This is a genomic window from Empedobacter sp. ULE_I140 (genome assembly GCF_053482575.1).
The window spans coordinates 1-57,671 of record NZ_JBQMTX010000001.1 but is presented as its reverse complement, the minus strand read 5'-3'; the positions used below and the strand labels follow the sequence as shown (position 1 = coordinate 57,671).

The window sequence follows — 57,671 nt, the reverse complement described above, 5'->3', positions numbered from 1 at the left end:
AAAGAACCAATTCATACGAAAGGACCAAGAATTACTTCTGAAATTTCAATTGCTGGTCGATATTTAGTTTTAGTTCCATTTTCGGAACGTGTTTCGATTTCGCAAAAAATCAAACAAAAACCAGAACGCGATCGTTTAATCAAAATTTTAGAAGGTTTAACACCAGAAGGCTTCGGAGTTATTATCAGAACAGTTGCCGAAGAGAAGAATGCAGAAGAATTACAAGCAGATTTGGCTTATTTGTTAAACAAATGGTCTCAAATCTTCAAAAATCTTCAAAAAAAGAAAGCGCCAGCTAAAATTCTTAGCGAAATGGACAGAGCTTCTTCTATTTTGAGAGATAATTTTAATGATGATTTTATTAAAATTTCTGTTGATGATGATGAATTAGCTGACGAAATGCGCGAATATTTGGAAGTTATTGCACCAGATAAAATTAATTTGGTAAAAGAATACGACGATCCATTTGTTCCAATTTTTGAGAAGTTTAATGTCGAAAGACAAATTAAACAAGCTTTTGGTAAAACGGTAACTATTCCACAATCTAAAGGTGCATATCTTGTGATTGAACATACAGAAGCGTTACACGTAATTGATGTGAATTCGGGAAATATTTCTCGTAATTCTAAAAATCAGGAAGATTCAGCTTTTGCCGTAAACAAAATTGCTGCTTCTGAAATTGCACGTCAGTTGCGATTACGTGATATGGGAGGAATTGTTGTGGTCGATTTTATTGACATGACGGATGTAGAACATAAAAAAGAATTGTTCGAGCATCTGAGAGCTGAAATGGCGAAAGATAAAGCAAAACATAAGATTTTGCCACCAAGTAAATTTGGATTGATTCAGATTACAAGACAACGTGTTCGCCCAGAGGTGAATTTTGTTACAACTGAAGAAAATCCTAACCAAGAATCGAATGAAGTTGAAGCACCTATCGTTACAATTGATAAAATTGAACAAGTGCTCTTGAATATCCTTGATAGAAAAGATAAGGATTTACGAAAAATGTCGTTGCACGTGCATCCTTTCGTAGCTGCTTATTTAAAACATGGATTGCCAAGCATTCAGATGAAATGGTTTTTTAAGCATAAAAAGTGGATTAAGATTGTACCAAGAGATGCGTACAAATACTTACAATTTAATTTCTTGGACAAAGATCATAATACACTTTACAACGAATCAAATTAAGAAAAACCTCGCAATTGCGAGGTTTTTTGTTTTATATTCGTTACACAACAAAATACTATGAAAAAAATATTCCGAATTCTTCTCAAAACTTTAGAAGCTTTAGTTTTACTAATTGTGGTGTATTTACTTGCAGTAGTTTTGCTGCCATTAATTCCAGTAAACAAACAAAAAGAGAAGTCTAATGATCAAATCACAGCGTATATTTTGACAAATGGCGTACATACGGATATTGTGGTTCCAGTAAAATCTGAAGCGATTGATTGGTCGACTTTTGTACCTTTCTTGGATACAAAATCGAAAAAAGAATACAAATATATTGCCTTTGGTTGGGGTGATAAAGGTTTCTATTTGGATACACCGGAATGGAAAGATCTTAAATTCTCTACAGCTTTCAACGCTGCGTTTTGGTTAGGAGATTCGGCGATTCATACTACTTTTTATGATAATATGACGATAGATGACAATTGTAAAAAAGTTGATTTGAGTGTAGAAGAGTATCAAAAATTAATTGTTTACATCAAGCAATCATTTGATTTGGATCTAAATAACAAAGTCGAATTAATAAAAACAGATGCTGTTTATGGAGATAGTGATTCGTTTTACGAAGCAAAAGGAAGTTATAGTTTATTTTTTACGTGTAATACGTGGGCTGCAAGCGCGTTAAAAGCAGCAAATAAAGAAGCCCCCTTGTGGACGGCAACACAACAAGGAATTTTTCGTCATTATGAATAATTTTTTTAAATTATTTCTGATTCATTTTCAAAGAGTTGTCTATTAATGCGACTTGTAGAACGAAAAAAAATACTTTTAAGATTTGGAAGTAATAAAATTTGCTCTATATTTGCAACACAATATCGATAACGATACTCCTCCTTAGCTCAGTTGGTTAGAGCATCTGACTGTTAATCAGAGGGTCCTTGGTTCGAGCCCAAGAGGAGGAGCAAAAAAGACAATCAATTTGATTGTCTTTTTTTATTTCACAAATATTTAACATTTCCTCACACAACCATTCACCTAACTTTTGCATCTTACTAATAGAAAAACAAATAAAATCAGATTAGTATGAAATTTAGAAAAGTATTTAGCGTTTTAGCATTATTAATGGTTATGGTAACATTCGCACAAAAAAATATGAAAATAGATTATTCAATGTATCCAAAAGCAAAAGATGGATATGAACAGAAAATTATCACTTTAAAACCACAAGCCAATGAAGAAAACTATTTAGTTGAAATATTTGCTGGGAAAAAAACAAAGGTTGATTCTTGTAATCAATTTTTCTTAAGTGGAAATTTTGATCAAAAAACTGTTGATGGTTGGGGTTATGATTATTTTAATTTCGAAACTGATGGAAATATAGCAGGAACTTTAATGGGATGTTTTGACAATAAATCTGTCGAAAAAATTGTACATGCTCAATCTTTGCAGACGCGTTACAATAGCAAATTACCAATCGTAGTTTACGTACCAAAAAGTTATACATTAGAAAATAGAATTTGGAAAGCAGATGAAAAACTTAATTTAGTTAAGTAATATTTATAGTTGTTAATTGAAAAAGCTCGAGAGATTCTCGAGCTTTTAAATTTTAATGAAATACCAATTGCGTAATCGTGTAAATAACTAAACCAACAAGTCCTCCAACCAACGTTCCGTTAATCCGAATAAATTGCAAGTCTTTCCCAACTTCCAATTCTAGCTTTTCGCTCAACTCTTTTCCTTCCCATTTATCAACGGTATTACTAATCAAACTTTCTACTTCTTTGACATTTCGTAAAATCATACGGTAAATAAAATGACGCACCCAACCATTAATCTTATCAATCATTTCTTGGTTATCGTTCAAATTCTCGGTCAATTTTATTATATTTTTTTTAATGTAAACTTGCATTGCAGAATTATCATCATCAAAACTTTCAGTCAAATTTTGTTTAATCGCCAACCACAAATCCAAAGCATAATCATTCAATCGTTCTTTTGTGATAAAATCATCTCGAAGCGATTCTAACCTAAATTTCCAATCGGGAGATTCTTTTATATTCTGAATATTTTCTCGGATAATTCGTTCGATATTATGACGAATTGGATGTTCTTTATCTTCTTCAACCTCATCCAAAAAACTCACCACGCCTTCTACTACTCCTTTCGATATTTTTTTACCAGCAAAAAATGAAATCACAGGATGTTTTTCGTTTAATTTATCTTTAATAATCAAATCACTTTCTAAGATATATTCTTTCGCTTTTGGAATAATTGCTTCTAAAATTTCGTTGTGTTTTTCCTTTTCTAAAATATACTCTAAACTTGATGATACTAATTCAGGTAAATCAAACTGTTTTAAAATTTCATCACCTTTCAAGGTTATAAAATCAACGACATCTTTATCATTTAAATCTTTGACAATTTTCTTGGAGAAATTAATCAATTCTTCTTGCAACATTTCTTGATTAGCAGGTTTATTCAACCAATCTGCTGCATATTTTACAACTTCTAATTTCTCGATATATGGACGAATTGTAGATGGCGTCAAAAAATTCTCAGTTACAAACTGTCCTAAATTATCTCCGATTGCATTTTTACTATTTTCGATCAGATTTGTATGCGGAATTTTAAGTCCAAGCGGATATTTGAACAAAGCTGTAACCGCAAACCAATCGGCAAGCGCACCAACCATCGCTGCTTCGGCAAATGCTTCCACATATCCGATCCATTTCACAGGTGAATGTTGACTTAGATAAACCATCAAAAAGTAAATAAAAGCCATCAAAATGAATAATCCTGTCGCAATAGCTTTATGTTTTTTGAGGTTTTGTATTTTCTGAAGTTCCGTCATAAAAGTGTTTTGAAAATTTGTTGCAAAAATTTAGCCAATCAAAAAAGCGGAGAATTCTCCGCTCAAATTTTTGTGTTTTTGATTTATTTACTTTCCTGAAAAACCAATAATGCAACATTTGCACTCGATAATAATCGTTGGCTATGATTGATTGTAAATAATCTTTCGAAAGACGATAATTCACGGTGAACAACACCTAAAACATCGATGTTGTTTTTTGTACAATAATTGATTAAACCATCTTCTACATCTTTACTCGGTTCAATTGTAATCATCGCTTCAGGATATTCTTCTTCCCATTCTTTTTTCACGCTTAACATTTGTGGAGTAATCGATTTATCATCAACATGTACAATGTTCAACAATTTATCGTAACGTTTTGTCACTTCTTCCATTTGCGATAAAGCTTTTGCTTCTTTTTGATTGAACAATGTAGCGTAAGCAAAATTTCTTTCTTCTTTAAATTTTACATTATTTGGAACAACCAACACAGGTGCAGGCGAATTGTTAATGACATTTACCGTGTTAGAACCAAAAAACTTTTTGCCTAAACTATTTTGTCCATTCGTTCCCATCACCACGTATTGTATATCTTCTTTGTTGATAATATCCAAAATCATCAACAACAAATCGCCAACAACCAAAGAACTCTCTATTTTAACGTGTTCAAGATTATTTTCTTTTGCAATATTCTTAAGTTTATTGATATAATTTTCGAAATTTTCTTCTGTAACTTCAAGATAATTTTTAAGATTTGATTGTACCGAGACTAACTTAATATTAGTTTTGAGAACTTTTGCAAGGTTTAACGCATACAAAAAAGCATTGTTCGCTGTTTCCGAAAAATCGGTTGGAAATAATATTTTAGCCATAATAATTAAATTCTAGAATAGATTGTTCTATAAATTTACAACTAAAATTTAGGTAAAGCCACAAAAAAAGTCTTGATTTCTCAAGACTTATCTATTTTTTAACCGTTTTTAATAACCAAAACGACGCAAATCATTCTCTTTGCTTCTCCAGTCTTTTCGCACTTTCACGAAAAGTTTCAAGAATACTTTTTTATCAAAGAATTTCTCTAACTCTTCTCTTGCTTCTTTTCCTACTTTCGATAAAGACTCTCCTTTATGTCCAATAATAATTCCTTTCTGAGAGTCACGCTCAACAAAAATTTCAGCTTCGATAGAAATTAAATTCAAATCTTCTTTGAAACGTTCTGTAACTACCTCAACAGAATATGGAATCTCTTTTTGATAGTTTAATAAAATCTTTTCGCGAATTACTTCATTTACAATAAAACGCTCCGAACGGTCTGTTAATTGATCTTCTGGATAATATTGCGGACCTTCTGGAATAATTGCTTTGATCTTATTAATCAACAAATCTACATTCACGTTTTCTTTTGCCGAAATAGGTAAAATCTCTGCTTTTGGTAATAATTCGTGCCAATATTCTACTGCTTCATTTAATCGATCTGGCGTAGCTGTATCAATTTTATTCAATAATAAAATAATTGGTGTAGATGTTTTTTGCAGACGTTCGAAAACTTGTTCATTTTTCAATCGTTTTTCTCCAATTTCTACAACATAAAGAATCACATCAGCATCCACCAACGATTCATTTACTGCATCCATCATTTTTGTTTGCAGTTCATAAGCAGGATCCAAAACACCAGGCGTATCCGAAAATACAATCTGATAATCTTCTCCCGTTAAAATACCTTTGATACGATGACGTGTAGTTTGCGCTTTGTGTGTTGCGATAACCAAACGCTCTTTCATCAACATATTCATCAAAGTAGATTTTCCAACATTTGGATTTCCTATGATATTTACAAAACCGGATTTAAATTTCTTTTCGTCTGACATTCTACAAATTTAGTGATTTTTATAATATTATTTCAGATTAATATGTTGAAGAAAAGATTAATATTCTAATGAAATTTTAATTTCATAAAATTGATTTTGGTCTGTATTTTGAATAATTCTAATTAAGTTCAAAAAAATATGACGAAAGTTATGGTTTATTGAAAAATATGATTAATTTCATACATGTGTTATGGAAGATTAAATTAACCAAAATTTAAAAAAATGATGAAAGCAGAACTTATCGAAAAAGAAGAAGTAAGAAACTATAAATTTTTAGACGCGCCAAAAGACGAAGTAACGGTAGAGGCAAACAAATTGAATGGCGCAGTAAGATTAGGAAACGAATTCAAATCGAAAGCATATATTACATTTCAAACAGATCAAGGTCCTAAAAAAATTGAGACAACTGTTTGGTCTGTTACGGATAAATTTCTACAAATTAAGAATGGAGTTTTGATTCCGTTAAAATCTTTAATTGATATTCAATACTAAAAATTGTTTATTGCTTAAATTAAAAAAGGGATACGACGATGTCGTATCCCTTTTTTAATTAATTATTTTTATTGGATTCTTTCAGCAATCTAATTAACTCTGCACGTATAGCAGCTTTATCATTACTTTTCGGAAAATCTCCGATAAAAAATGTTTGTTGCGGAACTTCATAAGGTTCTAATTCACTTTTTGGAATATCAACATGTTCTGCAAATCGACTTTCTATTACCAAAGAAATTACATCTTCTGTAGATCCTTTTTTCGGAAAAGCAATCACAATAAAGTTATAATCGATATATGGTTTTAATTTTTCTTCAATCAATTCTAAATTCACCACATCTTTCCTATTCAACTTACATTCATTTCCAGAAATCCATCTAAACTTTTTCTGATCATCCGAAACAACAGCCTGTCTATATAAATTTAGTGATTCTTTTTCGTAAGGCGAATTCAAGACTAAATTACCTTTTTCATCTTCCGAAAGTTCTATTTTATCTAAAACTGTATAATCTGTTTCATCTATTTTTTTTACTGCAATTGGAAATCCATTCGCGGTAAAAACTTGATAAAAACTGGTTTTCGTTTGATCATTCAATTTACTTTTCAAATCATTTGACAAATCATCACTTTCGATTGCAATTTTTTCGATTCTAGCCAAATCTTCAAAAGAATTTTCAATCTGTTTCTTTGTCAAATAAGCATAATTTAATGCGTATCCTATTTCGTCTTGACTTTCGTCTGTTAATGGAATCTTCACTTTATCCGAATCTTCATGACAATACAAATCAAAACCTCCTTCTATGGCTTGAACCAATGAAATTTCTCCTTCATTTTCTAAAACCGATGAACTTAAAAGTGTAGAATCTCCTTTTTTCAATCCTAAAAAATTATTTAACGAATGAAACGTTTCATTTACAAATCGAGGATCAAAATTCGATACATAAACATTATCTTCTCTCGAATAATGAAAATTAACTTTTTCTTCTTTTGAATCGATCTTTTTCATCAAATCAAAAATATCATTTTGCCATTGAAAGGTATTTTTATCCTGAAATTCACTTAAAATCTCTGGAATGTTTTTATTGTTAAAATCTAACTTCATAATAATTACTTTTGTGTGTTTTTAATTTACTGATAATCAAATTAAATCAATAATTTTACCAAAAAACTCGATTAAAATGTTTTTTCAACTTTTGTTGACAAAAAGTTGAAAAAAGCAGTTTCAAAAATTGGTAATTTTATAAAATTTAATGGATAATTATTTATCTTAGCAAGATGAATCACAAAACAGATTTTTCGAATTTAAGATTTAAACGAAATCTAAATTCTAATCCATCACATATAGAGTCATTTGAATTAGATAGTTTACAAGTCAAAAGTGATTACAATTACGATGATGTAAAAAATCTGAAACAGATTAACTTTTTACCCGGAGTTGCCCCATATTTACGCGGTCCTTATACGACAATGTATGTTCGTCAACCTTGGACAATTCGCCAATATGCAGGTTTTTCTACTGCAGAAGAATCGAATGCTTTTTATAAAAGAAATTTAGCTGCTGGTCAGAAAGGGCTTTCTGTTGCCTTTGATTTGGCTACTCACCGCGGTTACGACTCAGATCATGAACGTGTTGTAGGAGATGTAGGTAAAGCTGGCGTTGCGATAGATTCTGTAGAAGATATGAAGATTTTGTTCAATGAAATTCCATTGGATAAAATTTCGGTTTCGATGACAATGAACGGAGCTGTTCTTCCTATTTTAGCTTTTTACATTGTAGCTGCAGAAGAGCAAGGTGTTTCGCAAGATCAACTTTCTGGTACAATTCAGAATGATATTTTGAAAGAGTTCATGGTGCGTAATACATACATTTATCCGCCAACTCCTTCAATGAAAATTATTGCAGATATTTTCGAATATACTTCTCAAAAAATTCCTCGCTTCAATTCGATTTCTATTTCGGGTTATCACATGCAAGAAGCTGGAGCTACGCCTGTTTTGGAAATGGCTTATACCCTTGCAGATGGTTACGAATATGTAAAAACTGGTTTGGAAGCAGGATTGAAAGTTGATGATTTTGCTCCTCGTTTATCATTTTTCTGGGCGATTGGAATGAATTTCCCTCAAGAAATTGCAAAAATGAGAGCTGCTCGTATGTTATGGGCAAAATTGATGCAAGAATTTGAGCCTCAAAATAAAAAATCATTAATGTTGAGAACGCACTGTCAGACTTCTGGTTGGAGTTTAACAGAGCAAGAACCTTATAACAATATTGGTCGTACAGCGATAGAAGCGTTAGCTGCTGCTTTAGGAGGAACGCAGTCTTTGCATACCAATGCGTTGGACGAAGCAATTGCTTTGCCAACAGATTTCTCGGCTCGTATTGCACGTAATACACAAATCATTTTACAAGAGGAAACTCAAATTTGTAGAACGGCTGATCCTTTTGGAGGAAGCTTTATGATTGAATCTTTGACAAATGAAATGGCAAATCAAGCGTGGGAATATATTCAAGAAGTTCGTGAATTAGGTGGAATGACGCAAGCCATAGAAGCTGGAATTCCAAAAATGCGTATTGAAGAAGCTGCTGCAAAAAAACAAGCCAAAATTGACTCTGGTGAAGTCGCAATTGTTGGTGTAAATGCTTACCGCTCGAAATTAGAACAACAAGAGTTCGAAATTTTAGAAGTTGACAACACTGCTGTTCGTCAAAAACAAATTGATCGATTAAATCAAATTAAAGCGGAGCGTAACAGCGAAGCTGTAAAAGATATTTTAGCACAATTAACAAAAGCTGCTGAAACAGGCGAAGGAAATTTATTAGAATTATCTATCGAAGCGGCTCGTCGTCGTGTTACTTTAGGTGAAATTTCTGATGCATTAGAAGCTGTTTTTGGTCGTCATAAAGCAATTACAAGAGGAATTCAAGGAGTTTATGCTATGGAAGCAGGTAAAATGAATAAATTTGAGGAAGCTCGTAATTTAGCTGACGAGTTTGCCGAAGAAGATGGACGCCGTCCTCGTATTATGGTAGCTAAAATGGGACAAGATGGTCACGATCGTGGTGCGAAAGTCGTTGCAACCTCTTTTGCGGATATGGGATTTGATGTGGATATTTCTCCATTGTTCCAGACGCCAGCAGAAGTTGCGAAACAAGCTGTAGAGAATGATGTTCATATTTTAGGAATTTCTTCTTTGGCTGCAGGACACAAAACGTTGGTTCCGGAAGTTGTAAAACAATTGAAAGAATTAGGTAGAGACGATGTTTATATCGTAGTCGGAGGTGTTATTCCGCGTCAAGATTATGATTATCTTTATCAAAATGGTGCAGATGCAATCTTTGGTCCAGGGACAAACTTGGCGGAATGTGCCTGCGAAATTTTAGAGAATTTATTGAAATCTTATAAATAAATCTATTTTAGTATGAGTATTCCTGTCTATTGACAGGAATATTTTTATATTTATACCACACAAACCTTAAAGCGAAATGAATAAAACTCTTCGAAATATTATCTTAATCATCTGTACAATTTTTATTATATGGTTTATTGGATACTTTCTGATTGGAGATTTTATCAGTTTAGAATTCGCGAATCATGATTTTGCGAAACTATTTCCAAAGCTTTTAACATTTGCTGCGGCAGTTAGTATTTATGTACTTTTTCTACTTTCTATCAAAAAGAAAGACGGATGGAGTTTTATGAATGTGATGAAATTTATCTTTGGAATTATCTTCGGATTTCTTCCACTTCTAACCTTCGAATATTATAGTATTGGAAGTTGTACAAATTGGAAAATTGATAAAAAAATTCAAAAAACGCTTTATAAATCCAATTCTTCTGATTCAGAAAAAATTGTTTTAATCGAAACATTTTGTCCTGAATCTAACCTAAAAACAACTCAGGTAAAGCGAATTGTAGAAATTACACCTCTTTTTATCACAACTTCTGAAATTGATCTAAATAAAATTTCGGATAAAAGTTGGAAAAAACTTTAATCAAAATTAAACTTTGCTCAAAATTTGATGTCTAACAGATGAAGAAACCAATTCATCTCATGACAAAATATATTCTATCATTTCTTTTTAGTTTGATTACAATTTTTTCTTTTGCACAAGAAAAAGTCACAATTACAGGAAAAGTAACGGATGTGCTTAATTTTCCTTTAACTGATTCTGAAGTTATTTTAGGCAACAAAGCCGATTCTGCACAAATTTCTACTACATCTACAAATGATGATGGTACGTTTAAAATTGAAGTTAATCTACAAGATAAACCTGTTTATTTAATCATTGATGATCCTTTAGAAGGCGTTTTCAAACAAAGTTTCGAATCCATCAAAAACAATATTGATCTTGGAACAATTATCATTAATCCGATGATTTATGATTTAGATGAGGTTGTGGTAACAAATGTGGAACCTATTGTTGTAAAACAAGATACAATCGAGTATAATGCTGATTCTTACAAAGTAAAACCGAATGCAAATTTGGAAGCTTTGTTGAGAGAATTACCAGGTTTTGAGATGGATGACAGCGGAAATATTACGGTAAATGGAAAAGATGTTAATGAGATTTTGATTGATGGTGAACCATTTTTTGGAACGGATGGAAAAGTTGCGTTAGAAAATTTACCTGCAGATATTATCAAAAAAATTCAGGTTTCGGATTATAAAACGAAAAATGAAAAATTCTCTGGGGAACGTTCTAAATCGGATAAATCTTCGCTAAATATTACCTTGAAAGAAGATAAAAAGAAAGGTTATATGCTGAAAGCAACAGCGGGTTATGGAACGGATAATCATTACGAAGGCAATTTGATGGCGAACTATTTTAAAGGTAAAAAGAAAATTAGTTTGATTGGGTCTTCGACGGATATTGCAGCTTCTGGAATGACAAGCGGTGAAGGTTCGCGTGGTCGTGGTGGAATGGGAAGAAGAGGTTCTGATGGTGTAACGACAAATACTTCGATTGGATTGAATTATAGCGATCAATTAAATGATAATTTGAAAATTGGAGCTGATTATCGTTTAAATCATTCGTTTTCAAAAAATGATCAATATAAACACATCGAAAATTTTGCTCCAAAAAATATTTATACTTCTGATGCGAATTCTAAAACTAAAAGTGAAACGTATGGTCATAACAAAAATTTATTTTTATCCATCGTTTAGTAATTCTTCATCTACAAATTCATCGGTTTCGAATAGTAAAACATATTCAGATTTAGGAGATTTGAGAAATCAAATGAATCAAACTTCAAATGGAAAATCGAACTCGAATACATTTAATACATTATTATCACTTAATCAAAAATTCAAAAATAAATCTTATTTAGACTTTAATTCAAGTATTTCGATTGGTAAAACAGATCGAAATTCGTTCATCAATTCGACAACTTTATATACAAATGATACTATTGCGGATATTTATAGAAACATCAATGAGAAAAATATTTCGAAAAATAATCAATACAATTTTGATGTAAAATATACGTATCCAATTACAGATTCTTTGAAAATCGCCGTTGGTTCTGCTTATAATTTAACCGATTCTGAAACCAATAATAGAACGTGGAATTATAATGATGTAACGGGAGAATATGACAATTTGAACAATGATTTGACGCGTTTTTATTCAACCAAATTGAATGAATTTAATCCGTATGCTCAATTATTATTGAACAAAAATAAAATTTCGGCAACAGTTCGTTTTGGTGCAAACATCTACAATCAACAAAATTTTGGAACGTTTAAAGCAGATGATTACAGCTCAACTCAAAACAAAACTTTACCAGATATTTCGGGAAATATTCGTTATCAAAACGGAAACAACTCACTTTCCTTAATGTATAATTATCAGACAAGTTTGGCTTCGACATCACAAGTTTTACCAATTTTAGACGAAACTGATCCGTTAGATGTTTTCAAAGGTAATCCAGATCTTGATCCCAATAAAGCACATCGAATCAATTTGATGTTTAGCAATTTTGATCGTAAAACTCGTCAAGGATTTAATGCTAACTTAGGTTATACGTACAACGAATCAAATATTGTTAATTACACCGAAATGGATTATTCGATTTATAAACGAACAACAACATACGAAAATGTAAAAGGAAATTATCGTCTAAATGGTAACTTTTTCTTTAATAAACAATATCAAAAAGGTATCAATAAATTTAGGGTAAATGTAGGAATGTCGGCGAGTTATGCTTTAACGCAAGGCTTTAGAGATGCGGTAAAATACGAGCAATATAATACAACTTTATCACCTACATTGAGATTAAATTGGGATTATGGTGATTATTTGACAATTTCACCTTCTTATCGTTTGAACTTTACAAATTCTAAATATGTCAATTACTCAATTGATAATCAAAATAATATTACGCACAATTTCGGAATTAAAACTATTTCTACTTTTCCTAAAAATTTGACTTGGACAAATGATTTCAGTTACAATTATAACTCGAGAATGGCAGCAGGTTTCAAGCGTGATTTCTTTTTGTGGAATACAAGTTTGATGTATCGTTTCTTCGATGATAAATTGGAGGCTGGTGTTAAAGTTTACGATTTATTGAATCAAAATAACAGTTATACGCGTACAATTACAGCGGAATCAACAATCGATCAACGCAATAATATTCTGACTCGTTTTGTGATGTTCTCGTTAACATTCAACTTAAATCAGTTTGGTGGAAAATCTACAAAAGGTGGAGACGGAGACCGACCAAGAGAAGGCGGAATGCGAAGAATGTAAATGCAGTAGTAAAATAACAAAAAAACGGCTCAATTTTGAACCGTTTTTTTTGTTAATTATCTTTATCAACTCCTGTTTTTTTCTTGTATTTTTTGATAATATTCTTCTTCTACTTTATCAAATTCTGATATCGAAATTACTTTTCCTTTCGTGGGTTTTGTTTTGTCATGTTGAATTTATTTCAAAATCGAATATTGTTTATGATGAGAATGTGAAACGAATTCAGATTGATATACGAATAATTTATTCTAAAATATATTTCAATTTATAGCCAAACATTCCACGATCTTTGATCATGTCAGCAACACCTTCTGGACATTCATTTTCCCAATCTTGCTCAGCATTTGCAATTTTTTCTAAAATTCGACGCGAATAAGAATCTAAATAACCTCTGTTGTAATTCAAAATATCTTGAATTCTTCCATTATACAAGAAATATTTGTACAATTCGTGTACGCTATCACTTACTTGTAGATTTTTCGACGTCAACAAAATATCTTTTTCTTTGTCTAAATATGGATACAAATAAACTTTTACATTTTTCTTGAATAATTTTCCGAAAGCTTCCATGATTCCGCCAGGTAAATCGGCATAATATTGCTCATTGAAAATTTCGACCAAATTATTAACACCCATCGCTAAACCAACTTTGGTTTGATTTCGAGTAAATTTCGAGAAATAATCAACTAATTTATAATATTCAGAAAAGTTAGAAATGATAACATTGTAACCTAAACTACCAATAATATCAGCGCGATCTAAAAAATCTCGTTCATTCAATTCGCCTTCAAAACCAGAAGCAATCAAGTTAGAAAGCGTAATCTCAAATAAAATTTCGGTATTATCTGTTCTAACATCATCTTCTTGTTTGAAAATTTCTAAACCACCTTTGAACATATCCATATTTACATTCATAAAAGGACGGAAAGAGCCACGAACAGCGAAGATATTTTTCTTGTATAATAAATCGGCAGGTAAAATATTTTTTCCTTGTGGATTGAAAACCGCAACATCAGTCATTCCATTTTTAACCAATTGAAGCGACATCAAACGATTATCAACATATTTGAATTGTGGTCCACGGAAATTAATCATGTCAATTTCTAATTGATCTTTATCCAACGTATCGTATAAAGATTTTATTAATTTTCGGGGATTATCGTAGTAATAATAAGCACCATAAATCAAATTAACACCCAAAACACCTAACGTTTCTTGTTGCAATTGAGCCGTATTCTCTTTGAATTTTACATGAAAAATAATCTCGTTTGCTTTTTCTTCTTCTGCATTTAATTTGAATCGTAGACCAATCCAACCTTGACCTTCATTTTTCTTTGAATAATCAATTGTTGTTACTGTATTTGCGTACGTAAAAAATGCTTTTTCTTTGTAGTGATCGTGAATTAGACGTTCTTTCATCAATTCCATCTCATGATCCAACATCTTTTTAAGGCGAGCTTGCGTTACATAACGACGATTTTCTTCTACACCATATATCGAATCGGACATTTCTTTGTCATAAGCACTCATCGCTTTTGCAACCGTACCCGAAGCGGCACCTGCGCGATAAAAAAAACGAACGGTCTCCTGACCTGCACCAATTTCTGCAAAAGAACCGTATATTTTCGGATTCAAATTGATCTCTAAAGCTTTTTGTTTAGGAGTAAGAACTTGTTCTAATGCCATATTTTAATTTCAAATAGTTTGTGGTAAATTTACCAAATCATTATGGCTAAATCAAATATAAAAATACATTTTTTAGGAACTGGGACTTCGCAAGGAATTCCGATTATTGGTAGCGATCATCCAGTGTGTTTGTCAACAAATCAAAAAGATAAACGTTTGCGTTCTTCTTTGTTGTTAGAAAAGGATGGAAAGATTATTACGATAGATAGTGGACCAGATTTTAGACAACAAATGTTACGTTATAATGCGCATAGATTGGACGGAATCCTGTATACACACGAGCATAATGACCATGTTTTAGGATTGGATGATATTCGCCCGTTGGTTTTCAAATCTGGAGAAGATATGAATGTCTATGGTTTGAAACGAGTGTTGGATGAATTACATAATCGATTTCCATATATGTTTGCTGAACATAAATATCCTGGAGTGCCAACGGTGATAGAGAATGTTGTGGAAGATGAAAAATTTTTGGTTGTTGGATTTACGATTGAACCAATAAAAGTTTTGCATGGACCTTTGCCTATTTTGGGTTATTTGATTGATGATAAAATTGCTTATTTGACAGATGTAAAAACAATTCCGACAGAATCGCTTGAGAAATTACGTGGAGTAGAAGTTTTAATCATTAGTGCGCTACGAGTAGAACAAGAACATTTTTCGCATATATTATTAGATGAAGCCATACGATACTCGGATTTGATAGGTGCAAAGCAGACATATTTTACACATATTTCGCATCATTTGGGATTTCATGATGAAGTAGAGGAAAAATTACCAGAAGGTAAACATTTGGCTTACGATACGTTAGAAATAATTCTGTAAAAAGTTTAAAAAATAGTTGGAAAAATAAATAAACTAACATTATATTTGCAGTCCATAAAGGCTCGGATGGCGGAATTGGTAGACGCGCACGACTCAAACTCGTGTTCCTTTGGAGTGTGGGTTCGATTCCCACTCCGAGTACTGAAAAATCCCTTAAGTAATTGTACTTAAGGGATTTGTTTTTTTATGGGTGGCGAAAAGGGTGGCAAAACGTTAATATGTAAGCTCATTCTTTTTCCAAGTATCAAGATTTTCATAATACCAACTTAAATGTTTCGATAATCCTTCAAGATCTGGATATATTGATAAATTATTAATACCATATTGATTTAAAAGAAGGAGTATATCTCTTTTTATTTCTTTTGGAATAATATATTTCTTTAATCGTGAGTTTGTACAAATATCTTCAAATGGAATACTTGGATCTTTATGAATTGAGAAATGTCCAAATTGATTATCTAATCTATTTATAGTTGAAATAGGTAGATGAAAATAAAAATCTTTATCTACATCCTTATCGAATGGATTAAAGTTGTCTAACTTATCAAAAGTTAAAACTTCAGTCTTACTTACATCATATAAAAAAAATGCACCATTTTGATTTTTGAAATTATCATCGCTTACTGCAAAAAATAATGCTATTAAAGGAGAGTGAGACCAATCTAATAATCTTGTAGGTAATCCTGTGTGTTGAGCAATACTTAGATATTGAAGTGGATTATCATAGGTCTTATCAATTAAACCAACAGCTCTTCTTTTCCAATGGTTGAAAATATCTTCATCATTTGCCGAATTATAACTTTCTCTTCCTGCTTTAGGAATTAATTTCCAATCATGTACACTTTGACCTCTATATTTAACACTTGAAATAGTCCTGTATTCTTCAAGTATTTTATGTAAATGATCTATATCTTTTATTTTCATAACCTGAAATTATTTCAATTTTATTGATTGAGAATCGTTATCATACTTATAATTAATAATAGTTCCGTTAATTAACAAATTGATTGCTTCTTGAATTATAGGCAATGGTGCTACAAACCATTCTCTTGGATTAATTCTTTCACCATTGTTATAAATATCTAAATCAAGGCAAACATTACCAAAGAAGCGATGGATTAGACTTTCAAATTTATGTATGTTGACATTCGCTATTTCACAAGAATAAACTTCTTCTACTTCATCAAATAAATAAGTGGATGATTTTGAAGCATTTTTAATTCTTTCTTTGACACTTGTTGTACTTAAACCAATTTTGTATAAATCATTTATTGAAGCTATTTCAGGATTCTTTGATTTGGATTTTAAAATATAAATCCATCCTGAAGAAATATCTTCTTGATAATCAACTCCAGCATTTTTAAACAATTCTTTTTCACCACCATCAATCACATCTGTAATTAATTTACCATTTTTTTGAATTGCTTTTCCTAATGAACGAAATAACATATTTGAAATAGTTCCATTCTCGAAAATTGTAACAGTTCTACCTTCTAAACGCACTCTGTCACCTGAAGTATTTTCTTTTAAAACTTTCTCAGCTTTAGAAACTTCCAAATAAGCTAAAAGACCATCAACTAAATAAAAGTTGCCTTCTTTAAGATTGGTTTCAGCATTTTTAAAATTTTTGAATTTACGTTTTCCTTCTTTTAATTCTTGATGAACTTGTTTGAACATCATATCATATTTGGTAAACTCTTTTTCGGGAATTGAAGAACGTTGTGCGATATAATCAGCTTTATCTCTTGTCGGTTCTTTAGGAACATAATTAAATTCAAAAATTGAAGAATCTCCATCTGTATTTAATAAACCTAACTCATCATCATCTAAAATATCATCCAATGATTCTATTTTAGGTTCATAATCACCCAATAAATTGTATCGATCAAAAGCTTTTAAAACACCTTTTTTATTATCATTTGTTCTTAATTCTTTTAACCTAGAAGATAACGTATATTCAGACATAGAGCTATTTGAAGGCTCTCTTTTATTCGTTTCATAAAACGAATTGATCTCTTCAAAAGCATCTATTAACCGATCTTCATCTGTTTTTATATAGTTATGAGGTTGTTTTGAATTTAGTAAACCTAAATCATCATCATCAAATATATCGTCTAAAGTTTTAGCCATTTTGTGCTTTTTTACGTTTAGCATCTTGAATAAACAACAAAGCCTGAGCTAATCTTTGCTCTTTTGGATCATAAGATTGTATACTTGGTTTATCTCCAGTATGTTTAACCCATTCTTTGATTTTAGGCCATAAAATTACAGCCTCTTCCTCGGTCATATCAATTTTAGTCACATTAATTGTATCTTGAATTGATTTTAAAATTGAAGTTGTTACGTTTTTCGATAATATCTCAAAAGCTTTCTGAAATGGGTTGATCGTATCAATTAAATCGATGTTGATATCATCAATATTCACAAAACTACCAGCCATTTTAATGAATTTTTTAGAACCTTGCTCCTCAACTTCTCCATTTTTGATTACGGAATCAACTACCACATATTGACGAACTGCTTCTACATCTTCTTCATTCAAATCAGGATAAACTTCACGAATAATTCGAGGTATTAAAACTGTATTAATTACTTCAGGTTCAATATTCCCTGGCATAGCTTTAATCATTGTATCATCTTGAAGAATACGAGCTTTTAAATCATTTAAATCACTTTCAATAATATCTTTAGCTCGTTGAGATTTTGGTTTCTTGAATCCTTTAATTTTGATTGTATTTTCATCTTCATTATCTAAATCATCCTCTTCATCATCCATTGGTTTGAATTTAAAGTTTGGCGCTAAAACTTGTTCCATTAGTAGAGAAGCTGTAATTGCTTTTAGCATATTATTTACAGAAAGCTTTACATCATCATCTACTGCATCAGGCTGAGCAATTAAATTTGTGAACTGAGCATGTGTTTTATTGTTACTATCTCGTGTTGCACGACCAATAATTTGAATAATCTCTGTTAATGAACCTCTATAACCAATTGTTAAAGCATGTTGACAAAACGGCCAATCAAAACCTTCTTTTGCCATTCCTAATGCAATAATCATATCGATATCTTCAGGTGTTTTTACACCACGTAAATAAGCTGTTATTTTATCTCTATCTTTAGGATTATCATTAACTAAATCAGCTATTTTTAAAATTTTTCTTGATCGCTTACTTTTTACATATAAAACACCCGTTTCTGTATCTTGATATTCTAATTCACCTAAACAATCAATAATATGATTTACTTCTTCTAATTTATCTTTTGATGATTCAGCAGAATTTACACTTGGTATATGGATAATTGTTTTAAGATTCTCATCTAAGATTTCCTCTAGTGCAGACATTCCTCTTTCATCATCGTGTTTATAATATCTTCCACGATAAAAATGATAACCAATACCTAAAGATTTTAAATATTCATATCCATTTAATTGATCATAATAATTATAGGTTACTTTGATAAACTTTTCTTCATCTTCAGGTAATAACACAGGTACACTATCTCCTCTAAAATAAGATCCAGTCATTGCAACAATATGTGCATTCGATTTTTCCATAATCTTACGCATCACATTTCCTAATATGTTATCTCCATCAGCAGAAACATGGTGAAACTCATCAATTGCAACTAAACAATTATTAAAATCAGTTTCTGTTAATCCTTCAAAAGCAAAACGTAAAGTAGCGTGTGTACAAATTAATATTTTATCTTCTGATTGCATAAAATCTTTGAATGCCTGAACTTTACTTGTATCACTTCCAGGAGAACATAAATTATATTTTAGGTTTAAATCCCAATCAGCAAAGAATCCATATTTTGAAAGTTCAGTTGGAGCAAAAGAATTTCCGATAGATCTTTCAGGAACAGCAACTATTACTTTTTTAATTCCTTGATTAATTAATTTATCTAAGGCTAAAAACATCAAAGCTCTTGATTTTCCTGAAGCTGGAGGAGCTTTTAATAACAAATATTGAGCAGAACGCGCTTCAAATGCCTTCTCTTGCATTTCACGCATTCCATATTCATTTGTCGATTTACTTTGTCCAGTTTGTTTATAATTAACATTAACTAGATTAATTGGTTGTTTATAGTTGTTTGTTGTATTGGTTTCCATGATTTTATGTTAGTTTAAGCTCCGTATATCTAATAAGTATATCTAATAAGTACATCTAATAAGTACATCTAATAAGTACATCTAATAAGTACATCTAATAAGTACATCTAATAAGTACATCTAATAAGTACATCTAATAAGTACGTCTAATAAGTACGTCTAATAAGTACGTCTAATAAGTACATCTAATAAGTACATCTAATAAGTACATCTAATAAGTACGTCTAATAAGTACGTCTAATAAGTACGTCTAATAAGTATATCTAATAAGTACCTATAATTTTCCTTTTTTATTTAATACCCAACTTGGATATCTAGTCGTACCTTCATTTCTAATAACTTCCTCTCTTTTAGATAAACTATAAATTATATTTCTAACTTTATTTTCTTTTTGTTTTTGACTTAATACACTAGGTAATATATCTAATAATAGTTCATCTATCTCTTTTTTTGTTGCCTTTTTATAAGTTTTTAAATAATCTAGAATCATTTTTCTGTAATGATCGTCTTTAAATGCACGTTGTTTAATATATGAAGCTTTCTCTCCTACTGTATCTGCTATATTAGATGAAATATGAAAGTTAGGACTACGTCCCTCTATTAAACACTTTGATCTTAGAAACTTCACCTCTTCCTTTGTTAAAGATTTATTTTTTGATAATTTATCTAATAGAATTATTTCATAAAAAGATAATGTTTGGTCTTCTGCTAACTTTCTAGCATAATTTACATCTATTACTTTACCTATTATTTTGACATTAACTTTTTTATCATTGAATTCATATTCAGGTAATGGAAAATATTTATCTTTCTGAATACGAAACATTCTTTTTATTCCACTCCCAATAGTATCAATCATATTAAAATTAACCATAGCATTCACTAAAAAGGCATTTCGATATTTAGGCTCAGGAGAATCATTTGTTACAACTTCTTCCACACTATTCGGTATAAAATCTCCTGAATTTGTAAATGAAATCCATCCATCCTCATTTTCAACGACAACAATTTTTCCTCCTAGTGTATAATCTTGATGAGCAATGCAATTATGTAATGCTTCACGAATAATATAAGAATCATATTGATCTACTTCTTCTGGAAACAACGAACCATCTTTAATATATCTATATTTTATATTTCTAATTTTAGCACTTACCTTTTGAACAGCAGTAATAAATGGATTATAAAAATGTTCATAATCTTTTTCAAAATTGTCTTTATCTTTCAAAATCCAAGTTATTCGAGCAACAGTAGGATTTATAAAGTGTTCTGATTCTGGTTTACCCAGCAAAAGAATAGCAGTATTTGTTATTTTTCCTTTAATTGTAACTTTTGCTTTATCCAAAAAGACTTGATCATCCCAACTGTCTATTTCCTCTTTAAGTTTTGAGTTTTTTTCTTTATATTGAATTCTTGCAAAAGCGATAGCATCTTTATCTAAATCATCTATTGTAGCGTCTTCTACTATTTTTGCACTCCAATCTTCCTGAATTATTTGTGCTTTTATTCTGTCACGATCATAATCACTTAAAGCTCCTAAACTTTCACCATCTCTACCGTAATAATGTCCTTTCCAAGAAATTGGAACTCCTTTAGATGCAGCTGGAATTTCGAAAATTAAGACATCACGACCACTTTTATTAACCTTATACACATTAGAGAAACCATTTCGCGGTGAAGTATGTTTAGAAACTTCAGCTTTATATTCATTCAATTGATTGTCATTGATAGAAGTACCCACTATAGTTTTCTTATCATTTACTCCCATAATTAAATATGCAAAATCTTGATTATTCAAATTTGCTTCATTAGATAATGCAGAATAATACTGACCTAACTTATCTTTATCATACTGTTTTTTAGCTTCTTTAAATTCAATTATTTCAGTTTCAGTAGAAACGCTTAATAATTCATCTAATAGATTTTCTGTATTCATAAAGCTATTTGTTAAATGATTTCAAATCTTTACTAATTTCTTTTAAATAATACGGTATTTGTCCCATATATGTTTCTGGAGGATCAGAAAAATTTTGTCCAAATATTTGATTAAAAGGTAGTTCAAAAACCTGACTAAAGCCATGGTTATTTAAACTTTTATAGGATATTTTTAATATAATACTTTCATTTTGAAAATTTTCATAAAGATCAATCATAGATCCCATATAAAATTTAAGTTTATACTTGGGAGTAAAAATATTCATTCCATTTTCAACAATTCCTATAGTAGATAAATACTGATCTTCTTGATTAAATCTTTTGAAATCTTTAATGACTTCTACTTTTACATCTTTCGCTACACCTTCTCCAAAATTCTCAAAGTAAAGTTCCATTGAAATATGATTTTCAGCTGATCTTAAATAAGGTACGATATTAGGCGCATCTTTCTGAAGGCGTACTTTTCTACTTTCTAAAAGTTGAAAAATAGTAATTATTGTATAAATTGAAGTTGCTGAAGTAACGACAATAGATAATATTATTTCTGTACTCATTTCTTCTTCCCTTTTTTCACTTTCGCAAACAAAGTTTCTTTCGTTGTCATTTCATCATAGAGTTTGAACAGATACTCTAATCGTTCTTCATCTGAATGGAAAGGGGCTAAACGATAAATTTGCTCTATTGCCAAATCCAATTCTTTGTGTGCTTGTTTTAGTCCACTTGGCATTGTTTCTGGGTTATATAACCACGCCATTGTTTTCTCAGGATATTTGGCACGTTCGTCTAATATTGCAAATACATATTGGTTAATGGTTTCTTTTTTCTTTTCGCTTAATGTAGGAAATGGAAAGGTATTGTAACATAGTTTCGCTGAATAACGGTAACGTGTTTCTAATTTTCCACCGACAGCATCTACCCATACCATATGCATTTTGGAGTGAAGTACACCGAAAAGCCAAGGTTCAGGAGAAGAAACAGTCAAAGTTGAGTCATTAGATTTATAATGCGAACTGAACAATCCAATAGGAATATATTTTCTAGATTCAGAACTAACTCTAGGTATTAAAATAAAATCACTATTGTCAGGTTGTGTAATTTGCGCAAAAAGATGAGGAATTTCTGCTAATTGTGGACGAGATGATACTAATCTTAAATTATAAATACTCTCGACCTTAGCTTTAACCAAAGGCATCTCTAATAATTCATCTTCTGATATATCTTCTAACCATAAACAATAACGTTTTTTGCCATTTAAAAACTCATGAGCCGAAATCAATTCTTTAATCCATTTCTTAGCTTTAGGTTCAAAAACAATAAACTCATCTTTTTCTTCTTCTGTAAATAATAAATTACCTCCATCAGCGGGCATATTACCAAAATTCATTGGAGGAAAACCTGAAATAGATTTATTCAAAGAATTAATATAAATATCTGATGAATCCAATAAATAAGCATTAACATTTTTTGCTTGTTTAGCAATAGATTCTGTAAAAATATACTTTGGTTTATTTGAGATATTTCTTAATCCAACAATAATTACCGTTACACCAGCATTTCCTTTGGCATTATTTATCCATTTAAACGATTGGTATGCAAAACTAATTTCTAATTTATCTGTCAAAATACGTGGCCAAGTCAATGCAACCAATAATCCTTGACAAATAGAATTTGTAGAAACAAATGCCAATTGTGCATTTACTCCTTCTATGTATTTAGCTCCTTTGTAAAACCAAATCGAAACATAATCTAAACTTTTGTAGTCTTTTTTAAAGACCAATTCCATATCTGATTTTTGTTCTGCATCTTGGTTTCTACTTCCTAAATACGGTGGATTTCCGATGATGTATATTTCGTCATTTGTTTCTTTCGGACAAGCTATTTCCCAATCAACACGAGCTGCATTCCCAGCGGTAATGTTTCCACTTTCTTTAAGTGGTAAAATAGGATTCGATTTTCCGTAATCTAACAATTCCAACTCAAAAACCTGGTTCATTTGGTGTTCAGCTAACCAAAGCGAAAGTATCGCCATTTCATGTGCAAAATCTTTGATCTCAATTCCATAAAACTGAGAAAGTTTTATTTCAGAAAAATAGATTTTACGTTGTTTTACATTCAGATCCAATAATTCTTTGATAATCTGAATTTCGAGATTTCGTAATTCTTTGTAGGTAATAATCAAAAAGTTTCCACTACCACAGGCAGGATCAAAAAATTTAATCTTTCCTAATCTATCCAATAAAGCTTCTAATCCTTTTATTTTTCCTTTATTTTTCTCGAACTCCTCGTATAAATCATCCAAGAATAAAGGTTTGATTAACTTCAGAATATTAACTACCGAAGTATAGTGCATTCCCAAATTATTACGTTCGGCTGGATCGGCAACTGCCTGAATCATCGAACCAAAAATATCAGGATTAATCTCGGACCAATCTAATTCGCCCGAATCCAAAAGAATTTGACGTGCTTTAGTCGAAAATTTAGGACATTGAATATCATCACGAAATAAACCACCATTTACGTACGGGAATTTATCAAAATGAGGTTCAAAATTCCCTTTCCCTTCAGGTGTGTTTAATTTTTTGAAAAGTGTCGTTAAAAATAAATCAACATCAGAACCATCTTTTTTGGTGTTATTTGCAAGTGTTTCTGTAAAAATACTTTTCACTTCAAAAATTCCCGTGTCCTCTGCAAAAAAACAGAATAACAAACGCGATAAAAAGATATTTAATTGATGACTTCCTTGTGCAATCCAATCAGGATTATCAACAACCAAAATATCATACAATTCGCCTAACTTATAAGCGGCATCACGATCTAATTTATTGTCATTACTTACACGGTAAATCTCAGCACCAGAAAGTGGCAAGAAAAAATCAGTTTGTTCATCTAATTCTTCAATCGAAAACTCTTTATTGTTCCCTAATTTAGTATCTACAGCTAAAACATCTTTAAAATCAGTTACAACAATAAAACGAGGTTTTTGTTTCTTAATTTTTTCGTCTTTTGCTAACTCATCAATCAGGTTTAAAAGATTAGCTTCTTGTTCTACTTTGAAAAATATTTTTCCTTTATAAAACAATTCACCATCAACTTTAGAAAGGTTATAATCTCCTTTTTTAAGACGTGTAATTGTTGTTTTAGACAACCCAAATGATGATAAGAAATCATAAATAAAGTTTTCTTGATCAATGTTTTGAGATAAAGTATGTATATTTTGTTGAATTTCTGATTTTTTCATTAATAGTTAGTTGTTAACTTATTGGTGTATTGATTTCAAATTTACGGAAAATCTTGCAGAGCAAATGATTTTGATAATTTATTAAATTTACAATTAAACGCTAACACAATGAATAAAAGACTAAAACTAATTGAAGAAATTACACAAAGAAGTGAATCTAAAGATTGGGCAAATGCAAAAAATGAATGGTCTTTCTTGTATATCTATTATTCGAAAGAAACTCAAAAATGTTTATGTACTCAGCAAATACACAATATATGTGTGATAAAAAATAAAATTAATGGAGTTATAACTGAAGTAGGAAATGAATGTGTTAATCAATTTTTAGGAATAACTACTGGTGACAATATAATACTATCAATACAGCATTTGAGAAAAGATAAACAAAATAGCTTAAACATGTATGCTTTAGATTATTTACTTAAAAATAATGTGATAACTACAAAAGATTATGATTTCTACAAAAATATTCGATTAAAAAGAAATCTAAGTCAAGGTAGATTAAAATGGAAGTTAGATATCAACCAAAAATTTACAAATTTTACTAGTTATGAATTCACAAAAAAACTTCAAAAAATAAATGATTTGATTGATAGGATGGAAAACCGAAATAGCAATACCGATTTTATTAAAAGTGTAAAAGAAAATTTTATATCATATGGAAATCTTACTGAAAAACAACGAGATGCATTAAACATTATTTACAAACAATATAATACGCAATAAGTAAAATTTTAATTAATTTTACACTATTAAAATAGTAATTACGTAGGTGTAATCTATCGTTAATTTGGTCAAAGAAAACCGCTAATTTTCAAAACAATCCAAAATTCGATAGACTTACACCCATGCCTTATATTGGCGTGGGCAGTAAGTTCATATCTGGATTGTGGGTTCTTAGCGGTACCTCTTTGACTGATTGGCTTTTGTTCCACGCTACTTTTTTACCGCAAAAGGCAAAACATGATTCCTAAATATTACTTTCCGAACGATAAATCACCTTTAAAAAAATTCAGTGATGATATTATTGATGAAATAACAGCAAAATATTCTTCAAAAGAAACTATTTCTAGTTTTATAAAAGATTATGAAGGTTTGAAAGCAACAACCATTTATAAAGATATTCCTTACAAATTGACTGATACTAAATGTGAATATTGTGACGAGTTAATGTTTCATAAAGTTGGAGGAAAAGGAGGTGCTACTCCTGAAAAGTGGCTTTGTTCTTCATGTAAACATAATAAAACATACAATTGTTATTGTGAAAATTGCTTTTCAAAGAAAAAAGCAATTAAAGATCAAAATATTTTTGAATTTCAGAAAATTTGGAAGGATTATTACCAAAAGAATTATTCATTTCAATATCATTTAGATGATTTGACCATTTATGATCAAATATATCTTAGGATGATAATTGAAGAATTTACTTCTTCAGATCAAACTTGTTTAACATCTGATAATTATAGTTACGAAAGAAATTTTGAATTCAGGTTTTCAAGATATGATGCGAAAAGTGAATTAGTGAAAAAAGCTGTTGAGTTTATTAAAAGAAAAATTCTTATACCGAAAAGAGAGCAATTTCATGAGATTCATCAATTTAATACTTTTAATCAAATTATTGAATCGTTTGATTTTCAGAATACAGATTGGATCGTTAATATTAAAAATCCATATGAGAATGAAAATACTGTCATTGAAAATTTAGCAATCTATTTTGCGCTTAAAAATTACTCGGAATTAGAAAAAACATCTCTATTTAGAGATGTTTATGATACTTTGGTCAAGAAATATGTTTCATATTTAGCTCCACAACACTTAAACTGTCTTCTAGATGAATTGGCTATTGATTTTGTATTGGATGATTTATCTGAAAATCTTAGTTTATCAAAAGCTTTTAGTGTAGTATATTACAGTATTTCCTCAACAGAGAAGAACATGAAAAAATATAATTATTCTGATCAAAAGAAAATAAATTCTCATTTTAGAAATAGGGTTTTACAATCAATTGAATCACATCAAAAGAATGAATTGATTATTAAAGATTTTAACTTACCATCATATTTAACTACTACAATTTTACATGATTATGTTGTAGATAAAATTTTCCGTCATAAAGATTCTTACTTTTACTTAAACAGAACCCAATTATTATTCTAAAAAAACTCTAATTCTGCTTCTTATAAATCTCTAAAACTTCTTTATTGTTATTTATAAAATCATAATAATGCTCTTTTAATTCCTTTTGACGATTTTTTTCAACTAACAATTTACCTGTTAGGAAACAAGAAAGAGTTGTAATTAAGAAAAGTATTACAAAGAAATAGATGATATAATTGATCTTGAAATTGGATAATTTTCCAACTGTTTGATTGAAAGAACCCATTTCATGTCTAAATACTGAAATTGTATCTTGTGATATTTCATTCAAAGATGAATTTATTTTTGAACTTTCATTTTTCAATTCTGTTAAATCAACTTTTAATTTCAAATTTTGAACAGAATTAATTTTTTGATCAAGTTCGTTATTGAAATGATTTAGTTTCTTAATAGAATCATTTATAGCTTCTACACGATCGATAAAAACATCTAATGTGTCAGTTAATTTAGGTTGTTGTTTTTTGTAGCTCATTTTTAACGCATTTTTTGTTTGTAAGTATTTGTTGATTCAGATTGTAATAATTTCAAACCTTCTTGATATGGCTTTTCAAGGGTTTTATGCAATATTTCATTTTGATTTGGTAAAATCCCTATTTTGAAAAGCTTATTCAAACTCAACGAACGGTGAATATCACTAGCTTTGTAAGCTACTCCAGAATGAACATCTATGATTTTGTGACCTTGCAATTGATCTTGTTTATTTAGATAAGGCTTGATTAGAAAACCATTCTCAAACATCTTTCTTTTATATTCTTCATAATTTATTTGATGTGTAATTATAGATTTATGTACTGATAAAATGTTTTTTTGAATAACATTTTTACTATTTTTTTCTTTTTCAACAGCAACCGATTTATCAATTCTAACTTGTTTTGCAGAAATAAGATTTCTATTTATAGCAACTCTATGAGCTGCCCATTGAGCCTTTTTACCGATATGATTATCTTTTATTAAGCTTCCATCTCCATTTACTCTAGAAGCAATGATGTGCACATGAAAGTGATTCTTTTCATTGTGTAAAAAAGCAATGTAGGGTTGATTTTTATAATCAAAATCAAGTTCTTTTAAAAACTCAATTGTGATTTCTCTAAAATCATTTCGACTAAATCTATGCCCGTCTTCGATTGAAGGACTTAAAACCATTGAAAATATTTTTTTTGAAGCTCGTTGATTTTGCTCAATATAAACTTTGAAGTCGTCAAATATTTCTTTTGGAGTAATTCCTGAAACTAAATTTCGATCAACTTCAAAACCTTTACTTGGTTTACAAACGTAATTGAATAATGCTCCACCACCTGAAACAGACTTTACCATTCCAATCATTTTTTTAATTTTTCTAAATGTTTACGAATCAACTCAGCGGTTTCTACTGAAACTTCTTTGACTTTTGTAATGTCTCCAAGTTTAAACAGGTTACTAATTCGTCTAAAATGATCAGAAAACGAATTGAGTTGTTTATAAACTATAATTTCTTCTTCAGTTAATTTATAGGTCAAATCGTAATCTAAAGCTCGTGATCTTACATATTCAGAAATTGTAATTCCAGCTTGTTTGGCTTTATTTTTTATGATATAATATTCCGAATTTGAAACTCGAAATCGTAAGGTTTTAGGTTTCATTTGAATGATTTTTTTTTAGCGTTAGCGTCTTTTGCGACTGTATAGGAGAAAAAGCGAGATAGTTTTTGGTAGCCAAAATCGCAGATTTGTAGCTACAAAAACACATCTCGATTATTAAGTCTAATTTTTATTTTTCTTAGAAATAAGAAACTCGTTTAAATCTTTGTGATTACTATATAACTCTGAGCAGTCTTTTGATTGACTAAAAATTGAATTAATTTTTTCTGTTAAAGTTTTTCCTGCTTCGTCATTATCTAAGTACAGATTTACAGTATCATAATTTTTATGACCTATAATATCTTTTACTTTAGTTTGCATGGATATAGAATTAAGGATTAAAAAGTCTTCTGTTTCTATACTAAAAATTTCTAACCACGATAAGAAATCCATAAAACCTTCAAATACATTTATTTTATTTGAATTATTTAATAAAGTAGTAACATCTTTTCCTGTAGATCCTTTATAAAAAGAATTTCTAAGTTCAAATGATCCAGAATCATTCTCAAAACCTATTGAATAGAGATTATTAATGTTATCTGTGCTAAAATGTATCTCTCTGATATATTTCCAATAATTTAAATCTTCAATTCCTCGAGATTTTAAGTACCGTTTTAAATTATAATTAAAAATTGATCTGTTCTGAAGTATTGATATTTTATTTGAAATTTGTGGATCAGAAAAGGATTCGTTTAAATGATCTTGCTTTGGAAAAGAAAAATCATTTGTAACTTTTCTAATAACTTGTTTTATAGTTAGATTTTCTAATTTAGAAATTAAATCGATTAAAGTTCCTCCAAAACCTTCGCCAAAATCATAAAAACGATTGGTTGAATTGTCAACTTTGAAAGATGCTGTGTTTTCATTTCTGAAAGGACTACAATACCAATATTCGTTATTTTTAATTTTGATAGGATTTATATTTTTTTGAGCTAAATAATCAATCATTTTTATTTGCTCATTTATCATTTTACAATTCATTTCCTGTACGGTTAAGATTTTACAAAATTTTTGATATTTGATGAGATGTACTTGTATTTATAAGATATACAATGTTTTATACTGTCATCAGCTTGTCATCAATCATCAAAATTTATCATTGATAGTAAAATTCTCTCATCAAACTAAAATTTGATGACGGTTTGATGAGAAGTTTGATGAGAGTATTATATTGATATTTAATTAATTACAAGAATCTCATCACTCTCATCAAAAAAATGACGTATTTCACTGAAATTAATTTTATAATACCTTCCTAATCGGTCAATTTTTACGAATTCACCATGTGGTAAAAGTTCATAACCTTCATACTTGTATGTATTATCTGTAGGTTTTAAACCGAAGCTTTTTAGAATATTCCTAACTTCTTTTGGATTTATAGCATTTCGTCCATGAATCTTTTTTGAAATTGATTGAAAATCCATTGGAGCGATTAATATTTCATCTGTATTGAAGTTTTCTTGAATTTCAAATAAAATATCGTAGACCTTACTTTTAGCTTCTTCATTTTCAAAATCCATTAACCTTGCTAATGCTTTTGTACGAATTTGTTCTGGTGTAAACCACATACGAGTTTGTTTTGGTGTAGAATGTGTTATTCTAATCAAATAGTTTAAAAAGAAAGGAATTTCCTTGTATAAATACTTGTCAAACTCTGGGTTTTTAATAATTGAAGGAATTTTTCTAACCCAAAATCGAGTTTCTTTTTTATCAATTTTAATAAAATTCTTTTCAAAGTTGGATGTCATCACGAATTTGTAAAACGATTCCACTTCTTCTTTATCTTTTCCTTTGCTTTCTATTTTGTTTCGGTCGGCAGTACTAAGAAACTTAATGCGTTCAGTTACTTGTTGATTATCAGTAATAATTTCATCAACCAAAACTAAAAGTTTACCATTTAAATCCGAATTAAAGTTGTTTACGAACGAATCAGCATTGATAAAAGTTGCATTGAAAGAGAAAATTTTACGAAGCCATTTCAGAAATGTACTTTTTCCTGTTTCACGTTCAGAGGAAACCAATACAAGAACAGGTAAAATTTGTGTTGGATTCTCTAATAATATTTTCAGATAATCTAACCCTAATAAATATTGTTCTCCAAATATATGTTTGACGTATTGGAGTGTGTACGGAATCTTTGATTGTAATTCTTGTAAATCAATTTCCGATTCCGTTTCTATATTATAATCTAATGGATGATAAATATTATAAAAATCTCCAATTTCTCGCTCATAATTGGTGTGTTGAGGAATACAGCAAAATCCGTAATACTTTTTAATAGCAGATATATAATCTTTACCTAAATCGTTTACAATGGTTTCTTTGTTCCAAGAAATCATGATTTTCTCGGTATCTTTTGAGATTGTAGGGCGTTCAATTATAGCATAATATGATGTACCCACTCGAATAAATTCGGCAGAATCTAAGTTCATAATAAGTTGTGTGATTAATTGTTATATCTTATATTTGCCATAGGATTTAGGCAAAACATAACGTGAGTTATTTTTATAAATGAGAGTTTAATGGGGATTAAACTCTTTTTTTATTTCCTAGCATATAGAGATTATTTTTGATTAAATAGATTTCTATTCTTCTGAGCAATTTCAATTAATTCTTTTTTGCTGTAAAAAATTGATCTTTGAACTTGATAAAATGGAACAAGCCCTTTCTTTTTCCAATCAATAAGCGTTACAACACTAATATTAAGTAATCTTGCAGCTTCTTTTTGAGTAAGTCGGTCATCATCTGGAATATCCTTTGTTGTTTCGGAAACATCCATTTTTCTTAATCGTTCAATAACTATTTCTACAATAGCTTCTAAATCTTTCTTTGAATGTGTGTACAATAAGTTTGACATATTTAATCGTATTTAAATTATACTTTGATTTTGATATGTCAAACTTAAAATGAAATATTGTTTCCAATTTTCCAATCTTAATTAAAAATTTTAAAAAACTGATATTAAGTTATTTACGTTTTGTTTTTTAAGAATTCTTGTAAAATATGATTAATTTTTGTTTTCTCACTCTTTGATAAATTATTGTTTCTGTAACATTTTCTAATCGATTCGGTTCGATTTTTAACTTCTCTAGGAAAAGATTTTTCATTAATGCTTAACGTTAATATTCTTGAAAGTTTAGATTCATGGTTTTCAATATGATGAATATCTGTTAAATGCTTTAGTATTAATATAAATTTCTTTGATATTTTAGTATTTGTGAATGATATGTTTCTTAAATCTTTTTTAAACTTCAAAACATCTTCATATTTATTTGATTTAAAATAGAATCCTATAATTGATTTAAGTTCTTCTTTTTCATTTCTATTTAATTTTATTTTACAAATTTCCTCAATAGATATTGTTAATATTCTGTAAAATTTAAAAATTGGAATATTTTCAATTTTTAATTGTTCGTTTTCATGTGGAATAGTATTTTCAGAAATAATAGACTCTTTATTTTTATCTAAAAAATCAATAACAAATTTATCATCATAATGTAGTCCTTTTTTTGAATCAAAATTTAGATTATTATGATTTGTTAATTCATGAATAAATTGTTGTTTTGTGTTATCCGAAGCATTTTTTAAATAATCGGTTTGAATAATAAAATCTTTAATTATTTTCAATATGCTTTTTTTGTATAAAGTAAAAAATAGATGTCCAGAAGTTTTATTAGAGTCATTTGTAATTAAGTATTCATCAAACCTTTCGAAGCTTATACTCTTTTTTAATTCTTCGATAAAAGATAAGTTGAAATTGGTCAGAAATTTTAAAATTTCTTTGTCTTCATTAATGTGAAGGTTGTCTATATTTATTTCATTTTGTGAAATTCTATTGATGGATTCATTGTAACATTGATTTTTATATTTTTTAGAACTTAAGCCATATACATTTTTATCACTTGAAAATTTTTGAAATTTTAAATCTCTCGCTTTAATTATTCGACTAATAACTAATGCTCCTGAAACTAAAAAACAGATCAGAAGAAAAAAATCAATTACGCTAATTTTATTACCATTAATTGTTAGTGTGATAAGAGAGGTAATGAATGGTAATGCACAAAAAAGTATCAGTGTTTTTTTATTATAAAAAAATAGATCGTTAGTAATTTTAAAATATATAGCTCTCATAATTATTTTATTTTATCCCAAGTGTTCTCCATTTCGTTTTTCTTTAATTCTTCAGAAATATTCACGTATTTTCTAAAGCTTTCTTCTTTTTTATGTCCTGTTATTTTCTTTAAGACAGATATATTCATTCCCATAATTACAGAGTTTGTAACAAAGGTTTTTCGTGCAGTATGACTTGTGATTAATTTATGCTTTGGTACAACATCATCAATCCTTTTTTGACCAGAATATCGTGTAATAGAAACAGGAGTATTAATCTCTGCTATTTCACACGCTTCTTTAATGTATTCATTGAATTTTTGGGATGATATTACAGGTAACGGATAATAAATGGTGTTTTCGTAACGCTTTAAAATTTGTTTTGCAAATTGATTCAAAGGAACAATATGATCTATTGTTTTTGTTTTTTGAATGTTCAATTTTATATGATCTTCAAAGATGTTAGCTCTATTTAAATTATAAACATCGGAAAACCTCAAACCTGTAAAACAGGAAAAACAATAAACATCTCTTACGTGTGAGTGTTTTGTTGTTTTAAATTCGAAGTTTAATAAATGAAAAAGTTCGTCTTTTGTTAAATAGATGACTTCAATTTCATTTTCTGTGGTTTTGAACTTCTTGAAAGAGGTATTTTTATGATATTCTCTTTCTTCTGCCCAACGCATAAAGGTTTTGAAAATATCAATATGTTTACTGAAAGTATTATTTAAGCTTTTTTTTATTTCAAAAGCATAATCCCTAATTCGTTCAAAAAAGTGAATGTCAATAGTATCAAACGTAATTTTTTCTCCAGAATACTCTTGATAATCATTTAGGAACTTTTTTGCAGAATTATAGTTCTTAATAGTATTGTAAACTTTAGTCGATTTGTTTGTATCTATAAATTCTTCAAAGCAGTCAAAGAAGTTATTGCTTACGATCAAGTTTGATTTACTTTTTAGTTTTTCCTCGAAGATTTTTTTTGTTGGCTCAATTTCATTTAAGAATAAGAAGCGAATTATTTCATTTGCTTTGCTTTCATAAGTATCAATGATTTTATTGAATTCAATATGATTATTATATTCTTCTTTCTTTGAATTTTGTTTAATCCTTTGAGATTTTGGATTCCAATTGTTTTCAGAACATTTTGCGTCTGGTATTTGTAAACGGAACCTTTCAGAGTTAAAAGGGATTGTCAATACAATAGGGCATCGACCTAATTTATCAACTTTATTTTTTCTTAAATGTATTGAAACTTTCATTATTGTTTAAATGAATTTAATTAAATAAAATAGGTGGCTATTTGGGTGGCTAAATATGCCTTTAAATAGATTTAAACAAATGTAAATTAATATTTATAAATAATTGATATTGAGTTTCAGTGAATTAAAATATGATTAAAATAAATTAGAAAAGTAATGACTCCCACTCCGAGTACTATAAAAGGTTGTTAATTATTTGATTTTCAACCTTTTTTGTTATATGGTAAAATAATAAATTACCATATTTGTTACCATTGTCATGTGTTTTTCATATGTCATGAAATAATATGAAACTAATGTAAAGATATAATTTTAAAATTATATTTATGCAAGAGTTGGTTGTTATCGAGAAAGATGTTCTCGAAAAATTAATTTTTAGAGTTGTTGATAAAGCAATTCATAATTTAATGGTAGCTAATAATAATACAGGTAAATTAAGTGTTATTACTAGTGATGATAAAAGTGTATTTGATCCAGAGAAGCATTATACTACTAAGGAGGTCGCTAAATTGTTTGATAGAACAGTAAGGTGTATTTACAATTGGTGTAAAGATGGTACGTTTAAAAAACGTAAATTCAAAGGAGAATTATACTTTGTCAAAGAGGAGGTTCATTCATTGTTCAATCAAATTTGTGAATAATGAATATAGGTTTTTTAAAATTTTATTTTACGAACCAAGACAGTGATTTGTTTTACCGATGTAAAATCACTTACAGCAATTATATCTTTATTCTTCTTCCTAAACAACAATTCAGCATTTAATATATTTTATAAAAAGTTAAGCAGGTTTTTTGAACCTGCTTTTTGTTTATGTGTTGTATTCTGATTATTTAATATTAGCTGGTATATATATCCTCTGTTAGCTTTTAATAACACTATTGATTAATTCAACATTCGTTGTAGATATTCCATACAATCTAGATAAATCTGTCCATTGGTTAAGTGCAGATTTTGTTTGTTGAATAACTTCTTCTATGAAAGATTTTGGTAGTTTAGCACTCAACCCTAAGTTTACAAGATGGCTAACAGTAATGTTTCGCCCTTCTCCCATAACCATTGTGCTTTGTTCACCACCAGGGCCGTTAGAAAAAGTAAGATCATAAGCTGGAGATAATTTCCATTCTCCAAGAGAATTCATCAGGTAAGTGAAATTCTTAGCGTGATCGTCCCTGTTATGTGCTAGCACGTTGAAAACTGCTAAACGGAACATCTTTTCAACCTCTCGGATATCTTTAGTTAAAACAGTTGTTAATGATAGTAAGTCTTCATAATCATGAGATGGTAATCTAAAATTACTATGAACCAATCCACTAACAGTATGCATGTGAAGTCGTTTATTTTTATCTCTATCAAATCTTTTTATCGCAAAATAACCATTTCCCTTTTGTGATGAAAACAAATGAACTTCAGGCATCTCTATTCCTGCATCTTTAGCCATTAATGCGTAAACGTATTCTATCGCACCAGAATCTTTTCCGTCTTGTGAGTTAGGGAACTTAACAATCCAATGTTCATAATCATCACTTAGATTATTTGCACCATGAGAGATCTTTTTTCTTTCGGAATCTAAACCTATCAATGCTTTTGGTCTAGCACCAGCAGAAGAACCATTCAATGCTAAAAGTTCAGAAATCATGTCTTCGGAATTACCTTCTAAAACTTCTTCTGTTTTAGTTGCTAATGTATCTAAATCTATTGTTTCTTGGTTGGTTTCTTGGCTTTGGTCTGGTTCATAAACCAATGCTCCCAAACCGTGAAAACCGACATTAGCCAAACGATCTAACGGTGAAATATCCGATGATAGAATTCCTTCTGAACGAAGTTTACGGTCAAAAAGTAATCTTCCCCATCCGTCGGGTAAACTGTCATTGAAAACCCCTGCTAAGCCTTCAAAAGGATTTGGAGGAAGCTCGATTACCCCACGCATCAATGGAAGTTTTAGTGGTGATATTTCTAAATTATGTTCTAAAAAATTATCATCATACTGAAAATAGATAATATTGTTTCGGATTGCTAATCGACCAACAGGCAATGTTTCAGAACCGAAATTTAAACCTACTTTTAAATCTTTTATTGCTGTTGTCATTTTCTACTTCCTCTTTTTTTGGGTTGAACTTCGCTTGATTTTATTACCTCATCAATGGATTTGAATTCGTGTTTGTTTGGTTTTAAAACCTCAACCATTTCTTCTAATCCTCCAACAACAGACAAAATTTTTAGAAAAGAATCTAATGAAATCATTCCTTTTTGTTCAAACTTACGAAGCGTAGATAATGGCACACCAGATCTTTCTGCTAAACCTTCTTGGGTAAGATTCATTTGTAATCTCCTTTCACGAATGTTTTGAATCAATTTTTCTTGTACTTTCGAAAGTGATATAAATAACATAATAAGGGTATTTATGAATGTTATTAGTGGTTAAATAACATTATGGTATTACAAATATAAGGAATTATAATGAGATTTTTGCAAATTTATAATGGTAAAGTAAGCTTATGTATTGACAAAATAAGCTAAAAGTCAATTTATTAGTTGACTTTCTTAATATATTAATTGCGAAAAAAGCATAACTAGTATTACTCCAAACTATCATAAAATCGTTTGCTTTCAAACTCCGAATAATCTTGATAGGTTTTAAGATTGTCGTTGAGTTTTTTCAATTTTTGTAAACAATCAAGATACTGAGATTCTTCAAAAGTGTAGCAAACGTCTGAATGAAATTCGTAATCCGAAGAAGCTTTGAAACTACAAAAACTAACTGTTTTTTCTATCTGGTTTCTCTCAATTTTCATGTGTACATTAGAGCAGTCTATATATCCGCAACAATGAGAAAGACAGATCAAGTTCTCGTTCCTCTCTAATCTTGAAATATCCTGTCTTAATTCAATTATTTTTTCGTCAGATAAATTCAATTCGTTGGTGGCTAAAAATGGAGCTACAAGTAATTCAAAAGTTTGCTCAGAATGTAAACCAATCATCGGATGTTTTGGATCTACAGGCATTAAGTTTTCAGGGAAATTGTAATAAAATAGTGTTTCTTCACTTGGTGGTTCTTGAGAGTGGATACTAAAATAGTAAGAATCTTCCCAAAATTTTCGGACTTCCTCTTTGTTGTCAAAATTAACCTCAGCATGTTTACATACGATCATATCATACAACGGATTTCCATCAATCAATAATGTGATGATGATGTTGTCTTCATTAGATTGTAAGCAGTAACTGAGTTGGTTGTAATATATCAATTCATTATAATTTTCCATATAAAGCATTTGTTAATGGTGCTAATATTCAGAATTTTCCTCTTCTCTTTTCCTTGCTTGTTCTTCCTCCTCTTCAATACGTTTTCTTCTGCTTTCATTTTCCTCGTCTTGTGCAGCCTGTTCCTCGTCTTCTAATTTTCGTTTGCAAGAATAACAATGATCGTCATATTCCGACTTTTCACCGCCGCAAATCGGACAAGTTGTATTTTCAGTGTCTTCATTTACGCGATTTCTTAAACGATACCCCTCGTTGTAACAACCACCACCTTTTTCGCCTAAAGTAACCGTGTACCGATATCCTCTGTCGCTTCTAAAGCTACATTCTCCGCTCGAAATATCTTCGCTTGAAAAATGGGTTTCATCTAACCAACCACCATTTGGCCAATTAATTTGCACTAAATAACCGTCTTCTACCTCAACATCTAATTCGTATGTATTTCTGGAACCTGTGTTCGGATTGTAGTATTCGACCTCGGCACAATATGTTCCATTGTAATTTCCGTCCTCGTCTTCAATAAATGAATGAGTAGATATATTTTCTTCTGGGTAATTACCTGAGTTGGTTTCTTGTTTACACGAAAAAATTAAGAAAAAAAAGAGTAAATAATAAAAGTGCTTCATATTAGAATTGTGTTAATTATCACATTAAAAATAACAAAAAATCTCAACATTTATCGTGTTGAGGTTTTTTGTTATTTCTTTACTCTCTTTATTTCATTTCCCCAACCTGTAGGTATAACATTGTTGTTTCTCATCCAAGCTAAAGCATCATCAAGTCGGTTTTCGTATCGAGCTTTTTGTTCATCCCATTCTAAAAAATCTTTCTTTAATAACGCATCAGTTATCATTTCGTTTCTGATGATTCGGTTATTCCATACAGCAAATAAAGTTGAAACAATCTCTGGACGTTCATAATTTGAATTCTTAAATTTAGAGATAAAATTATTGATAAGCTCTTTCAATTCATCTGATAAATAACCATAATCTTTTTGCGATTTAATATGATTCTCTCCTGCAACGATTCTTTTTAATTTTCCAAATTCTTTTATTTCAAACCATTTCGATTTGGTAACTTCATTCCAGAATACTTTTGTAAATCCACCGTCATAAGGTCCAGCAGCTTGCACAGAATATTTTTGATTATAATCTCCTTTTACTATGTGAGACTCTACTAAATGTAATAATTTTTCGAACTTTGTTTTACCGAAAGAAGTATCATCTAGAGATTGATTGATAATATAAGTTGCAAGCATTTTTCGCCTAATCTTTTTATCCTTATCAGTAAGATTATTTATTTGATAATCAACAAAAGGTTCCGCCACCATTCCCAAAAATTCATCGGCTGCATCTTCCACCTTCACCTGCCCATTCATCAACATCGGTAACAACCAATCGCGTAATTGAGCCAGTTCTTGGTTTTGTTTTTGATTATTTAAGATTTTCTTGTAAAAAATATTTGCTTTACGTTCAAATTTATTAGCTAAATCTAAATGTGGTAAAATAATCATACTATCTTTCAAAAATTTGAAATGACGTGCATATCCATAATTAGATAAATCTATTTTTAATAATGAATGGTAAAATAAAATTTGGGGTAATCTTTCATTGTTACTAAATAAAACTTGTGTACCATCTGCTCCTCTTATAAAATCAAAATTAATAAGTTTTAATATTCTTGTGTGATCTCCAAATACAATTGCAGGAAAATCTACAGAAATATCTATTTTATAATCTACTTTATCAGAAAAACCAGCAATGAAATCAGTACTTTGATCTACAATCGGAAATTTACCTTCAGAAGAATACTCTTTCGCATTTAATTTAAGGTTACTTTCATTTTTTCTCAATAAATCATCTACAAATTTCACCTCCCATCCCTCAGGAATTTCACGTTTTAGAGTTGAGTTGTAAACCATTTTACCGCCAGATGATTTGTAGCCTTTAGGATGAGATCCTGAAACAAGTTCAGGATGACTTTCGTTGGTAATAGGGAACTCGAATTGGACAAACCAATAATCGTAGAGTGTTTTTGCCATGGCTTCTAACTCTGCATTGATTTTGTTGTTTACTTCTATTTTATCGTCTAAGGCGGAAAGGACAGCGGCTATTTTTTGTTGTTCTTTCTTAGTTGATGGAACAAGGATTTCTTGTCTTTTTAAAGCACCTTCATTAACTCTCTTTCTTCCAGAAGTCCCTTCCATACAACTAATTGCTCTCTCTCGGAACCAAGGACTTCTAGCCAAGTAATAAATAAACTTCTTATCTGAATATTCATTTTCCCTTAAGACAATAAATTCAGAAGAACCGAAAGCTAGTTCATCATCATCAAGAATATCTACATAAGCAGTTTTACCATTTTCTAAACAAGGGGTAATCTTAGCTACAACAGTATCTCCATTTCTGAATTTAGGTCCAGCAGTATATTGGGAATATTCATATCCATTAATTTTTCTTTGAAAAGTTCCTAATTTATCCATCCCAATTTTACGAGAAATAGAACCTTTTTTGATTGATTCAGAAGGATTAAATTCCACAAAATCCCCAACAGAAATTTGTTTCCAATTATTCATACTTCAATCCTTTTAATTGTTTCTGAATCTCTTGATCTAAGGCGTTTCCTTCTGTGAATAAAGCAGCTAAACGAGCTTCGAAATCGTTCATTTTTTGTTGGAACTCTTCAGGTGTGATGTCCACATATTCAATCTTTACCTCAAAGTATTGTCCTGCTGAGAACGAATAATTTTTGGCGATGATGTCTTCTTTCGTAACCACAACGCTTAAATCTTCTACCGCTTCTTTGTTGTTGAAGGTTTCGATGATTTTAGCTTCTTCTTCTGGCGTTAAAACCGTACGTTGGTTTTTTCCTTCTTTTATGGTTTCACCCAATTTAGAAGCATCCATCAGCACAATATGTTCGTTATCGGCTTTTTTATCCAAAAACAAAACCGAAACATTGGTACCCGTACTTGCAAAAATATTGCTCGGCATACTTACCACACCACGCAACCAACCGTTGGCAATCAATCGTTCGCGGATTTTCTTTTCAATACCACTTTGTGCGGTGATAAATCCTGTTGGCACAACAATAGCCGCTTGACCTTTCTCACTCAAACTATGCATAATGTGTTGAATAAATAGCAAGTAAATTGCCATCGATTCTTTCTTTGTTTTCGGCACATTCGGAATTCCTGCAAAAAAACGTTGTTTGAAAGCATCTTTTTCTAAATCTTCTCTAAAATCTGAAAAATCTAATTTAAACGGCGGATTCGAAACGATGTAATCAAACTTGGTATCCAAATACGTGGGTTGAGCAATGGTATTGGTTTTGATGATATTCGGGATAGAATGCGTTAGGTTATTTAACACCAAATTCAGACGCAACATATTACTCGATTTTTGAGAAATATCTTCCGAATAAATGGTACAATTTTTCTCTCCAATTTGATGCGCCAAACTCATTAATAACGTTCCAGATCCCGCACTCGGATCGTAGCATTTAACGTCTTTTACAGGTTCTGGCACAAGAATCTGCGCCATAATACGTGCAACTGCGTGCGGTGTGTAATATTCGGCATATTTACCGCCAGAATCGGTATTATAATCTTTAATTAAATATTCGAAAATCGTGGCAAAGAAATCGTATTTCTGTTCGAACATTTCCTCAAAAGAAAACTCAAACAATTTGTTGATTAAAGCTTTTGCAAAAGCATCACGTTGTGAAGAATCTGAGATAAACTGTGTGAGTTCATCAAACAACGTATCTTTTGCTCCAGAGAATGATTTTACCGAAAACACATCCGTATTTTCTATGGAAATCTGACGAAGAGTATCATCAAAAGTCTTCGCAAAATCATCACTGTTTTGTATGGCAAACAAATGCGAAATCAAATGATCGGGTGCTAACCTTGGAATATTAGGATCTAATCCTGCTAATAAAAATTGATAATCATCTTCGCTTAACGCGCGTAAAGCCTGAGAGAAATTCTCAGCATCTGCCAAAGCTGGCATTTCTTGTTTTACAGCATAACGAAATTTATCATTCAAGAATTTATACAAAAATACTTGTGTGATGATCTTAAATTCGTTTCCGTCGTTCCCTAATCCATAATTCGCACAAACACTTTTTAGATTGTCAATTAAATCTTTGGTGTGTGTGATGAATTTTATATCGTGTGTCATTTTATCGTTGTTGATATTGTTGGATGTATTCTTTCGAAATCAACTGATTAATCATTTTAGTTGTTTCGAAATCCAAATCCATTTTTTCGTTCTTTTTAAATTCTTGTACCACCAATTGCAGTAAATATCGGTTGAAATACGCTTCATTTTTCAATAAATCTTCTTGTGTATTCACGGTATTATCAACCTGTTCTTTTACTTGCATTAATGCTCGGTGCAATTGTATTTCTTTGGCGTTTAGTGTTCCTTTCTCGCTTAAGCGTTTATGGATACGTGCATATTTTTCGTCGTTTTCGTATTTTACTTTTAACAAAGCATTTTTACGATTTAACTCTTTTGCTTCGTTGTAAATTTTTTCGAGTAAATGCTTATTGGCAATCATTTCTTCTTGCGAAACTTCACTCAGGTTTTTCTTTTTGAAAATACGCTCCAATTCTTCGCGCAAAGATACAAATTCGGGATCAGAAGGATCGAAATTTGTTTGCAAGGATTCCCTTGTTTTGCGTAAAACATCTTTGAATTCATCAGCCAAAACCAATTCGCTTTCGTCCACTTTTACAAACTGAAAAATAATATCTTCTAAAGCGGTATCCAGAATATTTCTGTTTTCAGATTCATTTCCAATGCTTTCCAGATAGTTTAAATTGTCTAATCGGTTCTGGGTTTCAATCAACAATCGATTCAGTAATTCAAAATCAGCAGCGGTTTCTAAACCTTCGTAGTTGTTTAAGGCGATCAAGTTTTTTAACTCTTTAGCCGTTCGTAAAGCTTTTACTAATTCCAAAAGCTCTTTTTTGTCGTTAATCTGCGCTAATTGTTGCGAAAAAAGCTCCCGATTTTGTGTATCGTATTTAAAAAGAATTTCCTTTATTTCGTCAATCTCTTGTTTAATCTCTTCTTCGGATTTGAACAAATGCGAATACATTTCCATCTCGTCACCCAATTGATCTTGCAATTCATCAAAATACAAACGATTGGTACGATCAAAAGCTTTAGAAATGTCAGCAAAATCAACCACATATCCGTAACGATAATCTTTGTACGGACGATTGACTCTGGTAAGTGTTTGCAATAAGTTATGATCCTGAATAACACGAGCCAAATATAGTTTCTTCAAGCGTTTTGCATCAAAACCTGTCAGTAACATATTGTACACAAATAACACATCTACATGACCTTTTTTATAAGCTTTGATGAGATCTTTGCGTATTGTTTTGTCGTTTTCATCATGTAAAATTAAAGCTGCCGTCAATTTTGGCGTTTCGGTATTACCATATTTTTCCGTTGGTTCTGCTGCCATCAAAATACTCGCATCAATTTCTTGTTTACCGTATTTTTCTTCAAACAAACGGAACAATTCTTTGGCTTGATCGGCGGAATCACAAACCACCATTCCACCTAAACTATGATCACGTTGAACTTTTTTAAACTGAATTAAATCATTAGCGATATACTCTAAAAGTGGTGCTGCAAACTTCGGATGTTTGTAAATCTCTTTGGTAGAAATGTCACCCTTTAGGAGCTTTATTTCATCCATAACCGATTTCATTTGCATTTTGAATTGTCCTTCAATCTGCTCACGAATCAATCGCAACGTATAGCCATCGGCGATGGACATATTGTAGTAATACTTATGAATATAATTCCCGAATAATAATTTGGAATCATAATCTTTAGCGACTTCTTTCAACAAAGGCGTTCCCGTTAAGGCTATTTTGATGGCATTTCTGTCTGAATTAATCAGGTTCGCCAAATAATTTCCTTTCGGATTATAGGAACGATGTGCTTCATCTAAAAAGTAAATACGTTGAATATTGATATCGTATTCTAAATTTTGAACAACCGTTGCATCTTCCGAAAATTTCTGAATGTTAACAACGGTAATTTCAGGAACTCCGCTATCATTGTGGATAGCTCCAACAGTTTGTAAATCTTTGGTGAATTCTGTTTTAGAATTAACCGTATTAACCTTTAAACCACGATTTGCAAATTCACTCGAAGCCTGAATTAGTAAATCGATACGATCTACAATAAAATAGAACTTCGGAATGATTTGTTTCTTCGCAAAATAATGCGTCAAATGTTTTACATTGTAATACGCCAACGCTGTTTTACCAGAACCTTGGGTATGCCAAATGATTCCTTTGTTTTGTCCTGCTTCTAACTTTGCAACAATGGCTTTTGTAGCAAAAATCTGTGGATAACGCATGATGTGTTTTTGGTAAGATATTTTACCTGTATTTTCATCTTCATCCTCCACATACGTAATTGAAAATTGAAGTATAAAAGCCAAACGTTCTTTGCTAAATAAAGAAGTTAGAATTCGGTTTGTTGGTGTGTTTTCGCCTTTGTTGGTAATAAACTCTGGACTATGTTTGATGACGCTTAGATTGTTATCTTTCAGAATTTTATTTTCCTGTTCATCAGAGAGTGCAATTAACCTTTGTTGAACTGGATAATCCAAATCTTCTCTAAAGTAATTGAACGAAACACTTCCATAGTTTGTAGTGCCATAATAAGCTCCGAAAATAGGTTCTACAATTCCGTCTTCATATTCCATATTATTAGAAAATACCAACAATTGAGAGATGTTTACAAATCGACGGAAATGTTTATTTTTAAATCGTGTTTCAATTCTATTTCGTTCCGCAATAACCCCTTCTTTGTTATGAGGTTTTTTTACCTCAATAAAAGACAAAGGCATTCCGTTAATTAAAACCGCAATATCTGGGCGGAACTCTTCATCACCAGCTTTGTATGTTAACTCTGTGGTGATATGAAAATCATTGTTGTTGAAGTTTGTGAAGTCTATTAATTTAATTCCTGAAGTTGCAGTTAAACGTTCGTAGAATTTCTTCCCAAGATCTTCGTAATCCAACTCTAAGTTAATTTCATCTAAAACTCGTTTCGCTTCTTCTTCAGTAATTTCGTTAATCGTTGCAATTTTCGGAATGAAAATATCTGGAAATATATTATTCTCTTCTAATCGATCTTGTTTGTTTTGTGGTATATATTGATAGCCTAATCGCATCAAGTGCAAAAGGGCAGGAATTTTCACTCGTGAATCTTCGTTGAATTTCATTCGTTAGTCTTAATAGTAATTGTAAATATACCAAAAAGAAGTACTCGAAAATTACCATACCACAAAAGTGTTCGACTTTAAAATTTCAATACGTGATATATAGATCTTAATACTATACTGAAAACTAGCTCGTAAGACTGTTATAAGTGGGCTTAAATTTTCATTTAAGAAATAGAGATAGTTATCAATCAATTATTTATATAAAGAAATTTAATAAAATTTAAAAAACCAGAAAAGAATAGATGTTATGTAACATTTAAGCGTTTTTTTACAGGAAGAAAAGTGGGAATTATTCCACCTAATCTATCTACGCCTTTACCTATGTAATTTCTGTTGGCGTAATCAGAAATCATTTCCTCGACGTATATAATTGTTCTTTGACATCCAGAAGAATCGGTGAAAATTTCATCTGAAATATAAAAATGATTATATAATAATTCTTCTATCTTTTTTCTAATCTCTCCAATAGATAGATTACCGCGCTTAAGACCTAGATGTAAATGAAAATGATTGACATTTTTTTCTTCTTTTTCAATTACATAATAAAGATCCATGCCAAGTTTTTTAAAAATAGTTCTGGCGATGAAATCGTTGTAATCGTAATCATAATTACCAAATTTAGCGACGTCGTCAGATTTTATATTAATTGATATGTTTGTATTGTAGGGATTCTGTATTTCTCTTTTTACTTCGGAATTATTTTTTTCAGAAATAGGTTTTGATACTGTTTTTTTCGGAGCTCTTTTCCTTTGAAATTTTTCAAGAAAATTTAAATCTATCAAATACTCGTTTATATTTTTAGAATTTTTATTGAATTTTACAGAAGGATCACTAACGGAAAATAATTCTTTTGCTCTTCTTTTTACTTGTCTAATACCTAGATCTATTAATCCATTTTGTATTAAATATTTTATATTTTTATATTGTTTCATAATAAAATAAGCTCTGCTAAACGGGCATAATGCGCCCAAAGCCTATATATATGTACCAACCAAAAAATAAAAAGTCAAGTTTTGATTAAAATAAAAAGAGAAATAATTTATAATAAATTGATTTTCAGTGAAATATTTTTAAAAAAATATTCTGTAAATGATATTATGATGAGGTAATGATGCTTATGTCCCATTAAAATAAAGTTGGATTTGCTAGTTAAAATATTGAAAAAGATCTTTTTTCGGAACAAAAAAAATAAAAAAAATTAAGGAAGTACTTGGTGGTGTATTTTAAGATACAGTGAGGGAGGGTAGAAATAAGGGGATACGTAGGTACCCCCTACCTGTGTTAATATATTTCAGCTAAACGTTCTTTAACATTATTTGCTCTGGTATGATTAGAAGTTTTTATATATCTCTCCAACATTGTAGTATTAGTATGCCCGCTTATAGCAAGTAAATCTACTAATGTTACCCCAGCATGTTGTGAAGCATTTGTTAAGAATGATCTTCTACATGTATGAGAAGTTACAAGTTCCCATTTTGGGTAATCATCAACAATTTTTCGTTTCTTCTTATTTTTCCCTTTCCCAATTATAATAGATTTAGAACCTCTAACTATTTCATCAATTCCAGCTTCTTTACATATCAATTTGATGTATTCATTATATTTAACATCAGAAATCTTTCGCGGTAATTTCCCTCTATTTTTAGCTAATATTTTTCGAATAGGGTTGAAAATAGGAATAACGATTTCTTTTTTTGTTTTTACAGTTGTAAGTTCAATAAATTCTTTTTGAAAATGGTCAGAGTTTAGCTGGAATAGATCTGAAATTCTTAACGCAGAAAATAACTGAATAATAAACCAATCTTTTGCGTTATCCATGTATGAGCCACAAGGGAAATTAGTCTTAAGAATTTTGTCTATATCATTTTCGTTAAGGTATATCGAAATGCTATCTTCTGGTGAGTAAGTAAAAGTTCCGTGAATAAAATCTTGACTGACTTCTATTTTTTTTTGCATTGCAAATCTGAGAATAGCTTTCAGTTTATTGATATTTGTGTCAATAGTACCAGAACCAAGCTTTTGTTGTGATTCCTGAAAATAGACGAATTTATCAAAAATGTTAAGATCTATATCTCTTAGTTTTATATCAACTGTTTTATTATAAATGTTAAATTGTTTCCAACATTTAATCATAGTTTTGTATCCTTTAATTGTATTGGGTAAAAGGTTTTTACCGTTCTTTACTTGTCCTTTAATTTTTTTGTTGATAGAAATATAATGATAATAATAATTAGTAAAGTAAGGTTCGTTATCAATTTCTTCTGGTTTCGATTTAGGATTCTCAAAACCAAAAAAATCGTTATATTTTTCGCGCAGCCATTTTGAGGAGAGTTTTTGATTTTGGGCTTTTGGAGAATATATTTGCTCGTGAATAAACTGAGAGAATAATATTAATGAGTTGTTTAATTCTATAGATTTTTTGTAATCATTTTCAGTCCTTTTATATTTAAAGCTTTGGTTAAGATTATCCCATTTATCAAAATCAAGTACAATATGATTTATTGTTATTTTAATGTCAACTGAATTAGCGTTTCTAATTCGGTAAACTAATTTTTTTCCTGATTTTGTTGGTTCTACTTTGAACTTGCCTATTGCAATCATTTTCTTAAAAATTATGTGTTAAACATTGAATGAAAGAAATCAAAAAAATTACCATATTTATTACCATGGCTATGATTTCATAAGCTTTCATAAAGTTTCATATTTTTTCCGTGACAAGTTGACAATGTCTTTGTGGTAAAGGGTTTTGTCAGGTTTTAATTAGCAGCAATGTTTTTATATTAATTATATCTTCAGCTAATAAATGCTCCCACTCCGAGTACTAAGCAAAAGCTCGAAACATTAGTTTCGAGCTTTTTTTATTTACATTCTCCTTTTTGTATAATTTTTACTTCAAATTTTCGGGCTCTATCATCTATAAAAGTAACTTCGTTTTCATAAAATTCAGGAAGTTTGTAATGCGTATTATCCAGCCAACCACCATTTGGCCAATCAATTTTATGCAGATAATTATTTTTCGTTGTTATAGTTACTCGATATGTCTTTGTTGACTTATTCGTTTTAACCTTGACATTTGCGCAATATTTTCCATCTTCAATGTGATCATTTATATTATGAAAATCTGAAGATGAGGAACAACTATAAATAATAGTAAAGCAAAAAAGTAAAAGTATATTTTTCATCATCTTTTTATTTAATCTTCGCTTAACAATCTATTGATATTCTGTTAAGCTTTGAATTTAATTTGCTGCATACATTTGCAGTAACAAAATCCTCATGTGTTAATTTATATCATTTCTCAAAATTACTTCTCTTTTCGGGAAGTTTTTTTGTTTTTATTAAGAAATCAGATTAAAATGTAACGTACTATACGCCTAATTTTTAAGTAGAATACATAATGGGATTTTATTAATAATCAGTCGTTTATAAGTGTTTTATTTTTAATAAAGATTTAACTTCTTGAGTTTTATATTAACGTTAGGTGGCATAGTAGTTGTCATTTTATTCACTTTTTAATTAAAACTTAAAATTACTCAGATGACTAATATAGATTCAAAAAAAAATCTGGCAAACACGATTTTGTTATCCACCACGGAGCCTAAAACAGTGTTAAAGGTTATTCGATCGGATGAACATGAAAAAAAGTCTTTAAGAAATAAATTCATAGAGAGAATTTCTAAAAACTGTCTTACAAAGAAAGATTATCTAGTAATTGCTACAACTTTTGTGATTATGCTAACTTCTATTCTTTTTTTGTTTATTTATAAAAGTGAATTTCTACAATGGCATAGCACTAAATTATCTACCTGGTGGGGTGTTATTATTTATAGCCTTGGATTGGCACTTCTTATTCTTAAAACTTCTTTTCTTTTTTATTTAGGCTATTTATTCATAAAATATAAACCGGTCAAAAATGTTGCTGATGTAGATTTACCAACTTGTACCATTATTGTTCCGGCGTATAATGAAGGAAAATTAGTATATGATACTTTGTTAAGTTTAGCTGATAGTAATTATCCATCCGAAAAATTACAGATCTTAGCCGTTGACGATGGGAGTAAAGATGATACATGGAAATGGCTTCTTGAAGCGAAGAAAGTATTAGGAGATCGCGTTACACTTTTTCAACAGCCAAAAAATATGGGAAAACGTCATGCATTATATAAAGGATTCAAAATTGGAAAAGGGGAAGTTTTTGTGACGGTTGATAGTGATTCTATTGTAGATGAATCTACGCTTAGAAACTTGTTAAGCCCTTTTGTAGTGAATGAAAATTGTGGTGCTGTCGCTGGCAATGTTCGTGTATTGAATAAAGAAAAAGGTTTGATTCCAAAAATGTTGAGTGTTAGTTTTACATTTAGTTTCGAGTTTGTGCGATCTGCTCAAAGTGTGTTAGGTTCTGTGTTTTGTACACCTGGAGCTTTAGCAGCTTACAGAAAAGATGTTGTACATAATTGTTTGGAAGAATGGATAAATCAATCTTTTTTAGGGCAACCAAGTACAATCGGGGAGGATAGAGCTTTGACAAATATGATTTTGAAACAAGGTAAACATGTCTATTTTCAGAAAAATGCAATGGTTTATACCAATACTCCAGAGCGTTATAAGAATTTATACAAAATGTTTATTCGTTGGGAGAGAAGTAATGTTCGTGAGAATATTATGATGACAAAATTTGCTTTCACCAACTTTAGAGAAGGTTCTACAGTAGGAACTCGTATAATTCTGATGATGCAATGGATAAAATTAATCATGGCAATTCCATTATTTTTAATTTTAATCTTTTTTGTCGCAACACATCCAATTTTATTCATCACAAGTACATTGTCTGGCGTTTTAGTTTTTTCAAGTATTCAGATGATTTTTTATGCAAAAAAATACAATTTTAAAGAAGCTTTATTAGCATACGTTTACAGTATTTTCTATATGTTCACGCTTTTTTGGATTACGCCTTATGCCATTGTAACAGCAGGAAGAAGTGGTTGGTTAACGAGAGAATTACCTCAGGCAACTTAAAATTTTAAATATTAATTCATACAAAAACTTCTCTCATTGGGAAGTTTTTTTGTTTTTACATAAAAAGTAAAAGACTAACAGCCATTACAAACATTCCGATTACAATTCCGTAAGTTGATAATTTTTTTCCAGCGTATTCGTTTGCGGTCGGAATTAATTCATTAATCGAAATATAAACCATCATACCTGCGACACTTGCGAAGATTGCTCCGAAAATTGATTCATCAAAAAATTGTAACAATACAAAATAGCCAATTAATGCGCCAATAGGTTCTGTTAATCCTGATAAAAAGGAATATAGAAATGCTTTTTTTCTATTCTTTGTAGCGTAATAGATTGGTATAGCAACGGCGATTCCTTCTGGAATATTATGAATAGCAATAGCTGAAGCTATAGAAATTCCGTAAGTTGGATTTTCTAATGCTGACAAAAAAGTTGCTAATCCTTCAGGGAAATTATGAATTGATAAAGCTAAAGCAGAAAACAAACCCAAACGCAATAATTTCTGATCGTTTGTCTCTGTTTTATTTTCATCGCAATGATGATGAGGCAATATTTTATCGATTAAAATAATGATTAAAATTCCTGCAAAAAATCCCAATAATGTATAAGTGTAACCTAATTTTTCTCCAAAAACACTTGATAATGATAATTTAGCTTTTGTTAAAATTTCTACAAAAGAGACATAAAGCATTACACCAGCAGAAATTCCCAACATTACGCCTAAGAATTTTGGATTGAATTTTTTGTATAATAAACATAAAATACTTCCTATTCCAGTGCTAATTCCGGCAAGAAAGGTTAAACTAAAAGCAAATATTAACGGATTTGAAAACATTAATTTTAATAATTAAGTTAGATTAATCTAACAAATATAATCTTTTCATTGTTTTGAACCAAGATAAATTAAGAAACCAACAAATTTCAATGTAATTTATCAGTTGTTGTAAATTATGAAAAGGATAAACTTATTTTTGTTGTATTAGTTTTTATTCAGATGGAACTTTTAGACGAAAATATTCAAAGCGATGTGTATCGCTCAATGCTCGAAATGATTGCCAAATTGGGACTTTCGAGTTATTCTACCACAATAATGACAACAATTGTTCTATCAATTTTGTTAGTTATTATATTGTATGCGATCGATTTTTTATTGCGAAAAGTGCTATTACTTGTTTTAACAAACTTTATTGCAAAAAGTAAAACAAAGATTGACGATTTATTAATCAAGAACAGGGTTTTACAATTCGCAACACATATTGTTCCTGTAATTGTCGCCAAAGAAGCGATCCCACTTATCTTCAAAGGATTTCCTAATTGGATCAAAATTGCGATGCAAATTACAGATATTGCATTGGTAATTGCTGTTGGATTGTTGTTTAATGCAATTTTTAAAACGTTCAGGGATTTTCTTCGAGGTAATAAATCTTTTTCGGATAAACCAATTGATAGTTATCTGCAAGTGATGAATATTTTAGTTTTCTTTGTTTGCGGAATTCTAATTTTTTCGATTGCGACAGGAAAATCGCCTATTACATTTTTGGTTTCTTTGGGAGCGGCTTCGGCGGTTTTGATGTTGGTTTTTAAAGATTCAATATTAGGTTTTGTGGCGAGTATTCAGGTTTCGATGAATGATATGGTGCGCGTTGGAGATTGGATTGAAATGACAAAATATGGCGCAGACGGAAATGTTACCGAGATTAATTTAGGAACGGTAAAAGTTCAGAATTTTGATAAAACAATTACAACAATTCCGACGTATGCCTTGGTTTCAGATTCGTTTCGTAATTATCGCGGTATGCAAAATGCTGGTGGACGCCGCATTAAACGTTCGATAAATATTAAAATGAATTCGATTCGATTTTTGACAGAAGAAGAAATTGAAGAATTAAAAAAAATCCGCATGTTACACGATTTTATTGTGGATAGAACGAATGAAATCAATCAATATAATGTATCGAATAAAGTTGATCCAACGATTTTGGCGAATGGAAGACGAATGACAAATATTGGTCTTTTTCGACAATATATCAAGACATATACCTATAATAGTCCAAAAATTAGAACAGATTTGATGTTCGAGGTTCGACAACTTCAACCAACCGAACACGGTTTGCCAATTGAGTTATTTATGTTTACAAATACAACGGTTTGGAACGAATATGAAGTGATTATGGCTGATATTTTCGATCATATTATTGCGGTTGTTCCATATTTCCATTTAGAAATTTTCGAGTTACCTTCTTCGGATGATATGCGTGTCATTGCTGAAGCATTGAGAAGAAATAATTAACAAAGAAGTTGAACATTACTGTTCAGCTTCTTTGTTTTCGCTCGGTTTTTCCATCAAATTAACCATCAAATTTTTTAGTTTTTGATACATAAAAGAAGTTAATAAGATTAAAATTCCTAAAACAATAAAAGATATTATTCTGAAAATATTGCTCATTTCCCAAACATCCACGAAATATAATTTTAGAATAATCAATCCAAATAATATAATTCCAACAATAGGAAAACCTTTCAGTTGCTTTCTTAATCCGAAATAAATCAATACAAATCCTAAAACTGCCCAAATAATTGGTAATAATATCATTCGGAAAATATCGGCTTGATGTGAGAAATTAGAAGAGTTTTCGTCAAGTGTTATCAACATAAAACCATTGTATTTCTCGAAACTAATCACATAAACTAAGACAAGCATACTGATGATTTGTTTTGCTTTGGAGCTTTGGAAATCGCTACTTTTTACAACAAAATAAATAATGTAAGCTGTCGGAATGAGATAACTCAAATAAAGAAAATAACTACCGATGTTATAATTTGTTTTGTTTAGTAATAATGGAATTTCGGCAATCATTGGTAAAAATACAATGCAGAAAGTTGCTGAAATTTGTAAAACAAGTTGCAAGGTATTTCCTAAATTTAGTTTTTCGCGTAGCGTTAAAATAAAAGCAATAAAGAATAATGTATAAATCAATACATAACTTACAATCATCATAAAGTTGAAATACGGTTCGATTTGGTTAATTAATTCGAATAAAATTCCTGTGTACATCAATAAAAGAGATATTGAGATGAAAATAAATTTGGAATGATTGAGCTTGAAACCTAAAAATTGTTCTTCGGTTTCGAAATCTTTCATCAAATAAATATTGACAACAGAACAAATTAATGCAATAAAACTTGTAATGAAAACGTGATTGAAAATTACCACTAAATGTTTTTTAGTATCAATATAATCAAACCAATTGACGCATAAAGCAATCAATAAAAATGGAAACATGGCGATGAAAAAGATTTTTAAAATGTTTTCTTTACTTTTTTTCCAAAGAAACAGTAACAAGGTTGATTCAATCGCGAAACAAATCGAAACGACATTTGCTTTAAATTGTAATGCAATTGCAGTTGTGATAAGCGTAATGCTCAAACCGATTAAGGTATTTTGTAATAAATTATTTTTAGATGTTTTGTAGATGTAAAATGCACCGAAAGCGTTTGCTAATCCAAATAAGAATGCTATTAAACCATTGTTATTTCCAACAATAAAATAATAAACCGAAGAAATTAAGATGGTTGATAAAATGGTATTGAAAATTAGTAAAAGGCAATTCCAAACCGAAAATTCTCCTTTTTTGATGTAGTTAATTAAACTTGTAATAGTGAAAATAACGTAAAGCAAGCCAAAGAAAAGATATTGCGTTGAGGTTTTAGAATTGTCGATCCAAGCGATACTATATATAAAGGTAAAGCCAAATGCGATAAACGAAATAACTTGCCAATCTTTTCGCCAAGCCATGTACAGCATACTCAAGTTTAGAATCGTTAAATAACCAAACAGAAATACAAAATTGCTTTCGCCTGTACTAATCATCAATGGAGCGGTAAAACCACCAATAATCGAAAAAATGGCTAAAACTTGTCGATTATATAACATTGCCATCACGATAGAGAAAATCGTTACAATTGTTAATAATCCAAAAGTGGTATTCTGAGAAAGTAAATGATATTCTCGGAAGGCGATGGTTAAGGTGAAATATAAAACGGTTAATCCGCCACCGATTAAGATGGAAGAAAAGATTTCAAAATTTTTCCGAATAAAATGAGCAATTCCAATAATTCCTAAACCAACTCCAATTCCAATCATTACTCGGAAAGTTTCGTTGATCCAATTTTGATCAATTGCATATTTTACGAAATAAGCAATTCCCAGAACTAAGGTTACAATTCCGAAAATCGTCAAGAAATTGTCTTTGATAAATGCAATTGCATTGTTGAGATTTTTATCAAAACTGCTTTCAGTTGTTTGTCTTGGTGGAATTTTGTCAAAAATACGTTTTGGCGTTTCGATTTTATGATAGGAAACAACTTCTGGTTGAGGTTCAATTTTTTTCTCTTCAACTATTTTAGGTTGCTCAATAATTGGTTTTGATTCAGTTTTAATTTCTTTTGCATCCAATTGCTCTTGCAAATGCTTTAGCTTAGTTTCTTGATAATCAATTTGTTTTTTTAGTTTCGAAACTTTATTAAACAAAATAACAATCAATACGAATATAATAATGGCAATTAAAAATTCCATAAAGTGTTTTTTAGGTAAATTGAAGTTAAGCTTTTTTTCAGAAAGCCTAAAATTTTGTTTTGCATATACCAAAATCATTCTGTTTTCGTTATTCTACAAAATCTTTATTTTTGCTAAATGTTTAAAAAGCTAAGTACATTATTGTTTATCGCGCTATCGACTTCGATTTTTGCGCAAGATGGAACGCGTGTTTACGAGTTTTTGAACATTACAACTTCTCCACGTCAAGCGGCTTTGGGAGGAAATGCAGCAACTTCTTGGGATGCTGACCCCAATTCTGCTTTATGGAATCCGGCCTTGATGAACCGAGAAATGCATGGTCAATTTGGAATCAATTACGTCAATTATATTGCGGATGTAGATTTCGGAACATTTTCGACGGTTTATGAAATCGATCAAGAAAATTTTGTTTCTGTTCATGGTCAATATGTTGATTACGGAAAATTAATTGGAACTGACGAAAATGGAAATGTGACAGGGAATTTCAAAGCAAATGATGCCGCAATTACAGTTGGTTATGCACGTGTTTTGGGCGATTATTGGACAGTAGGAGCAAATTTAAAATACATTAATTCTACAATAGAATCATATAAATCCTCGGCAATTGCTGGAGATATAGGTCTTTCGTACCACGATTTCGATAAAAATATCAATGTTTCGTTGGTTGTGCGCAATATCGGTCAACAAATTCAAACGTATAATGGCAAAAAAGAAGACATGCCAACGCAAGTTAATTTGGGAATTTCTCATCGATTAGAACATGTTCCGTTAGAATTTACGTTTTCTTTGCACGATTTACAGAAGTTTGATATTTCCCAACCTTATAATAAAAACGGACAAGAAGTTTCTGCTGGAAGAAAAATGATTGATCACCTTTCGGTTGGAGCAGAATTATTTCCAGAATCAGATTTTAATATGCGTTTAGGTTATAATTTCAAACGTGGAAATGAATTAGCAGCCGAAGGAATTCGCTCTTTATCTGGTTTAACGTATGGTTTTGGAATCCGTATAAATGCTTTTCGATTCGAGTTTAGTCATGCGAATTACCACAAATCTGGAGGTTCTAATCACTTTGGTTTGATTCTCAATTTAGACCGAATTATTCAAGGTCGAGATTATTGGAGAAGTAATCCTTGGTTATAAAAACTTTTCAAACAACTATAAAATCTTATCTTTGTCTTCAATTCTATATAGATGAAAGAAAATTTAATTATTGCAATCGACGGATATTCTTCTACAGGAAAAAGTTCGATGTCAAAAATTATTGCAAGAAATCTTGGTTATACACATATTGACAGTGGCGCAATGTATCGCGCTGTGACTTTGTATGCATTTCAACATCAGTATATTGTCGATAATAAAATTGATGAGCAAGCATTAATAATCAATTTATCTGACATTAAGATAGAATTTAAACAAGATCTTATAACTCAAAAGAATCTTACCTTTTTGAATGGTGAAAATGTAGAAGCTGATATTCGTACGATGGAAGTTTCTAAAATGGTTAGTCCAATTTCTGAGATTCCTGCTGTTCGCGATTATTGTGTAGCGCTTCAACAGCAAATGGGAGAAAAAGGAGGTATTGTGATGGATGGTCGCGATATTGGGACAACAGTTTTTCCAAATGCAGATATCAAAATTTTTGTTACAGCTTCACCAGAAGTTCGTGCGCAACGTCGCTTTTTAGAATATCAACAACAAGGGAAAAATATTCCATTAGATGAGGTTCTAAAAAATGTGAACGAAAGAGATTATATCGATTCTCATCGCGAATATTCACCACTTCGTAAAGCAGATGATGCAATAGAAGTTGATAATTCGAACATGAATTTAGAAGAAACGGTGAATAAAGTGATGGAGATTATCAATTCTAAAAAATAGAATCCTCTGTTGCGGTTGTAAATTCTTCCAGAAATTTCATTCCTCGGTAGGAGTTTCCTTTTAAGTTTAATTTAGGACTCCAAACTGAAACAATGTAATATTTGGGCATAATTGCAACAATTCCTCCGCCAACACCACTTTTTCCAGGTAATCCAACACGAAAAGCAAATTCACCAGATTCATCATAGAAACCGCAAGTTTGCATAATAGCGTTGATTCGTTTTGTTTGACTAATGTTTAAAACTTGATAATCATCAAATAAGTTTTTTCCTTTATTAGCCAAAAAAGAAAAAGTTTTACTCAACTCCATACACGACATTTCAATCGAGCAGATATAAACATACAAATCCAGAACATCTTCTGGAGAATTATGAATGTTGCCCAACGATTTTATAAAATTTGTCAAAGCTGTATTACGATAAGCGGTAGAAAACTCACTTTTTGCAATTTTATCAGAATATTGAATAGAATAATTACCAGAAACCTTTTTGATAAAATTTAAAAAATATGCTTTCGGATTATCGCAAATATCAATTAAGATGTCGCAAACCACTAAAGCGCCCGAATTAATAAATGGATTTCTAGGAATTCCTTTGTCAGTTTCTAATTGCAACAATGAATTAAAAGGCGTTCCCGAAGGTTCTAAATCAACTCTCTCCCAAATTTTCTCGCCAATTTCTCTATAAACTAAAGCCAAAAGCAACACTTTTGAAATACTTTGAATCGAGAATTTTTCTTCACAATCACCAAATCCAAACTGAAGTTGATCCGTAAACAATAAAGAAACTCCAAATTTCTCACCGTCTATTTTAGATAATTCAGGTATATAGTTAGCTGTTTCTCCCAAATTCTCTTCTTCAATTACTTTTAGGTAAATGTTATTTATTATCTCAAAATATTCTTTTTCTTTCGAAATCATCGCGCATATTATATATAGTATGAATGTAAATCTATTTTACATGTTAAACAAAATTAAAAATTTATTTATTTTTTTGAATAAACCATTTTCGCTTTGAGACAATTCCTCCCGAATAGTTCCTTCAAAAGTATCCATTTTGCTTTTCTTGAACAAAAGAAAAGCAAAACGTCTAATCATTTTATGAGTTTAAAAGGTATTCTTGAGTAATTAACAAGTTTAATTTTCCTGTCCTTTCGAGCTTGTCGAGAAATCTATCTCGTTATAATTTTGTGCTATAAAAAGAGCTTTTCTCGTCAAAAATCTAATATCTCAGTTCTCATATCTAAACATTTCAAAAAATATTTTCCATTGTACCAGTGACTTAAGGAAAGAATGTAAAATAAATGTAAAGTATGTTTGGAAGTTCGGAAAAATGGGTTGTATATTTGCAACCTCAATACGAAAGACGAGTAGTATTGTAGTTGACATAAGGACTTAGTAGCGATAAAAATTATTTAAAAATAAATTTGCGAGATTCTAAATAAGTATTACCTTTGCAATCCGATCCCGAAAGGAGTTTGAAAGTGAGAGTAAATTTGACTTGTTGAAATAAAAACTTCAAAAATTTATCAAAATAAATTTTGTTAGTTAAAAAAAATAAGTATTACCTTTGCAACCGCAAATACCGAGAGGA

48 protein-coding genes and 2 tRNA genes (1 of these 50 running past the window's edge) are annotated in these 57,671 nt (G+C 30.3%); 18 read left to right on the top strand and 32 right to left on the bottom strand.

All coding sequences use genetic code 11. The features are described from left to right. From ACTS9J_RS00250 to ACTS9J_RS00235, 4 genes are all read left to right on the top strand, one after another. Window positions 1–1,191, top strand: the 3' portion of a protein-coding gene (locus ACTS9J_RS00250) for an Rne/Rng family ribonuclease (protein ID WP_448352684.1). The gene continues 381 nt to the left of window position 1, outside the view; only the last 1,191 of its 1,572 coding nucleotides appear in the window; its start codon lies off the left edge, out of view; its stop codon occupies window positions 1,189–1,191. A 57-nt stretch (window positions 1,192–1,248) separates the two neighbouring features. Next, entirely contained in the window at window positions 1,249–1,923 is a 675-nt protein-coding gene (locus tag ACTS9J_RS00245) for a TIGR02117 family protein (RefSeq protein ID WP_221854428.1), read from the top strand. A 135-nt stretch (window positions 1,924–2,058) separates the two neighbouring features. After that, window positions 2,059–2,132 (top strand) — tRNA-Asn (locus ACTS9J_RS00240). Between the two features lie 121 nt (window positions 2,133–2,253). Then, entirely contained in the window at window positions 2,254–2,724 is a 471-nt protein-coding gene (locus ACTS9J_RS00235; RefSeq protein ID WP_219034251.1) for an ecotin family protein, read from the top strand. 52 nt (window positions 2,725–2,776) lie between these two features. Here the strand turns inward: ACTS9J_RS00235 and ACTS9J_RS00230 are convergent, their stop codons facing one another. From ACTS9J_RS00230 to era, 3 genes are all read right to left on the bottom strand, one after another. Continuing rightward, window positions 2,777–4,021 carry a DUF445 domain-containing protein gene (locus ACTS9J_RS00230; protein ID WP_416410399.1) on the bottom strand — a complete coding sequence of 415 codons (1,245 nt, stop codon included), beginning with the start codon at window positions 4,019–4,021 and terminating at the stop codon, window positions 2,777–2,779. Window positions 4,022–4,104: 83 nt separating this feature from the next. After that, window positions 4,105–4,893, bottom strand: coding sequence for a universal stress protein (locus ACTS9J_RS00225; RefSeq protein ID WP_125350660.1), 789 nt, complete (start codon window positions 4,891–4,893; stop codon window positions 4,105–4,107). A 108-nt stretch (window positions 4,894–5,001) separates the two neighbouring features. Further along, entirely contained in the window at window positions 5,002–5,889 is an 888-nt protein-coding gene (era, locus tag ACTS9J_RS00220; protein ID WP_038334822.1) for a GTPase Era, read from the bottom strand. Window positions 5,890–6,111: 222 nt separating this feature from the next. Here era and ACTS9J_RS00215 point away from each other — a divergent pair, with 222 nt between their 5' ends. Further along, complete coding sequence (locus ACTS9J_RS00215) at window positions 6,112–6,381, top strand: hypothetical protein (protein ID WP_038334819.1); 270 nt, start codon at window positions 6,112–6,114, stop codon at window positions 6,379–6,381. Between the two features lie 58 nt (window positions 6,382–6,439). Here the strand turns inward: ACTS9J_RS00215 and ACTS9J_RS00210 are convergent, their stop codons facing one another. Continuing rightward, a complete protein-coding gene (locus ACTS9J_RS00210) occupies window positions 6,440–7,483 on the bottom strand; it encodes a hypothetical protein (RefSeq protein ID WP_219034248.1) in 1,044 nt (347 codons plus the stop codon). A gap of 173 nt (window positions 7,484–7,656) precedes the next feature. On the opposite strand from ACTS9J_RS00210, the gene scpA reads away from it, so the two are divergent. The 4 genes from scpA to ACTS9J_RS00190 all read left to right on the top strand — a co-directional run bounded on the left by scpA (window position 7,657) and on the right by ACTS9J_RS00190 (window position 13,138). Further along, a complete protein-coding gene (gene scpA / locus ACTS9J_RS00205; protein WP_125350662.1) occupies window positions 7,657–9,789 on the top strand; it encodes a methylmalonyl-CoA mutase in 2,133 nt (710 codons plus the stop codon). A gap of 76 nt (window positions 9,790–9,865) precedes the next feature. Further along, entirely contained in the window at window positions 9,866–10,375 is a 510-nt protein-coding gene (locus tag ACTS9J_RS00200) for a hypothetical protein (RefSeq protein ID WP_038334805.1), read from the top strand. Window positions 10,376–10,434: 59 nt separating this feature from the next. Then, window positions 10,435–11,550 (top strand): hypothetical protein, encoded by a 1,116-nt coding sequence (locus ACTS9J_RS00195; protein ID WP_448352683.1) that lies wholly within the window; start codon window positions 10,435–10,437, stop codon window positions 11,548–11,550. Continuing rightward, complete coding sequence (locus ACTS9J_RS00190; RefSeq protein ID WP_448352682.1) at window positions 11,513–13,138, top strand: outer membrane beta-barrel protein; 1,626 nt, start codon at window positions 11,513–11,515, stop codon at window positions 13,136–13,138. Before ACTS9J_RS00195 ends, ACTS9J_RS00190 begins: the two co-directional genes overlap by 38 nt. A 243-nt stretch (window positions 13,139–13,381) precedes the next feature. Here ACTS9J_RS00190 and ACTS9J_RS00185 read toward each other — a convergent pair whose 3' ends face one another. Next, window positions 13,382–14,824 carry a TonB-dependent receptor gene (locus ACTS9J_RS00185; protein WP_280046177.1) on the bottom strand — a complete coding sequence of 481 codons (1,443 nt, stop codon included), beginning with the start codon at window positions 14,822–14,824 and terminating at the stop codon, window positions 13,382–13,384. 42 nt (window positions 14,825–14,866) lie between these two features. On the opposite strand from ACTS9J_RS00185, the gene ACTS9J_RS00180 reads away from it, so the two are divergent. Beyond that, a complete protein-coding gene (locus ACTS9J_RS00180; protein ID WP_291046347.1) occupies window positions 14,867–15,649 on the top strand; it encodes an MBL fold metallo-hydrolase in 783 nt (260 codons plus the stop codon). A 60-nt stretch (window positions 15,650–15,709) separates the two neighbouring features. Next, a tRNA-Leu gene (locus ACTS9J_RS00175) sits at window positions 15,710–15,790 on the top strand. 72 nt (window positions 15,791–15,862) lie between these two features. On the opposite strand, the gene ACTS9J_RS00170 is transcribed toward ACTS9J_RS00175, so the two are convergent. The 6 genes from ACTS9J_RS00170 to ACTS9J_RS00145 form a co-directional block, all read right to left on the bottom strand. Then, window positions 15,863–16,573, bottom strand: a complete 711-nt coding sequence (locus ACTS9J_RS00170) for an FRG domain-containing protein (RefSeq protein WP_448352681.1) — start codon at window positions 16,571–16,573, stop codon at window positions 15,863–15,865. A 9-nt stretch (window positions 16,574–16,582) separates the two neighbouring features. Continuing rightward, window positions 16,583–17,779 carry a GIY-YIG nuclease family protein gene (locus tag ACTS9J_RS00165; protein WP_448352680.1) on the bottom strand — a complete coding sequence of 399 codons (1,197 nt, stop codon included), beginning with the start codon at window positions 17,777–17,779 and terminating at the stop codon, window positions 16,583–16,585. Next, a complete protein-coding gene (locus tag ACTS9J_RS00160; RefSeq protein ID WP_448352679.1) occupies window positions 17,772–19,763 on the bottom strand; it encodes a DEAD/DEAH box helicase in 1,992 nt (663 codons plus the stop codon). Before ACTS9J_RS00160 ends, ACTS9J_RS00165 begins: the two co-directional genes overlap by 8 nt. Before the next feature lie 274 nt (window positions 19,764–20,037). Further along, a complete protein-coding gene (locus tag ACTS9J_RS00155) occupies window positions 20,038–21,699 on the bottom strand; it encodes an RNA-binding domain-containing protein (protein WP_448352678.1) in 1,662 nt (553 codons plus the stop codon). Between the two features lie 4 nt (window positions 21,700–21,703). Then, a complete protein-coding gene (locus tag ACTS9J_RS00150) occupies window positions 21,704–22,252 on the bottom strand; it encodes a hypothetical protein (RefSeq protein WP_448352677.1) in 549 nt (182 codons plus the stop codon). Beyond that, entirely contained in the window at window positions 22,249–24,936 is a 2,688-nt protein-coding gene (locus tag ACTS9J_RS00145) for a class I SAM-dependent DNA methyltransferase (RefSeq protein WP_448352676.1), read from the bottom strand. The genes ACTS9J_RS00150 and ACTS9J_RS00145 overlap by 4 nt, the downstream gene beginning before the upstream one ends. Window positions 24,937–25,044: 108 nt before the next feature. On the opposite strand from ACTS9J_RS00145, the gene ACTS9J_RS00140 reads away from it, so the two are divergent. Both ACTS9J_RS00140 and ACTS9J_RS00135 read left to right on the top strand, forming a co-directional pair. Next, a complete protein-coding gene (locus tag ACTS9J_RS00140) occupies window positions 25,045–25,662 on the top strand; it encodes a hypothetical protein (RefSeq protein WP_448352675.1) in 618 nt (205 codons plus the stop codon). A 237-nt stretch (window positions 25,663–25,899) separates the two neighbouring features. Continuing rightward, on the top strand, window positions 25,900–27,093 hold the full coding sequence (locus ACTS9J_RS00135; RefSeq protein ID WP_448352674.1) for a hypothetical protein: 1,194 nt from the start codon (window positions 25,900–25,902) through the stop codon (window positions 27,091–27,093). A gap of 7 nt (window positions 27,094–27,100) precedes the next feature. On the opposite strand, the gene ACTS9J_RS00130 is transcribed toward ACTS9J_RS00135, so the two are convergent. The 8 genes from ACTS9J_RS00130 to ACTS9J_RS00095 all read right to left on the bottom strand — a co-directional run bounded on the left by ACTS9J_RS00130 (window position 27,101) and on the right by ACTS9J_RS00095 (window position 34,081). After that, window positions 27,101–27,565 carry a hypothetical protein gene (locus ACTS9J_RS00130; protein WP_448352673.1) on the bottom strand — a complete coding sequence of 155 codons (465 nt, stop codon included), beginning with the start codon at window positions 27,563–27,565 and terminating at the stop codon, window positions 27,101–27,103. Window positions 27,566–27,567: 2 nt separating this feature from the next. Continuing rightward, window positions 27,568–28,416: a relaxase/mobilization nuclease domain-containing protein gene (locus tag ACTS9J_RS00125; RefSeq protein ID WP_448352672.1), complete on the bottom strand. Its 849-nt coding sequence runs from the start codon at window positions 28,414–28,416 to the stop codon at window positions 27,568–27,570. Beyond that, window positions 28,413–28,712, bottom strand: coding sequence for a plasmid mobilization protein (locus tag ACTS9J_RS00120; protein WP_448352671.1), 300 nt, complete (start codon window positions 28,710–28,712; stop codon window positions 28,413–28,415). The genes ACTS9J_RS00125 and ACTS9J_RS00120 overlap by 4 nt, the downstream gene beginning before the upstream one ends. Window positions 28,713–28,832: 120 nt before the next feature. Continuing rightward, complete coding sequence (locus ACTS9J_RS00115; RefSeq protein ID WP_448353461.1) at window positions 28,833–29,678, bottom strand: toprim domain-containing protein; 846 nt, start codon at window positions 29,676–29,678, stop codon at window positions 28,833–28,835. A 209-nt stretch (window positions 29,679–29,887) separates the two neighbouring features. Then, a complete protein-coding gene (locus ACTS9J_RS00110; RefSeq protein WP_448352670.1) occupies window positions 29,888–31,141 on the bottom strand; it encodes a primase-helicase family protein in 1,254 nt (417 codons plus the stop codon). Between the two features lie 131 nt (window positions 31,142–31,272). Further along, the gene (locus tag ACTS9J_RS00105) at window positions 31,273–31,566 is read right to left on the bottom strand and encodes a helix-turn-helix domain-containing protein (protein ID WP_448352669.1); all 294 of its coding nucleotides are present in this window, start codon (window positions 31,564–31,566) and stop codon (window positions 31,273–31,275) included. A 113-nt stretch (window positions 31,567–31,679) separates the two neighbouring features. Continuing rightward, the gene (locus ACTS9J_RS00100; protein WP_448352668.1) at window positions 31,680–32,840 is read right to left on the bottom strand and encodes a hypothetical protein; all 1,161 of its coding nucleotides are present in this window, start codon (window positions 32,838–32,840) and stop codon (window positions 31,680–31,682) included. A 2-nt stretch (window positions 32,841–32,842) separates the two neighbouring features. Beyond that, complete coding sequence (locus ACTS9J_RS00095; protein ID WP_448352667.1) at window positions 32,843–34,081, bottom strand: tyrosine-type recombinase/integrase; 1,239 nt, start codon at window positions 34,079–34,081, stop codon at window positions 32,843–32,845. Between the two features lie 326 nt (window positions 34,082–34,407). On the opposite strand from ACTS9J_RS00095, the gene ACTS9J_RS00090 reads away from it, so the two are divergent. Continuing rightward, a complete protein-coding gene (locus ACTS9J_RS00090) occupies window positions 34,408–34,722 on the top strand; it encodes a helix-turn-helix domain-containing protein (protein WP_284583065.1) in 315 nt (104 codons plus the stop codon). Window positions 34,723–34,941: 219 nt separating this feature from the next. Here ACTS9J_RS00090 and ACTS9J_RS00085 read toward each other — a convergent pair whose 3' ends face one another. The 10 genes from ACTS9J_RS00085 to ACTS9J_RS00040 form a co-directional block, all read right to left on the bottom strand. Next, complete coding sequence (locus tag ACTS9J_RS00085) at window positions 34,942–36,168, bottom strand: type II toxin-antitoxin system HipA family toxin (RefSeq protein ID WP_448352666.1); 1,227 nt, start codon at window positions 36,166–36,168, stop codon at window positions 34,942–34,944. Continuing rightward, the gene (locus ACTS9J_RS00080) at window positions 36,165–36,470 is read right to left on the bottom strand and encodes a helix-turn-helix domain-containing protein (RefSeq protein ID WP_280051719.1); all 306 of its coding nucleotides are present in this window, start codon (window positions 36,468–36,470) and stop codon (window positions 36,165–36,167) included. Before ACTS9J_RS00080 ends, ACTS9J_RS00085 begins: the two co-directional genes overlap by 4 nt. A gap of 188 nt (window positions 36,471–36,658) precedes the next feature. Continuing rightward, on the bottom strand, window positions 36,659–37,342 hold the full coding sequence (locus ACTS9J_RS00075) for a hypothetical protein (RefSeq protein WP_291052608.1): 684 nt from the start codon (window positions 37,340–37,342) through the stop codon (window positions 36,659–36,661). A 21-nt stretch (window positions 37,343–37,363) separates the two neighbouring features. Beyond that, entirely contained in the window at window positions 37,364–37,963 is a 600-nt protein-coding gene (locus tag ACTS9J_RS00070; protein ID WP_448352665.1) for a hypothetical protein, read from the bottom strand. Between the two features lie 71 nt (window positions 37,964–38,034). After that, window positions 38,035–39,912, bottom strand: a complete 1,878-nt coding sequence (locus ACTS9J_RS00065; RefSeq protein ID WP_291052614.1) for a restriction endonuclease subunit S — start codon at window positions 39,910–39,912, stop codon at window positions 38,035–38,037. Next, entirely contained in the window at window positions 39,905–41,521 is a 1,617-nt protein-coding gene (locus tag ACTS9J_RS00060) for an HsdM family class I SAM-dependent methyltransferase (protein WP_448352664.1), read from the bottom strand. The genes ACTS9J_RS00065 and ACTS9J_RS00060 overlap by 8 nt, the downstream gene beginning before the upstream one ends. 1 nt (window position 41,522) lies before the next feature. Next, window positions 41,523–44,603, bottom strand: a complete 3,081-nt coding sequence (locus ACTS9J_RS00055) for a type I restriction endonuclease subunit R (protein ID WP_291052620.1) — start codon at window positions 44,601–44,603, stop codon at window positions 41,523–41,525. Between the two features lie 245 nt (window positions 44,604–44,848). Further along, on the bottom strand, window positions 44,849–45,535 hold the full coding sequence (locus ACTS9J_RS00050) for a hypothetical protein (RefSeq protein ID WP_448352663.1): 687 nt from the start codon (window positions 45,533–45,535) through the stop codon (window positions 44,849–44,851). Between the two features lie 349 nt (window positions 45,536–45,884). Further along, on the bottom strand, window positions 45,885–47,204 hold the full coding sequence (locus ACTS9J_RS00045; RefSeq protein ID WP_448352662.1) for a phage integrase SAM-like domain-containing protein: 1,320 nt from the start codon (window positions 47,202–47,204) through the stop codon (window positions 45,885–45,887). Window positions 47,205–47,461: 257 nt separating this feature from the next. Beyond that, window positions 47,462–47,785, bottom strand: a complete 324-nt coding sequence (locus ACTS9J_RS00040) for a hypothetical protein (RefSeq protein ID WP_219034235.1) — start codon at window positions 47,783–47,785, stop codon at window positions 47,462–47,464. Between the two features lie 355 nt (window positions 47,786–48,140). Here ACTS9J_RS00040 and ACTS9J_RS00035 point away from each other — a divergent pair, with 355 nt between their 5' ends. Next, entirely contained in the window at window positions 48,141–49,619 is a 1,479-nt protein-coding gene (locus ACTS9J_RS00035; RefSeq protein WP_286496152.1) for a glycosyltransferase, read from the top strand. A 55-nt stretch (window positions 49,620–49,674) separates the two neighbouring features. Here the strand turns inward: ACTS9J_RS00035 and zupT are convergent, their stop codons facing one another. After that, window positions 49,675–50,457, bottom strand: a complete 783-nt coding sequence (gene zupT / locus ACTS9J_RS00030) for a zinc transporter ZupT (RefSeq protein ID WP_221856744.1) — start codon at window positions 50,455–50,457, stop codon at window positions 49,675–49,677. Window positions 50,458–50,616: 159 nt separating this feature from the next. On the opposite strand from zupT, the gene ACTS9J_RS00025 reads away from it, so the two are divergent. Continuing rightward, the gene (locus tag ACTS9J_RS00025; protein WP_291046380.1) at window positions 50,617–51,912 is read left to right on the top strand and encodes a mechanosensitive ion channel family protein; all 1,296 of its coding nucleotides are present in this window, start codon (window positions 50,617–50,619) and stop codon (window positions 51,910–51,912) included. A 15-nt stretch (window positions 51,913–51,927) separates the two neighbouring features. Here ACTS9J_RS00025 and ACTS9J_RS00020 read toward each other — a convergent pair whose 3' ends face one another. After that, window positions 51,928–54,198, bottom strand: a complete 2,271-nt coding sequence (locus ACTS9J_RS00020) for a DUF2339 domain-containing protein (RefSeq protein ID WP_448352661.1) — start codon at window positions 54,196–54,198, stop codon at window positions 51,928–51,930. Between the two features lie 117 nt (window positions 54,199–54,315). Between ACTS9J_RS00020 and porQ the strand changes: the two genes are divergently transcribed. Both porQ and cmk read left to right on the top strand, forming a co-directional pair. Beyond that, window positions 54,316–55,341 (top strand): type IX secretion system protein PorQ, encoded by a 1,026-nt coding sequence (gene porQ, locus ACTS9J_RS00015; protein WP_291046386.1) that lies wholly within the window; start codon window positions 54,316–54,318, stop codon window positions 55,339–55,341. 51 nt (window positions 55,342–55,392) lie between these two features. Then, on the top strand, window positions 55,393–56,079 hold the full coding sequence (gene cmk, locus ACTS9J_RS00010; RefSeq protein ID WP_125350732.1) for a (d)CMP kinase: 687 nt from the start codon (window positions 55,393–55,395) through the stop codon (window positions 56,077–56,079). Here the strand turns inward: cmk and ACTS9J_RS00005 are convergent. Next, window positions 56,069–56,998, bottom strand: a complete 930-nt coding sequence (locus ACTS9J_RS00005) for a glutaminase (protein WP_291046393.1) — start codon at window positions 56,996–56,998, stop codon at window positions 56,069–56,071. The genes cmk and ACTS9J_RS00005 overlap by 11 nt on opposite strands. Window positions 56,999–57,671 lie beyond the last annotated feature (673 nt).

Bases quoted from the DNA above. Each gene is read 5' to 3' on its own strand.
- ACTS9J_RS00245 (WP_221854428.1), top strand. From the start codon at position 1,249: ATGAAAAAAATATTCCGAATTCTTCTCAAAACTTTAGAAGCTTTAGTT.
- ACTS9J_RS00235 (WP_219034251.1), top strand. From the start codon at position 2,254: ATGAAATTTAGAAAAGTATTTAGCGTTTTAGCATTATTAATGGTTATG.
- ACTS9J_RS00230 (WP_416410399.1), bottom strand. From the start codon at position 4,021: ATGACGGAACTTCAGAAAATACAAAACCTCAAAAAACATAAAGCTATT.
- ACTS9J_RS00225 (WP_125350660.1), bottom strand. From the start codon at position 4,893: ATGGCTAAAATATTATTTCCAACCGATTTTTCGGAAACAGCGAACAAT.
- era (WP_038334822.1), bottom strand. From the start codon at position 5,889: ATGTCAGACGAAAAGAAATTTAAATCCGGTTTTGTAAATATCATAGGA.
- ACTS9J_RS00215 (WP_038334819.1), top strand. From the start codon at position 6,112: ATGATGAAAGCAGAACTTATCGAAAAAGAAGAAGTAAGAAACTATAAA.
- ACTS9J_RS00210 (WP_219034248.1), bottom strand. From the start codon at position 7,483: ATGAAGTTAGATTTTAACAATAAAAACATTCCAGAGATTTTAAGTGAA.
- scpA (WP_125350662.1), top strand. From the start codon at position 7,657: ATGAATCACAAAACAGATTTTTCGAATTTAAGATTTAAACGAAATCTA.
- ACTS9J_RS00200 (WP_038334805.1), top strand. From the start codon at position 9,866: ATGAATAAAACTCTTCGAAATATTATCTTAATCATCTGTACAATTTTT.
- ACTS9J_RS00195 (WP_448352683.1), top strand. From the start codon at position 10,435: ATGACAAAATATATTCTATCATTTCTTTTTAGTTTGATTACAATTTTT.
- ACTS9J_RS00190 (WP_448352682.1), top strand. From the start codon at position 11,513: ATGGTCATAACAAAAATTTATTTTTATCCATCGTTTAGTAATTCTTCA.
- ACTS9J_RS00185 (WP_280046177.1), bottom strand. From the start codon at position 14,824: ATGGCATTAGAACAAGTTCTTACTCCTAAACAAAAAGCTTTAGAGATC.
- ACTS9J_RS00180 (WP_291046347.1), top strand. From the start codon at position 14,867: ATGGCTAAATCAAATATAAAAATACATTTTTTAGGAACTGGGACTTCG.
- ACTS9J_RS00170 (WP_448352681.1), bottom strand. From the start codon at position 16,573: ATGAAAATAAAAGATATAGATCATTTACATAAAATACTTGAAGAATAC.
- ACTS9J_RS00165 (WP_448352680.1), bottom strand. From the start codon at position 17,779: ATGGCTAAAACTTTAGACGATATATTTGATGATGATGATTTAGGTTTA.
- ACTS9J_RS00160 (WP_448352679.1), bottom strand. From the start codon at position 19,763: ATGGAAACCAATACAACAAACAACTATAAACAACCAATTAATCTAGTT.
- ACTS9J_RS00155 (WP_448352678.1), bottom strand. From the start codon at position 21,699: ATGAATACAGAAAATCTATTAGATGAATTATTAAGCGTTTCTACTGAA.
- ACTS9J_RS00150 (WP_448352677.1), bottom strand. From the start codon at position 22,252: ATGAGTACAGAAATAATATTATCTATTGTCGTTACTTCAGCAACTTCA.
- ACTS9J_RS00145 (WP_448352676.1), bottom strand. From the start codon at position 24,936: ATGAAAAAATCAGAAATTCAACAAAATATACATACTTTATCTCAAAAC.
- ACTS9J_RS00140 (WP_448352675.1), top strand. From the start codon at position 25,045: ATGAATAAAAGACTAAAACTAATTGAAGAAATTACACAAAGAAGTGAA.
- ACTS9J_RS00135 (WP_448352674.1), top strand. From the start codon at position 25,900: ATGATTCCTAAATATTACTTTCCGAACGATAAATCACCTTTAAAAAAA.
- ACTS9J_RS00130 (WP_448352673.1), bottom strand. From the start codon at position 27,565: ATGAGCTACAAAAAACAACAACCTAAATTAACTGACACATTAGATGTT.
- ACTS9J_RS00125 (WP_448352672.1), bottom strand. From the start codon at position 28,416: ATGATTGGAATGGTAAAGTCTGTTTCAGGTGGTGGAGCATTATTCAAT.
- ACTS9J_RS00120 (WP_448352671.1), bottom strand. From the start codon at position 28,712: ATGAAACCTAAAACCTTACGATTTCGAGTTTCAAATTCGGAATATTAT.
- ACTS9J_RS00115 (WP_448353461.1), bottom strand. From the start codon at position 29,678: ATGATAAATGAGCAAATAAAAATGATTGATTATTTAGCTCAAAAAAAT.
- ACTS9J_RS00110 (WP_448352670.1), bottom strand. From the start codon at position 31,141: ATGAACTTAGATTCTGCCGAATTTATTCGAGTGGGTACATCATATTAT.
- ACTS9J_RS00105 (WP_448352669.1), bottom strand. From the start codon at position 31,566: ATGTCAAACTTATTGTACACACATTCAAAGAAAGATTTAGAAGCTATT.
- ACTS9J_RS00100 (WP_448352668.1), bottom strand. From the start codon at position 32,840: ATGAGAGCTATATATTTTAAAATTACTAACGATCTATTTTTTTATAAT.
- ACTS9J_RS00095 (WP_448352667.1), bottom strand. From the start codon at position 34,081: ATGAAAGTTTCAATACATTTAAGAAAAAATAAAGTTGATAAATTAGGT.
- ACTS9J_RS00090 (WP_284583065.1), top strand. From the start codon at position 34,408: ATGCAAGAGTTGGTTGTTATCGAGAAAGATGTTCTCGAAAAATTAATT.
- ACTS9J_RS00085 (WP_448352666.1), bottom strand. From the start codon at position 36,168: ATGACAACAGCAATAAAAGATTTAAAAGTAGGTTTAAATTTCGGTTCT.
- ACTS9J_RS00080 (WP_280051719.1), bottom strand. From the start codon at position 36,470: ATGTTATTTATATCACTTTCGAAAGTACAAGAAAAATTGATTCAAAAC.
- ACTS9J_RS00075 (WP_291052608.1), bottom strand. From the start codon at position 37,342: ATGGAAAATTATAATGAATTGATATATTACAACCAACTCAGTTACTGC.
- ACTS9J_RS00070 (WP_448352665.1), bottom strand. From the start codon at position 37,963: ATGAAGCACTTTTATTATTTACTCTTTTTTTTCTTAATTTTTTCGTGT.
- ACTS9J_RS00065 (WP_291052614.1), bottom strand. From the start codon at position 39,912: ATGAATAATTGGAAACAAATTTCTGTTGGGGATTTTGTGGAATTTAAT.
- ACTS9J_RS00060 (WP_448352664.1), bottom strand. From the start codon at position 41,521: ATGACACACGATATAAAATTCATCACACACACCAAAGATTTAATTGAC.
- ACTS9J_RS00055 (WP_291052620.1), bottom strand. From the start codon at position 44,603: ATGAAATTCAACGAAGATTCACGAGTGAAAATTCCTGCCCTTTTGCAC.
- ACTS9J_RS00050 (WP_448352663.1), bottom strand. From the start codon at position 45,535: ATGAAACAATATAAAAATATAAAATATTTAATACAAAATGGATTAATA.
- ACTS9J_RS00045 (WP_448352662.1), bottom strand. From the start codon at position 47,204: ATGATTGCAATAGGCAAGTTCAAAGTAGAACCAACAAAATCAGGAAAA.
- ACTS9J_RS00040 (WP_219034235.1), bottom strand. From the start codon at position 47,785: ATGAAAAATATACTTTTACTTTTTTGCTTTACTATTATTTATAGTTGT.
- ACTS9J_RS00035 (WP_286496152.1), top strand. From the start codon at position 48,141: ATGACTAATATAGATTCAAAAAAAAATCTGGCAAACACGATTTTGTTA.
- zupT (WP_221856744.1), bottom strand. From the start codon at position 50,457: ATGTTTTCAAATCCGTTAATATTTGCTTTTAGTTTAACCTTTCTTGCC.
- ACTS9J_RS00025 (WP_291046380.1), top strand. From the start codon at position 50,617: ATGGAACTTTTAGACGAAAATATTCAAAGCGATGTGTATCGCTCAATG.
- ACTS9J_RS00020 (WP_448352661.1), bottom strand. From the start codon at position 54,198: ATGGAATTTTTAATTGCCATTATTATATTCGTATTGATTGTTATTTTG.
- porQ (WP_291046386.1), top strand. From the start codon at position 54,316: ATGTTTAAAAAGCTAAGTACATTATTGTTTATCGCGCTATCGACTTCG.
- cmk (WP_125350732.1), top strand. From the start codon at position 55,393: ATGAAAGAAAATTTAATTATTGCAATCGACGGATATTCTTCTACAGGA.
- ACTS9J_RS00005 (WP_291046393.1), bottom strand. From the start codon at position 56,998: ATGATTTCGAAAGAAAAAGAATATTTTGAGATAATAAATAACATTTAC.